The sequence below is a fragment of the Cupriavidus sp. 05T41 genome (assembly GCF_056396525.1).
This window is the reverse complement of record NZ_JBFTLQ010000075.1, coordinates 1-57671: the sequence shown is the minus strand read 5'-3', so window position 1 is coordinate 57671 and position 57671 is coordinate 1. Positions and strand designations below refer to the sequence as shown.

Here is a 57671-nt window from a genome sequence, read left to right as displayed (position 1 = left end):
CGACAGCGACGGTCCAGTGACCCTCGCTGCTCAGGATCACGTGAACATTGGAGTTAGCGGGCGTTGTCATGGCGGGCGATGGCCTGATGTCCGGCGCGGCGAGGACAGCGCGCACGGCKGGCGCGGACGGAGGTGGCGCAAGCGGGATGATTGGCKCAAGCGGCGCAAGTGCGCAAGTGGCGGATCCGGGGTTTCAATCGATTGTGCTCCATMAGGTACAGGAGCAGCCGCCGCCGTTCCCGTTGTGGAGTATAGATCGTGGAAGGCCCCCTCAGCTTCCCTTCAGCCCGCGGCTAACCGGGGCGGGGTCGCCGGCACGATCAGCCGGCCGGGGCTATCGAAACCCGTGGTGACTGTTCTATGATCCGGGCGAAACATGCGCAATGACAGACAAGGAGCCCATGCGTCAGGCACTACTGATCATCGATATCCAGCMGAGCTTCTCCCCGCCGCCCTGGCTGGTGGAACGGGTCGCCGCGCTGGTCGGCAGGCTGCCAACCGTTGCCACCGTCGAGCGCCACGATGAAGCCGTCACTCCGTTCCGGCGCCAGCTGGGATGGGCGCCGGMGCCGGCAGACGACAGCCTGGTCGCGGCCGACCAGGTGTTCGTGAAGCACGGCTACGCGCCTTCGCCCGACACCATCGCGCATCTGCAAGGCCTGAACCTCGACCGGGTGCTGGTCTGCGGCATCCAGACCGAAACCTGCGTGCTGGCGGCCGGCTTTGCCTTGTTCGATGCCGGGCTGCAACCCACTCTGCTCGAAGACCTCACGGTGGGGTCCTCGCTGGATGTGTCCGGCGGGCTTGGCATCAGGCTCTGGCGTCATCATTTCGGCCACGTCCTGCGGTCCGGCGATATCTGGTCGGAGAACGGGCCGGGCGCTGCCGCATAGCGCGCCCGCCGGCGAGGCTGCGGCTTACTGCTGTAGCCTCGCCGCCGCGTCCSGCAGCGCCGTGCGCAGCCCTTCTTCCACCACTGGGTGATAGAACGGCATGGCCAGCATCTGGTCGATGCTCAGTCCCTGCTGGCAGGACCAGGCCAGCAGGTGCGCGATATTCTCGGCGCGGGGGCCAATCCACTCCGCGCCTAGAAAGCGGCCGCTGGCCCGGTCCGCATAGACGTGCATCAGCCCGCGGTTCTTCAGCATGACGCGGCTGCGGCCCTGGTCCTCGAAGCTGACCTCGCCGCTGACAAAGGTGCCCGGCTCCAGGTCGGCGTAACGCTGTCCGACCATGGCGATCTGCGGATCGGAGAACACCACGGCGATCGGCGCGCGGCGCGGCACGGGCTTGATGGCGGGGTAGTTCGCCGCGTTCTCGCCGGCAGCCTTGCCTTCGTCGGCCGCTTCGTGGAGCAGGGGCAGGATATCGTTTGCATCGCCGGCGATAAAGACCGGGGCGTGGCCGCATTGCAGGGTTGCCGGGTCGAACCTCGGCACGCCGCCGGCGTCCAGTTCCAGCCCGGTATTCTCCAGGCCAAGGCCACGCACATTGGGGTGGCGTCCGGTTGCCGCCAGCACATACTCGAAGCGCTCCGTCACGCTCTGGCCCGCGTGGTCGATGAAGGTGATCACCGCTTCGTCGCCATCGCGGCGCATGCCGGTCACTTGCGCGGCCGGATCCAGCGCGAACTCGTCCTGGAAGGTCCKGGCCGCGTAGGCCTTGATGGCCGGATCCGACAATCCGCCCACGCCGCCCCGCGCGCCGAATACATGCACCCGCACGCCCAGCCGCGACAGTGCCTGGCCAAGCTCGAGCCCGATCACGCCAGGCCCGAATACCGCCACGCTGCGCGGCAGGTCGTCCCAGGCAAAGACGTCATCGTTGACCACCAGGCGCTCGCCGAACACATGCAGCGGCGCCGGCACCGCCGGGCTGGAGCCAGTGGCAATCACGACGCGGCTGGCCCGCACGGTGGTGTGCTCATMGACCTGCAGCACGGTGTTGTCGACGAACCTTGCGTATCCGCGGATGCGGTCTTCGGCCGGGATATTCTCCACGCCGCGCACGACAAAGGAGACAAAGCGGTCGCGCTCGCGCTTGACCCGATCCATCACCTCGCGCCCGTCGATGCGGATGCGCCMGTCGACATGCACGCCAAACGCCGCCGTGTGGCGCAGTTCGTGGGCCGCCTCGGCGGCGGCAATCAGTAACTTGGAGGGMATGCAGCCAACGCGCGCGCAGGTGGTGCCATACGGGCCACCCTCGATGATGACGGCGCGCTTGCCGGCGGCCCTGGCGGCCCTGGCGGCACGATAGGCGGCAAGGCCCGCGGTACCCGCGCCGATCACAGCGACATCGGTCTGAATCGTATTCATGTCTGTTCCCTTTGAATGGCCTGTGCCGGGGAGCCGCCCCGACCGCGCAAACCGCAAGACCATCCGGGGCCCGGTTGCGMGGGACCGGTGCGGGATCCCTGCGTTGATGGGCCCAATGTTAGGAGCGGGACATGGGCCTGGATATGGCGTGGCGTATCGATTTCATGACTATCCATCTCACCCGGCACCGGTTGCCGTAGCCACGCCCGGCCATKCCGGCGAAGCACAAGGCACCGCCGCCGCGGCAGTTCTAGCTATTGGTGTTGCCTATGGTTTGGATAATGAATCGGTCTTGGACCCTATCATCGACGGCGTACTGAAGTTCCAGCGCGACGCCTTCCCCCAGCGCTCGGACCTCTTCAAGCGCCTGGCCACCAGCCAGAGCCCCAGCACCCTGTTCATCGCCTGCTCGGATAGCCGGGTGGTGCCGGAGCTGCTCACGCAGCGCGAGCCCGGCGAGCTGTTCGTCATCCGCAACGCSGGCAATATCGTGCCCGCCTACGGCACGCAGGCCGGCGGGGTGTCGGCCAGTGTCGAGTACGCCGTGGCCGGGCTCAACGTCACCGACATCGTGGTCTGCGGCCACTCCGACTGCGGCGCCATGACCGCGGTGGCCACCTGCAAGTGCCTCSATCACATGCCCGCCGTGAAAGGCTGGCTGCATCACGCGGACGCCGCCAAGGCCGTCAACGAGGCCCGYGAGCACGCCTCGGAGCACGCCCGCGTGGACTCCATGGTGCGCGAGAACGTCATCGCCCAGCTSGCCAACATCAAGACSCACCCGTCCGTGGCGCTMGCGCTGGAGCAAGGCCGCCTGAACCTGCACGGCTGGGTCTACGACATCGAAACCGGCGCGATCGACACGCTGGACGGCAACACCAACCGCTTCGTTTCCCTCGCGGCGCGTCCCGGCGCATCCGCAACCCCTGCCAGGCGCGAACTGATCGCCGCCTGAACGCYGCCTGATCGCCGCCTGAWCGCTTCAYCCCCTGTTCYCAGTCTTTATCCATTCCAAGGAGTAATGCCATGACCCAATCCCAATACAGCCAAGCCCCCCGCCAGGCCCTGAGCGACCTCATCATCGACGCCAAGATCCGCAAGGGCCTGACGTTCGAGCAGATCAACGAAGGCACCGGCCTGAGCGTGGCCTTYGTCACCGCCGCGCTGCTGGGCCAGCACCCGCTGCCCGCGRAYGCCGCCAAGGTGGTGGCCGCCAAGCTGGACCTGGACGACGMCGCCGTGCGCCAGCTGCAGACCGTCCCCGTGCGCGGCAGCATCCCCGGCGGCGTGCCGACCGACCMGACCATCTACCGCTTCTACGAAATCGTGCAGATCTACGGCTCCACGCTCAAGGCGCTGGTGCACGAGCAGTTTGGCGACGGCATCATCAGCGCSATCAACTTCAAGCTCGACATCAAGAAAGTGGACGACCCCGAAGGCGGCCAGCGCGCGGTCATCACGCTCGAYGGCAAGTACCTGCCGACCAAGCCGTTCTGAACGGCACGCCGGTGGCGGGATGGCCGCGGCACAAGCGGCATCCGTCCACCGCCCCCGGCGGCGCCCAGCGTAGTCGCCGGCCGGCGCCGMGATGCCCGGCACGCGAAGCGGCTAGCCTGCCGCGACGCGGGGGTCGAAGTCGAACTCGATGCGGATGCCGCCAGGCTCGCAGAGCATGGTGTGCCGCTTTGGCCCGGCGCCCAGCTGCTCGGGCGAAAACTCCACGACCACACCCGGCCATTTCGAGACACGCTCGAATACCTCGTTGAATTTTTCTTCCGTGGCGACGCGCAGCGCAAGGTGGTGCAGGCCCACGTTAGTCTTGCGGTCGAAACCGGTGAAGCTCGCTACATCGGCGACCTGCCACAGCGTCACCAGGACCTTGCMGTCCGAGACAAACGCCGCAGGGTAGTCCGGTTTCTCGCCGACCTGTTTCCATCCCAGGCACTGGATGAAGAAGTCTCGGGTACGCGCCAGATCCGGCACGCTMAGCCCAATATGGTCGATGCCAACGGTCATGGATTCTTCGTTCATGGTTTCGCCTTTTCAGGATGGTCGGAATCCCCCGGGGGGGACCTCTACATCCTGTCGCGCTGACGGGGAGGCGTCAAGGTGCATCAATGGCATTTCCGGAACTGACGAAAGCCTCCCCGCAGGCAATGAAGCCGATACCGCGCACCTGCCGGCGCAGCGCGGCGACGCTCAGTCCAGCGTGATCTTCAGGTCGCGGATCAGCTTGTGCCAGCGCAAGGTCTCGCTGCGCAGCAGGTCGGCATATTGCGCGGGCGTGCTGCCGACCGGCTCCACGCCGAAGTCCACCAGCCGCTTGTTGACGGCCGGCTCCCTGATGGCCGCCACGACCTGCTTGTTCAGCGTGGCGATTACCTCGCCCGGCGTGGCGGCCGGCGCCACCATTCCCACCAGCGCGGCAGCCTCCACGTTCTTGTAGCCGGCTTCGGCAAAGGTCGGCACATCCGGCAACTGCGGCAGGCGGGTCGGGCTGGCCACCGCCAGGGGCTTGACCTTGCCGCCCTTGATGAAGCCGGCGCCCGAGGCCAGGTCGACCATCATGGCCGGCACCTGACCGCCTGCCACGTCGGCCAGTGCGGGCGCCGCGCCACGGTAGGGCGCGTGGACCATGTTCAGCCCGGCCTCCACCTTGAGCAACTCCATTGCCAGGTGGTGCGGGCTGCCGGCGCCGGCGGAGGCGTAGTCGATGCCGCCCGCGCCGGATTTTGCCTTGGCCCTGGCGATGAATTCCTGCACGTTGTTGACCGGCATGCCCGGGCCGACCACGAGGATCATCGGGAACTTGCCCAGCAGCGTGACCGGCGCCAGGTCCTTGACCGGGTTGTAGGAAAGCGTCTTGTACAGCGCCGGGTTGAAAACCAGCGTGCCGTTGTCCGCCGACAGCACCGTGTAGCCATCGGCCGGTGCGCGCGCGGTCTCTGCCGCGGCGATCGCGGTGTTGCCACCCGGCTTGTTGTCGACCAGCACCGGCTGGCCCAGCTTGGCGGACAGCGCCTGGCCGATCGAGCGCGCCAGGAAGTCCGAGCCGCCGCCGGCCGGGTAGGGCACGATCCAGCGCACCGGCTTGGCCGGGAAGGGGGATTCGGCCGCAAGCGCGAAGGACGCCCAGGGCAGGACTGCCAGGCCGAGTCCGACGGCCAGGAATTTGCGGGTGGTGTTCATGTCTGTCTCCGGTTTCTAGTCATTTTTGGTTTCCTGCATCGCGCGGTGCCACGCCTGCGGTCAGTGCCGGAGCGGCCCCGCGGCGGCGGGCGGGGGTGCGCCAGCGCCCCCCGCCCGCCGGCCTCATACGCTCACGTGCCGCAGGTCGAGCACGCGTTGCGCCTTGCCGGTGGCGGTCGTCTTGATCTCACCGGCATTGAGCACGCGCACCGTCGTGGACACGCCGACGATCGTCTTCACCCGCTGCTGCAATTCCCTCGCAAGCTGGGCACGCTCGCTCTCGGCGAGGGCGTCGCAGAGTTCCGCCCGCGCTTCCACCGACACGGAGAGCGCATCCAGGTGGCCGTCGCGCGTGACGCACAGCTGGTAGTTCCCGCTGAGCCGCGCGATGCCGAGGATCAGCTCCTCGATCTGGCTGGGGAAGACGTTGACGCCACGGATGATCAGCATGTCGTCCGAGCGTCCCGTGATCTTCGCCAGCCTGCGCATCGAACGCGAGGTGGGCGGTAGCAGCGAAGTGAGGTCGCGCGTGCGGTAGCGGATCATCGGCATGGCTTCCTTCGACAGCGACGTGAACACCAGTTCGCCGTGGCTGCCGTCGGGCAATACCTCGCCGGTGATGGGGTCGATGATCTCCGGGTAGAAGTGATCCTCCCAGATGACCGGGCCATCCTTGCTTTCGATGCATTCGCACGCTACGCCGGGGCCCATGATCTCCKACAGGCCATAGATATCGAGCGCCTGGATGCCCGCACGCGTCTCGATCTCGCTGCGCATGCCCTGTGACCACGGCTCGGCGCCGAAGATGCCGAGCTTGAGCGAAGACGTCGCCGGATCCATGCCCTGGCGCGTCATCTCGTCGATCAGGTTGAGCATGTAGGAGGGCGTGACGAGAATGATGGACGGCTCGAAGTCGCGGATCAGCTGGACCTGCTTTTCGGTCTGCCCGCCGGACATCGGCACCACCATGCAGCCGAGCCGCTCCGCTCCGTAGTGGATGCCGAGGCCGCCGGTGAAGAGGCCGTAGCCGAAGGCGTTGTGCAGCGTGTCGCCGCGGCGCCCGCCCGCGGCCCGGATCGACCGTGCCGTCACGTTGGCCCAGGTGTCGATGTCGTTCGCGGTATAGCCCACCACGGTCGGCTTGCCGGTGGTGCCGCTGGAGGCGTGCACGCGCACCACCTCGTCGCGCGGCACCGCAAACAGTCCGAAGGGATAGTTGTCGCGCAGGTCCTTCTTCGTCGTGGTCGGAAATTTCGCCAGGTCCGAGAGCTGGCGCAGGTCGTCAGGGTGGACGCCGGCCGCGTCGAAGGCGCGGCGGTAGTGCGCCACGTTGTCGTAGGCGTGGCGGAGCGACCATTTGAGCCGCTCCAGTTGCAGCGCCTGGATCTCGTCGCGGCTGGCTAGTTCGATGGGGTCGAGTTCGCTCGGATGGGGAATGGGCTGGACCACGGTTGTCTCCTGGATATGACGCTACTGAATAGGATCGGACGGTGGCGGAGATGKGGGCGCCACGCAGCGGCCTGCCTCCTGGYGATGCGAGGCGACGGTCTGTGCCGTCGTCCGTCGCCAGGCTGGCAAGCGTCCGGTAGTACTTGTATCGATGGTTGGCGGACCGAAGCCGCTCAGGCGCCCGTAGCGGGCGCGCTGGCGGGCACGCTATGCAGGCGAGCGCTGCGCAACATGGCGGCGGCTCTGCACGACGCGGAACCGGTTGGCGACGAACGCCGAGTCGGCGAGGCTGGCGTTGGCCGCGGGATTCGCCCCGGTGGCATGGAAGTCGGAAAACGCTGCCGACTGGTTCACGAACACGCCGCCCGCGAGGTTCACCGACAAGGCGACACCGCCCGTCACCGCAGCCTCTTCGGCCGCTTCGAGCACCTGCTCATCGGTGCTGTAGACGGATAGCGTCAGCGCGCCGCGCGTGCGGGCGATGCGTGCGGCGAGTGCCAGCGAATGCGCGGTGGAGTCGGTGGCGACCACGAACGCGATCGGGCCGAACCATTCCTGCGTGAACGCGGCTTCGTCGCCGCTGGCGTCGAGCTTGCGCAGCAGCGGTGTGCTGACACGGGCTTCCGGATAGGCCGGATGCGCCAGGCTGCGGCTGTCGAGCAGCGGCGTGCCAAGCCGGGCTGCCTGTCCGATGCGGTCGAGCACGCCCTGGTTCTGGATCGCGCCCGTCAGTTCGACGGCCTTGGCCGGATCGGCGGTCAGCTTCTGCACGGCGTCGGCGATGGAGCGGGCGACGTCGTCGAACGACACCGTGCCTTCGGCCGTGCGGATGCCGTCGCGCGGCACATAGATATTCTGGGGCGCGGTGCACATCTGGCCGGAGTACAGCGCGAGCGAGAATGCGATATTGCGCGACACGGCCTTCAGGTCTTCGGCCGAGTCGATCACGATCTGGTTGACACCCGCCTTCTCCGTGTAGACCTGCGCCTGGCGGGCATGCGCTTCCAGCCAGTCTCCGTTGGCGGTGCTGCCGGTGAAATCGATCACGCGGATCTCGTCGCGCGTGGCCAGCGATTGCACGAGGGGCCCGTCGTTGGGGGCGGTCGCCAGCAGGGTCACCACGTTGGGGTCGAAGCCGGCCTCCGCCAGCACCTGGCGCGCGATGCGCACGGTGATGGCGAGCGGCAGGATCGCGGCGGGATGGGGTTTGACGATGACGGCATTGCCGGTGGCGAGATCGGCGAACATGCCGGGATAGCTGTTCCAGGTCGGGAAGGTGCAGCAGCCGATCACCAGCCCGATGCCGCGCGGCACGATGGTGAAGCGCTTTTCCATGGCCAGCGGCGGGTTCTTGCCTTGCGGCTTTTCCCAGTAGGCCGACTCGGGGACAGCGCGCATTGCGTCCCAGGCGTAGGCGATCGCCTCGAGCGCGCGGTCTTGCGCATGCGGGCCGCCGGCCTGGAACGCCATCATGAAGGCCTGCCCCGTKGTGTGCATGACGCTGTGCGCGATCTCGAAGCTGGCGCGGTTCAGCCGCTCGAGGATTTCCAGGCTCACGCCGATCCAGGCCTTCGGGCCTGCCTTGCGGTACTGCGCCTGCGCCTGCTGCACCGCCGGGATCAGTGCATCCGGGTCGGCCTTGGGATAGCCGATGTCCAGTGCGAAGCCGAACGGCGAGTGTTCCTGGCCAACGGTGCCGCTGCCGCCATGGCTGCCGGCCTGGTCGAGCGCGAAGGGCTGCCCGAGTTGCGCCTTGAATGCCGCTTCGCCGTCAGCCGCGGCGGTCTCGCCGTAGGCGCGCGGGCTGGGCATCTCGTTGAAGGGACTCCAGTAGCCGCGCGTGCGGATGGCTTCCAGGGCGTGTTCGAGGGTCTTTTCGTGTTTGGTAAACAGGGAGTGGTTCATCGCTGGGGGCCGCTTTTTCTGGTAGGTTGCAGTGATCGGATTACCGTTCGTCGTAGCTCACGACAACCCGGTCCGACACCGGATGGCATTGGCAGGTGAGCACGAAGCCATCGTCGATTTCATGCTGTTCGAGCGTGTAGTTCTTTTCCATCTTCACTTCGCCTTCGAGGACCTTCGCCCGGCACGTGCAGCACACGCCGCCCTTGCAKGCATAGGGCAGGGCGAGGCCGGCCTTGAGGCCGACATCGAGCACGCTGATTCCCTGGTACGGCAGGCGCAGCTTGCGCTTCTTGCCGTCGATGATCAGTTCCAGGTCAGCGGCCGGCATGTCGTMGGTGATCTCGACCGGTGGCACGCCGGCCTGGGGCAGCGGCGTGCCGAAGCGCTCGACGTGCACCTTCTCCGGCKCCACGCCGGCAGCCTTCAGGGCCGCTTCGGCGGCGTCCATCATCGGTCCGGGACCGCAGATGAATGCCTCGTCGATCTCCGTGGCCGGCGTGAGCGTCTGCAGGAAAGCGCGGCACTTGTCCTGGTCCAGCACGCCGTTGAACAGTTCGACTTCCTGCAGGTCGTCGGACAGCACGTGATACAGCGAGAACCGGCTCATGAAGCGGTTCTTGAGGTCTTCGAGTTCCTCGGCGAACATGATCGCGTCGACGCTGCGGTTGCCATACACCAGCGTGAAGCGGCTGGTCGGCTCGGTCTCGAGGGTGGTCTTGATGATGGCAAGGACGGGCGTGATGCCGGAGCCGCCGGAGAAGGCGACGTACGACCTTGACAGGTCGGCGTTCAGGTGCGTGAAGAAGCGGCCGTCGGGGGTCATCACTTCGATCTCGTGCCCKGGGCGCAGCGTATCGAACGCAAAGTTCGAGAATCGCCCGCCGCGCACCCGCTTGATGCCGATGCGCAGTTCGCCGTCGCGGTCGTAATCGGTGACGCCGACACAGATCKAGTACGAGCGGCGCGTCTCCTCGCCGTCAAGGTGGGTCTTCAGCGTGACGAACTGCCCTTGCGTGAAGCGGTACGCGTCKCGCAGCTCGTCKGGCACTTCGAACGAGACCGTGACGGCATCGGCGGTTTCGGGCCGTACCTCGCGGATACGCAGCGGATGGAATTGCGGAGTCGCCATGATGTCGGTCCAGGTCAGTACGGTTTGAAATAGTCGAACGGCTCGCGGCAGTCGATGCAGCGGTATAGGGCCTTGCACGCCGTCGAGCCGAATTGCGCCAGGCGCTCGGTGTGGTGCGAGCCGCATTGCGGGCAGGCCGGCGTGGCGCTGGCGGCGCGCGCCACGAAGCGGATCGTCGTTTCCCGGGGCGCCTGGTGGCTGCCGCAGTTGCCCATCGGTGGCGCGATGCCGTAGCGGCGCAGCTTCTMGCGCGCATCGGCGGTGATCCAGTCGGTGGTCCATGCCGGCGCGAGCACGGTGGCAATCCGGTGCGGCACGATGCCGGCCGCGCTGAGCGCCTGGCCGATGTCCTCCGCGATCTGCGACATCGCCGGGCAGCCCGAGTAGGTCGGCGTGATCACAACCTCGACGGCGCCGTCCGCGCCGCGCCGCACGTCGCGCAGGATTCCCAGTTCGCGCAGCGACACCACTGGGATCTCCGGGTCCGGCACCGCTTCCAGCACGGCCCAGGCGTGTTCCAGCGTGGCGTCCGGCGTCATCATGGCGTTGGCGTTCATCATGTMCTACCAGGTTGCACCAGGATGCTGGCGTGCCAGCGACTGCATTTCGGCCAGCAGGTAGCCCATGTGCTCGGAATGCTCGCCGTGCTTGCCGGTGGTGATGTACTGCACCGCGGCGGGGGCACTGAGCGTTGCCTCGGCCAGCGTCGCGGCGACGTCAGCCTGCCATGCGGGCTCGAGGTCCGCCATCAGCGGGCCGATGCCGGCCGCCGCGATCGCGGTTTCCACGGCGTCGGTCGCGAAGAACTCCTGTGTGTACGGCATCAGGTAATCGAGTGCCGCCTGCGCCCGCCGGTGCGATTCGTCGGTGCCGTCGCCCAGGCGGACCAGCCAGTMGCTTGCGTGTTGCAGGTGATAGCGCGTCTCCTTCAGCGACTTGGCCGCGATCGCCGCCAGTTGCGTGTCGGCGGACGACTCCAGGGCGGCCCACAGGTGGATCATCAGCGCCGAATAGAGGAAGTTGCGCGCGATCGTCACGGCGTAGTCGCGATCGGTGCGCACCGTGCCGGCAAGCGGGCCGGCGTGCGGCAGCTCGGCGATGGTGTAGTTGGCGAACTCGCGCTCGGTGCGGAAGTACGCGTAGCTGTCTTCGGTCTTCGTTGCGCCGCCGGCGGCTTCGTCGAGGGCCGCGGCATGCGAGTACAGCAGGCGGGACTGGCCGATCAGGTCCAGGCTGATATTGGCCTGCGCGATGTCTTCCTCGAGTGCCGGGCCCTGGCCGCACCACTCGCTGTTGCGCTGGCCGAGGATCAGGGCATTGTCTGCCAGCCGGAGCACATAGGAGAGGTGGGCGGACGCATGGGGGGAAGTATGGGGTGACGTAGTCATGGTCATGTCCCGCCTCACATGTGGTCGACTTCGGCCGGCAGCACGAAGAAGGTCGGATGGCGGTAGATCTTGTCGCCGGCCGKCTCGAAGAATGCCTCCTTGTCCGCCGGGTCGGACGCCGTGATCGCGGCCGACGGCACCACCCAGATGCTGACGCCTTCCTGCCGGCGCGTGTAGACATCGCGCGCCATGCGCAGCGCGGTGCTTGCATCGGACGCATGCAGGCTGCCGCAATGCTTGTGGTCCAGGCCCTGCTTGCTGCGTACGAATACTTCCCAGATCGGCCATTCCTTGCTCATCTTCGTCTCCTGTTCAAGCGGCTTGTTTGTGTGCGCGCGCCGCCTGCTTGGCGGCATGGGCGAGGGCGGCTTCGCGTACCCAKGCGCCGTCGTCGTGTGCCTTCACGCGGGTGGCGAGGCGTTCCTTGTTGCACGGCCCGTCGCCGTTCACCACGCGCCAGAACTCTTCCCAGTCGATCGCGCCGTAGTCGTGCGCCTTGCGCTCCTCGTTCCACTTAAGGTCCGGATCGGGCAACGTCACGCMGAGGATCTTGGCTTGCTCGACAGTCGCATCGACGAATTTCTGCCGCAGGTCGTCGTTGGAGATACGCTTGATGCCCCACTGGAACGACTGCCCGCTGTGGATCGAATCCTTGTCGCTCGGGCCGAACATCATCAGCACCGGCCACCACCAGCGATTCACCGCCTGCTGCACCATGTCCTTCTGCGCCTGCGTGCCCTTCATCATCGAGAGCAGGGCGTCGAAGCCCTGGCGCTGGTGGAACGACTCCTCCTTGCAGATGCGGATCATTGCCCGTGCGTACGGGCCGTAGGTGCAGCGGCACAGCGGGATCTGATTCATGATCGCCGCGCCATCGACCAGCCAGCCGATCACGCCGACATCCGCCCAGGTGGGCGTGGGGTAATTGAAGATGCTCGAGTACTTGGCCTTGCCGGCATGCAGTGCATCGACCAGCTGGTCGCGCGAGACGCCCATCGTTTCGGCCGCGCTATACAGGTAGAGGCCGTGGCCGCCTTCGTCCTGCACCTTGGCCAGCAGGATCGCCTTGCGCTTGAGGCTTGGCGCGCGGCTGATCCAGTTGCCTTCGGGCTGCATGCCGATGATCTCGGAGTGCGCGTGCTGCGAAATCTGCCGGATCAGCGTCTTGCGATATGCGTCTGGCATCCAGTCCTGCGCCTCGACCTTGCCGTCGGCCCGCATCAGCGCGTCGAAGCGGGCTTGCTCGGGAGAGACGTCGGCGTTCGCCGTATCGATGGGCTGGAGGCCGCCTGGGATATCAAGTGACTGGGTGTACATGAGATTTTCCTGGGGGATCTGGAGACTGAGTATATTAATAAACCGACCGGCCGGTCGATGAATTATAAGAATCGATTCGAAGATTTCAATAGGATTAGATTTGCGGGTGATGCCGGCGATGTTCGCGAGATCGGCAAGCGGACGGAAGGCCGCCAAATGCAGGTCGCGCATGGGACGCCGCTGACGCTTCGCGATGCCCTTGGCGCACATGCCGATGCGCGCCCGCGCGTATCAGGCACCCGGCGCGGGCATCTGCATCCGCGATGGCGGGATCGCGATACGCCATTTTGCAAGGGACCGCGAGCCAGTCACCATGGGAAAAGAGGTCGCTGCCGCCGCGAAGCACGCTGCCGGCGACCCTTTCCACCAAAGGAGACAAGGACATGGCACCACGGAAACTCTTGCAGGCCTGCCTCGCGTTCAGCGTGGCGACAACGGCGTTCGCCCAGGATCCCTATCCGTACAAGCCGGTGGCCGTCGTGGTCCCGCAGACGCCAGGCGGCGCCAACGACGCCATTGCCCGCATCGTCACGCAGAAGCTGTCGGAGCAGTTCGGGCGGCAGTTCATCGTGGAGAACCGGCCCGGTGCCGGCGGCAACATCGGCACGGCCTACGTCGGCAAGGCCGCCGCCGATGGCTATACGCTCCTGTTTACCGTAAGCAGCGCGCACCTTATCAATCCGGCGCTGTACAAGCGCACGGGCTTCGATCCGGTCCGCGATTTCGTGCCGGTGGGCAGTGTCGCGACGGCAGGGTATGTGCTCGTTGCCAATCCCGCCTTCGGGCCGAACAACGTCAGAGAACTGGTCGAAGCGGCGCGCGCGAAGCCGGACACGATCATGTATGCGTCCGCCGGCAACGGCACCTTGAACCACCTGATCGGCGAAATGCTCCAGCACAGCGCCAACATCAAGCTTGTCCATGTTCCTTACAAGGGCGCTTCGGCTGCCGTGGCGGACGTGGTGGGCGGACAAGTGCCGCTATCGGTGCAGAGCCTGCCGTCGGCGCTGCCCTTTATCCGCGCGGGCAAGCTCAAGGTGCTCGGCGTCACCAATGAAAAGCGGTTGCCCTCCATGCCGCAGGTACCCACCGTGGGGGAGACGCTGCCGGGCTTCGGAGCCACCCCCTGGTACGGGCTTTTCGCCCCCGCGCATACGCCCGGCGCGGTGGTCGGCCGCCTTCAGGCGGCCCTGAACAAGGTMATCGACAGCCCCGACGTGCGCGACACCCTCGCCCGGCAGGGATGCCAGCCCTTCGTGTCGGGCACGCCGCAGTTCGAGGCGCTGATCCGCGACGAGTTGCCGCGCTGGGCCGCCATCGTCAAGGCAGCCGGCGCGACCGTCGACTAAGCCCGGCGCGGCTGGCCGCTTGCGCTATGCGCGCAAGGCGGCCAGCGCGCGGGCCGACGGGCACAGGTGGTCTACCAGCAGCCGCGCCGCCACCGGCAGGCTGTCGTAGGAGCGGATGCACAGATTGAGCTTGCGCCGCGCCCATGGCTCCTTCAGCCCGACCGGCCGGATCTTCAGCACCCTGGCGTATCGTTGCGCCAGGCTCTTGGGAAGAATGCCGATGCCCATCCTGGACTCGACCATCAGGCAGACCGCGTCGTAGCTGTTGACCTGCATGCGGAATCTCACCGGCACGCCGAGCTCGCCGGCAGCGCGCATGAGCTGCAGGTTGATGAAGCTGCCGGTCTGCAGACCGATCAGGTAGTGCTCCAGCAGTTCGGCGCTGGTCAGCCATTTGCGGCCGCCCAGGGGATGGCCGGCAGGGACCACMACGACCAGTTGATCCTCGCGGTAGGGMAGCGTGAGGACATTCTGCGGCTGGCTGCCCAGGTCTGCATAGAAGCCCACATCCGCTGMGTTCTCGGCCACCCCGTGCAGGATGGCGCTGCTGATGCGTTCCTCCAGCTGGAGCTGCACGTGCGGGTATTTCTCGACAAAACCCTGCAGGTCGGCCGGCAGGAACTGTGCGATCGAGGACACGTTGGCGAAGATGCGCACCAACCCGCGAGTGCCGCTCGAATAGTCATGCATCAACGTGAAGATATTGTCGAGGTCGTTGATGATGCCGCGCGACAGGTTTTGCAGGGCGACACCCGCCGGGGTGGGGGAGATGCCCTTGTTGCTGCGCTCCAGCAATTGCGTATTGAGGACGTCTTCGAGATCGCTGATCCGCTTGCTGACCGCGGAGGCGGCGATATGCTCGCGCTCCGCGGCAGCGGCGATGGTGCCAAGCTCGGCTACMGCGAGGAACAGCTTGAGCGAAACCGGGTMGATTTTCATGGGCGGGGAGGAGTCTCCGGAACGGGGCCAGCCGCGACCGCACGGACCGCGCGGCACACGCGCCGCGCCAGGATCGTGCCCCGGGGTAGCTGCGGGCTTTGTCCTGCCGCAGCCAACAGGCGGCAAGCCGGTGTGGCGAGCCCGCCATCGTGCGTGGCGATGGCTATATTACGCTCCTGGCCACGCCATGGCGCGATGCCCGGCGCGGCGCCAGAGACACGGGCATGCCCGTGGCGGCGGTCGCTTCAGGGCCGGGCTGGCCACACCGGCCGCCGTGGCGGCCGGCGCAATCAGGGCCGCCAGGCGAGCGACAGGATCGCGCGCAGATCCGCCGCGGTCCTGATCGGGCGGATGTTGTTGCGCGTCACCATCGGGTGGGCCAGCGCGGGCGCGATCATATCGTCGACCTGCTGTCGCGTGAGACCGAGGTCGTCGAGCGTCGTCGGCATGCCCAGTCGCTCGAGGAGATTGCCGAGAATCGCGTGGAAGGGCCGGTCCGGCTGCCCCAGCGCGGCGCGAATCCGGTCGTGCTGTGGCACCGCCCAGCCCTCGAGCCACCTGGCCTGGGCCAGCATCAGCACACAGGCCGCATCGCTGTGCGGAACCCCGCCGCGGGGCCCCACGATGTGAACCATCCAGTGGCTGAAGCCATGGGGCACCGACATTTGCCCCATCCCCGTGTACCACGTCGCCAGCTGGCACTGGGTGAAGGCATCGAGCACGCCCCGCGCGAGCAGAGGCAGGTTTTCCATGTAAAGCGTGATGGCTTTCTCGGCCAGCACGCTCGCAAACGGATGCGTCGATGACGAACACGCCGTGTTGATGGCGTGGTCGAGGCCGCGGATTCCCGTCGACATCAGCAAGCGCACGGGCGTCTGGAGAAGGAGCGCGGGGTCGTAGATGATTGCCTGCGGCGAGCCGTCGGGCACGACAAAGCGCGCCTTCAGCCGGGTCTCGTCGTCGATCGGCGTGCTCACCGGTGTCCACTCCGACGTGGCCAGCGTGGTGGGGATCGCGATCTGGCGGATCGCCGCCGGCGCTTGCGAGGTCGTCAGCATCTCGGTGCCGTCGTCCGACAGGACGAACTGCAGCTCGAGCAGCCGCGCCCTGTCATACACGTTCTCGGAGAGGCAAAGTTGCATCGCCTTGCACATATCCATGACCGAGCCGCCGCCGACCGAGACAATCACGTCCGCGCGCGCATCCCTTGCCTGCCTTGCCGCCCTGAGCACATTGGACAGCGGGGAGTGCTCGCCGACGTCGTCGGTCAGGCCGACCAGGCGCTCGCCAAGGCATGCCCTGATCTGCCCGATGAACTCTGTCTTCGTGTTGATCGACCGCGAGCAGACGACGAACACGCGTCGATACCCGAACAGCGACAAGACGTCCGGCAGCGCCTCGGCTGCCGACACGTTGTGGAATACGCGCTCGTGTCCCGTGAAGCGGTAGCGAAACGCCCTGTGTCCGATGCTTTCCATCCTGGTTTCCTTGTGATCCCGGCGCGCGACGGAGCGCGGCGCCTGCAGGTCACCKAATCATGGCGCCAGGGTGTCGGCCCGAAAACAAGTGGTTCGCGAGCCTGCCATCGTGAATGGAGATGGCGGCAGCCGGGGCGCATGCCGGGGCTGCCTTGGATGCCTTATGGCATGGACCGCAGGACGGATCGCTTCGGGCGCGAGGACAGCCGGTCCACGGCCCTTCGTACTTCAGGAACGGTGCGGAAATGTCCAGTCGCTTTCCGGAGAGGATTTGGCCAGAAATGAGAACGATGTGTTCTCATCMGGCATGTTTATTCCCTGCGCCCGATTCCCTAGACTCTTGTCATGTCCATTGAGTCGAGAATAAGGACTCAATAAATAGGCAAAAACCAAGGCATCTGGGATGTTCCGAGAATTAATTTCCATAGTGTTGGCCGGATCGATTGTTGGCCATTCTCTGCCGGCCGTGGCCGGACCCGACTTCTACGTCATCGAGAGGGCCAGGGCGGAAAAGCGAGCCCTGGCGAAAAAGAGGGCGGATACGACGAAGGCATCCAGCCCTGGAGCCGGTGTTTCCATGCTTACGCCGCGTGGCGTCGAATACAGACCGGAGAGCAAGATGTCCGGTGGATAGGCGACTAGCGGCAGGCGCGAACCGGCAGCTGCCAGGCGGGTGGCGGGCTACCCCCTCGGATGGGGAGGGCGGTTGAAAACCATGGGGAAAGGCGCAAGATGACCGGCGTGATTGGATTAATCAGTTTTTTCCTGCCGGAGATTTAATTATGAAGCGCACATCCCTGTTTGTCTTGTCTCTTTCCTTTGTCGCGGGTATTGCCGCAGCACAGGCACAGAGKACGCCAGACCCATACACAGACGGCGCGCGCACCGGAAGCCGGGACCCGTACACGGAGGGCGCGAATTCCGGCAAGTTCKATCCGTACACCAGCGGCGCGAGGCAGTCCACCGCCGAAAAACTGAATCCGTCGCAAGCTACGGGGCCGGACAAGCCGAGCCGCGATCCCTATGGCAGCGGGGCCAGGAACGGCGCACGCGACCCCTACACCGACGGCGCCAGGAACGGCCCGCGTGACCCCTACACCGATGGTGCGCGCTCGGGCAAGCCCGACCCCTTTACGGACGGCGCGAAGTCGAAATAGGCGCGCAGTCGTGCCGTCCGTGTGATCAGTATCCGCTGGGGCACCTGGCCATGCATGATGAATCTGCAGTCCCGGCGGGTACATTTCCGGCTGGCAAGGTATTCTGGATCGGCCTGATCCGACAACCTATACTTGCGGTGATAATCACCAGGCAGCGTGGGGCTTCGGAAAATTAGCGGTGTGACCACGCGCCGGCCCCGCGCCCGGCGGTGACTTGCCACGGCGACGATCATGAGTCCGACTGGTTCCCGAGGAGCAATACGAGCGAGATGACGCAAGCCCAGACGCTACCCGGCCCGGCCTCGGCCCGCGACGCGAAATGGAGGCCAGCGCTGATCCGCACCAAGCTGGTTCCGCCATACACGCGCCATCAGATTGCCCGTCACAATGCGCTCCAGCTCCTGTCACGMGGCACCGAATGCAAGCTCACAGCCCTGGTTGCCCCCGCAGGCTTCGGCAAGACCACGCTTCTTTGCGAGTGGCGCAATGCACTTCTCGAGCAAGCGTACGCGGTGGCATGGCTGAGCATCGATCGCGAGGATGACGACCTGGTCCAGTTTACGGCCTACCTGCTGGCCGCAGTCCAGCAGGCGAGCGCCGAGGTAGGCGACCGCATGCAGCAACTCCTGCGCAATGACTATCTCGCACCCGTGGAGGCGCTTCTCGCTGAGCTGCTCAACGAGGTGGCGGCATGGGAGGGGAAGCTCGTCCTCATTCTCGACGACTTCGATCGCCTTCGCTCCGGCGATATCCATGAAGCCGTGTTCCGGCTCCTGCGCTATGCACCGGAGAACCTCCATATCGCTATAGCGGGGCGAAGCGAGCCACCAATACCGCTGAGTTATTTTGYGTCCCGGGGCCAGCTGCTGCGCCTGGGGCCGGAAGACCTGCGTTTCGATCCCGCGGAAACGCAGGCCTTCTTCTCGAAGACGGCAGGGGTGACGCTGGACGGCGAACAGACCCGGAAGCTTCTGAGCGCCACCGAGGGTTGGGTCGCAGGGTTGCAACTCGCGTCGCTGGCGCTCAAGCAAGGCGGGGAGGGCGAGGATCTTGCGGCACAGTTGCCGCGCGCCCGGCGCGACATCGCTTCCTACCTGAGCGAGAACGTCATGGCGCACGTGCCTGGCGAGATGCTGGACTTCCTGCTGGACATATCGATCCTGGACCGGCTCTCGGCGGCCCTGTGCAACGCCGTGACCGGCAGGGACGATGCGCGCAAGAACCTCGAGTGGTTGCTGGCCGGCAATATGTTCCTGCGCCCGCTTGACGCGGAATGGGAGTGGTACCGGTTTCATGCGCTGTTCACGGATTACCTGCGCAAGCGCCTGCAGGAGGAACGGGCGGAGGATATCGCCGGCCTGCATCGCAGGGCCAGTGCATGGTATGCCGGCCAGTCCCTGTGGCCGGAGGCCGTCAAGCATGCGCTCGCCGCGGGCGATGTGGACCAGGCCGCGAGCTGGGTCGAGCGCTGCGCCATGACGCTGGTCGAAGCCAGCGATGTACGAACAGTACTGACCTGGCTGGCCAAGCTTCCGCACGAGGCAATACAAGGCCGGCTGCGCCTGCGCCTGGTTCATGCCTGGGCGCTCGCGCTTTCGCTGCAGACGGTGCTGGCGCAGCGGGAACTGCGCGCGGTCGAAGCCGACATCGCTCGCGACCGCTCCGTTGCCGACAGCATCGGCGTGGAACTGGCCGCCGTGAAAGCGTTGATTGCTGGCCTGTCCGATGCGAGCCGGGATTCTCTCGAGCTCGGACGGAGTGTGCTGGACATGCGGCCGGAACCGAACTCGTGGGAGGAGGGCATAGGGCTGACCACGCTCGTGTTCGGGTTGGCATATGCGTCCGAGTTCGACGAAGTGCAGCGCCTGCGCGACCGTGTCTCCCATGGTGCCGAGCGGGGTGCGCCCCTCTATGCCACCGTCTATCGGCAGAGCATGGTCGGCCTGAGCCTCTTTGTGGAGGGCAGACTGGAAGAGGCCGTGACCACCCTGGAGCACGCGCTTGGCCAAGCCAACGCAAGCGCCGGCAGCCAGTCCGCGGCCGCCGTACTGCCGGTTGGCTACCTTGCCGCGATCCGCTATGAGTGGAATCATCTCGAGCGGGTCGCCGAGATCCTGCGTGGGCGGCTCGATATCGCGCTCCAGGCCTGTTCCCTGGGTCCCCTGGCGGGCTTCTGCATCACGCTGGCGCGGCTGGCGTTCCTGAACGGCGACGTGGATGAAGCGAACGGGATCGTGGAACGCGCCGAAGCCGTCGCGAAGGAACGCGGCTGGCTCCGCCTGCAGGTGGCCTGCAAGGCCGAGGCCATCCGGCTGGCCATTCGCGCCGGCAATCTCGGGCGCGCCGCCAGCATGGGGCATGCGCTTGAGACGCTGCTGCCAGGCGAGAATCCACAGGCACTGTCAGGCAGCCAGCGCGAGACATGGCAGCGGCGCGAAGCCGCACTGTGCCGGTTGCTGATTGCGCGTGGGCGCGCCACGGAGGCGCTGCCACGTCTGCGCGCCATGCAAGCGGAGGCGCGCGTCGCGGGCATGCGCTATGTCCTGTCCCAGGTGACCGTGCTGCTGGCCGTGGCCACCCTGAGCGCGGGCCAGCCCGAGGACGCTGCCGCGGCGATCGGGGAAGCGGTGATCTATGGCCAGGACAACGGGCTGTGCACCCGAGYGAACGGCGGCCAGCAGGCTGAGCGCCCGCGAAGTCGAGATCCTCGACTACGTCGCCMGCGGCCTTTCGAACAAGGAAATCGCCCGGGCGCTCCGGGTAGCCCCCGAGACCATCAAATGGCATCTCAAGAACATCTATGAGAAGCTGAGCGTGACGTCCCGCATTCAGGCCATCCAGAGCGGACTGGGCATGGATCTGCCCCGCCACGACCGGCCGAAGGGGCATGCCTGACGCAGGCGTTCAAACGCCGCCTCTCCGGCGGCGCTTTATCTCGTCGGACACCGCGCCGGACACCTCGCTCGCGCCGGCCATGATACGCGCGCGGTGTTCAGCCGGAGCGGGCTCCGGCTGAACATGCATACCCGCGGATACGGGCAAGCTGCTAGGCAGATGGCGTCAGAACGATCTTCCCGATATGCGTACCGGAGTCCATCAGTTCATGCGCCTGCGCGGCGTTCTMGAGCGGGAAGGTCCTGTCGACGAGCGGCTTGATCGTGCCGCCTGCCATCAGGGGCCAGACATGTTCCTCCAGTTCGCGGATGATCTGCGACTTCTCGGCTGCGGTGCGGGAGCGCAGCGTCGAGCCGATATGGGTCAGGCGCTTGGTCAGCATCGGGAAGAAGTCCACGTTCTGCGCCGCCCCCTTGATGACACCGATCTGCAGGATGCGCCCGTTCAATGCGGCCGCGGCGTAGTTGCGCGCTACGTAGTCGCCCGCGATGATATCGACAATCACGTCCACGCCGTTGCCGTCGGTGTGGCGCATCACCGCCTCGACAAAATCCTCTTCGAGGTAGTTGACCGCGTGGTCGGCGCCGAGCCGTAGACTGGCGTCGCGTTGCGCMGCGGAACCGACCGTCGTGATGATCTTGCTTGCGCCGAAGGCTCTGCTCAGCATGGTGGCGGTGGTGCCGATGCCCGATGCGCCGCCGTGGATCAATACGGTATCGCCCTTTGCGAACTTGCCGCGCTGGAACAGGTTCAGCCACACCGTCATGAAGGTTTCCGGCATCGCCGCCGCCTCGATCAGCGTCAGGCCGGGCGGAATGCGCAAGGTGTTGCTCTCGTTGGCGACAGCAAACTCCGCGTAGCCGCCGCCGGGGATCAGGGCGCACACCAGATMGCCCGTCTTGAATTGCGTGACGCGGTCTCCCAGTGCGACGATTTCGCCTGCCACCTCGAGTCMGGGGATATCGGATGCACCCGGTGGCGGGTCATACAGCCCTTTGCGCTGGAAGACGTCCGGGCCGTTGACGCCGGCCGCAATGATGCGAATCAGCACTTCGTCGGGTTTCGGCCGGGGAACGGGACGCTGTGTCGGGACGAGAACCTCCGGACCGCCCGGACGGACGATTTCGACCGCGATCATGGAATCACGAAGGGTTGACGGATTGATGGACATGAAAAATCTAAAATAAACCTAAAGGATTGATGAATTTTCGTTTAATCATATTTCAATGAGAAATTGAAAAAACGATAAGAGAAAGTATAGGTTCTTCCGAATATTCCATGTGATGCGCTTGCTCAGTGCACGAATGCGAAAATGCATCAGTGGGAGGCGCAGTGGGACTTGCCGCGTGATGTCTTGTGCCGATACGCACTACGCGCCACGCGCGCGCGGGCACTTCTCTGCCCATAAGCCGCGCGCCGGAACGCATTGTGCGTGCGTTGTCACCTTCGAGTTGCGTTCATTCCCGATGCCCCCCGGATGGGGAGGCGGCTTGCATGGCCGTGGCAGATCCGGATGATGCTTGCTGTCGGTGGCAGGCTGGCCGCGCGTGAAGCGTGATGCCGACCGCAACTTCATGAATCGCGATAGCCGGCAGGCCCGTCGCCAGAGGTCGACCCACCTGACGTTGCGGCGGGGGCGCCGTTATCGGCGGCCGCCGCCGCGTTGTATCTCGTGTCCCCCGCGGCCGATGCGCGATCAGACGCACACGCTGGCGCGATGCCGGAGCGGGTTGTGCATGACTATCTGGCGTAAGGCGCGTGTGCGCGCCATACGTCGCTGAGAAAGGCGCCTCGCGGCCATGCACCGGCGGCGGGTGCGCACGTAGATGCCATGAAACTGATTGACTGGAAGGATTGGGAAGTGTTTTGCCGCGTGGTCGAGGGGGCTGGCTTTACCGCCGGCGCCACCTTGATGGGAATCCGCAAGTCCGCGGCGAGCGCCGCCGTTTCCCGGCTGGAGGCCGAACTCGGCGTGCGCCTGCTGGAGCGCACGACCCGCAGGGTCAGGGTGACGGATGCCGGCCGGCAATTCTATGACCGTATCGCCCCGCTTTTCGGGGAGCTGCGGGAGATTGGCTCCGACTTGTCGTTGGCCAACAGGGTGGTGCACGGCACGCTGAAGATCGCAACGCCCTACKAGGTGGGTGCGCAATACCTTTCTTCCAGCCTGGCGCGGTTGATGTCAATGCATCCCGGGCTCGAAGTGCAGGTCGATGTCACCTGGGACCAGCCGGATCTGGTGCGCGATGACTACGACGTGGCTTTCGTCATGACCAGTGATTCCCTTCCCGACAGCTCCCTKGCGGGAAAGCGCGTACTGCGCATGGAGCGAGGCTTCTATGCCGCGCCAGTCCTGGCCGACAGGCTGGGCCCGGCGCGCACGCCGGACGAGCTTGTGGCGTGGCCGGCCATCGGGGCTCCGGACGAGAAGAACTGGGAGTTCGTGGCGGCGGGCACGCTCGAGGACAGGCGCCTGGCCGTAGCGCCCCGCCTGCGCACGGATAACGCCGAGATCCGCAAGCGGGCCGCGCAGGACGGCCTTGGCGTGGCGCGCTTCACTTGTCCGTTCGTTCATGACGAAGTAAGGAACGGTACGCTGGTGCGGGTACTCCCCGACTATGCGTCCGCTCCCGTGAAGGTGTACGCCCTGATGTCGACGCGAAAACACCGGACCGCCAACGTGCATGCATTTCTCGGCCTCCTTGAAGCGGAACTTGGTGCGGCAGGCGCCGCGTTGCAGGGAAGCCCCGCGGCCGCGCATGCCCTCGCAGCCCGTCGGAAGGCCTAGCAGGCCAGGGGCGGGCATCGCGCATGGTGCGGTCCAGCCGCGGTTCCTTCCCGCCCGGAGCCGTCACCGGCGCGCCGGGCGTCGGCGCCCCGATCAGTGCCGGCTCGCTTCGGCCGCGCCGAAACCGGTCTGCGCGCGCACGAACTGAGCGTCGAAGGCCTGCCGTTCCGCCGTCGCGCGGGCACTGCCGTCCAGCCTGGAAGCCGCCCAGGTCACGAGKAACGCCAGTGGCATGGAGAACAGTGCAGGGTGGTCATAGGGGAAGATTGCCGCGGGATGGCCCAGTACGGATTTCCAGACCGCCGGGCCCAGCACCACCAGGCCGACGGACGATACCAGGCCGGTCAGCCCGCCCCACACAGCCCCGCGCGTGGTCAGCCCCCGCCAGTACATCGAGAGGAACAGCAGCGGGAAGTTGGCTGACGCAGCGATATTGAATGCCAGCGCCACCAGGAAAGCGAGGTTCTGGCCCTTGAACAGCATCCCCAGCGCAACGGCGATGGCACCGATCACGAGCGTTGCCCGCTTGGTGACCGATACCTCCTCGGCTTCGGTCGCGCGGCCGCGGCGTATCACGCTGGCGTAGAGATCGTGCGAGATGGCGCACGCGCCCGACAGGGCGAGACCAGACACCACCGCGAGAATCGTGGCGAAGGCTACCGCGGCAAGGAAGCCAAGGAACAGGCTGCCGCCGGTGGCGTTCGCCAGGTGCATGGCGACCATGTTGCCGCCGCCGAGGAGCTTTCCTCCCACCTTGCCCGCTTCGAAGAAGCGAGGATCGGTTCCCACGATGACCATGGCGGCCAGGCCGATCACGAACATCGCCACGAACATGTACCCGATGAAAGTGCTGGCAACCAGGACACTGCGGCGTGCCTGCCTTGYATCGGGCACCGTGAAGAACCGCATCAGGATGTGCGGCAGGCCGGAGAGGCCGAAGATGGTCGCCAGAGACAGCGACAACGCGGAAACGGGGTCCGCGAACAGGCTKGCCGGGGACAGCAGGGCGATGCCGCTCGGGTGGACGGAGACGGCCCTGGCAGCCAGGCTTTCGAAGCTGAAGCCGAAGCGCGCGAAGGCGAGCGCGGCAAGCAGTGTGCCGCCCAGCATCAGGAGCACGGCCTTGATGATCTGCACCCAGGTGGTGGCGATCATGCCGCCAAACGTGACGTAGACGATCATCAGGCAGCCGACGCCGATCACGGCGTAGTGGTAGTCGATCCCGAACAGCAGCTGGATCAGCTCCCCGGCCCCMACCATCTGGACGACCAGGTAGAAGAAGACAACGATCAGCGAGCTGATCGCCGCCACCCACCGCGTACTGACCGGATCGAGCCGGTGGGAGACGATATCCACGAACGTAAACTTGCCGAGATTGCGCAGGCGTTCGGCCATGAGGAAGAGCATGACGGGCCAGCCGATAAAGAACCCCACGATGTAGAGCAGGCCGTCGAAGCCGCGCGCGTAGACCAGGCTGACGACGCCCAGCAAGGTGGCCGCCGACATATAGTCCCCGGCCACTGCCAGTCCGTTCTGGAGGCCGGTGATGCCGCCGCCGGCCGTGAAGAAATCGCTGGCCGTCCTCGTGCGCTTCGCGGCCCAGTATGTGATGCACAGGGTGATKGCGACAAACACCAGGAACATCGCAATGGCGACCGGGTTGAGCGGCTGGCGGGCGGCGGGCTCGACAGCAGGACCGGCCCAGGCGGGTCCCGCTGTCGCGGCAAGCTTGGTGGCGAGGGCGGCAGCCAGCAGGCGCAGGCGAGCGTATCCGGTCACGAGAGCACCTCCTGCAGGATCTGGCTGGCAAGCCTGTCMAGGCCGCGATTGGCACGCGCCACGTAGATGCATGTCGCGGCCCAGCCGATMACGATCACGGCGATCGCCAGGACGATGCCGAGATTCGTCATCGCGCCCGCCGCGATGGGCCTGGCCAGCACGGCCGGCCGCATCGTCACCATCGCCATCAGCAGCAGGTAGGCGCAGAGGACAATGCATAGCAGCGTCCAGGATAGCCTGGCCCGGCGTGCCGCCAGTTCCCTGAAGCCCGGGTGTTCTTGTATGCGGCGTGTAGCCGACGCAGTGGTCATCGTTGTCTCCTCGTGGGTTGTCCGCCTGGGCGGACCTTGGTTTTGCCGTTCGTGCGGCGGCATTGGTGCATGGGCTTGCGGTGGGCTACTGGTACTTGTCGCGCAGCAGGCGCTTGTTGATCTTCCCGACGCTGGTCTTCTCGATGGCATCGACGAAGACGACCCGCTCCGGCACCGCGTACTTCGAGATCACGCCGCGGCGCGCGCAGTCCCCCAGGTGCTCCCGTATGGTTGCTTCGTCGGCGCTTTCACCCGGCTTGAGCACGACCAGGGGCAAGGGACGCTCGCCCCATTTGGGGTCCTTCACGCCAATGACCGCGACTTCGCGCACCGAGGCGTGGCGCGAGATCAGGTCCTCCAGTTCGAGCGACGAGACCCATTCGCCGCCCGTCTTGATCACGTCCTTGATGCGGTCGGTGACCTGGAGGTAGCCGTCGCTGTCAATCGTGCCGATGTCATTGGTATGCAGGTAACCGCGCGCCCACAGTGCCCGGGATGCCTCGGGGTCCTTGTCATATCCCTGCGTCAGCCACGGCGCGCGCACCACGATMTCCCCGCTTGCCTTGCCGTCGTGCGCGACATCGCGCATTTCCTCGTCGACGATGCGCAAGTCGACCAGGGGAATCGGCAGGCCGGTCTTGGTCCGTATGTCGAGCTCGCGCGACGCTTCGCCCGCCATCGACGTCTTGACCTGGGCGAGCGTGAGGATCGGGCAGGTCTCTGACATGCCGTAGCCGGTGAAGACATCGATGCCCCGGTCGATGGCCGCTTGCGCGAGGCCGCGCGGCAGCGCCGAGCCTCCGACGATGACCTTCCAGCCCGCCAGGTCCGCCGCTTGCGCGGCGGGACAGGAGAGCACCATCTGCAGGATGGTGGGCACGCCGTGCGAGAACGTGACCTTCTCCCGCCCGAGCAGCGCGAGGAGCGTTTCAGGCGCGTAGCGTCCGGGGTAGACCTGCTTCATCCCCATCGCCGTGGCGACGAACGGCATGCCCCACGCATGCACGTGGAACATCGGCGTCATCGGCATGTACACGTCGTMGCGGTGCACCCGTCCCTGCGCCGGCGCGCTTGCGAGAGCGRCCATCGTGGCCAGCGTATGCAACACGATCTGGCGATGGCTGAAGTACACCCCCTTTGGCTGCCCGGTGGTGCCGGTGGTGTAGAAGGTGGTCGCCCTGGTGTTCTCGTCGAAATCGGGAAACGGGTAGTCGGGCGAGGCCGAAGACAGCAACGACTCGTACTCGTCGGCGAATCCGTCGGGCGGGTCGGTGGCCTGCGGGCTACCCTGGGCGTCTTCGAGCAGGACGAAGGTGTCGACGGTGAGAAGGTGGGAGCGGATGAGCGCCAGCACCGGCAGGAAGTCGGCGTGGATCAGCAGGGTCTTGGCGCCGGAATGATTCAGGGTGTAGATGATCTGTTCCGGCGCAAGCCTGACGTTGACGGTGAGCAGCACCGCGCCCATCATCGGCACGCTGAAGTAGGTTTCCAGGTAGCGATGGCTGTCCCAGTCCATGACCGCCACCGTATCGCCGGGGACGACGCCGATGGAACCCAGGCCGCTTGCCAGCAGGCCGATCCGGTGGCGCATGGTCCAGTAGCTGTGCCGGGTCTGGTCGCGATAGACGATCTCTTGCTCGGGGTGCACGGCGAGCGGCGCGTGCAGCAGTTGCTTGATGAGGAGCGGGTAGGCGTAAGCAGACGACGTACGCTCGTTCGGGGAAGGCATGGGCACGGTTTTCCTTTGTTGTCCTGGCGGCAGAATCAATGCGAGTCTTGATGGAAGGCGAGGGTGCCGGCCGCGCCCGCCATGACGGTCTGGCCGAGCCCGGTGACCTGTGCCAGCAGGTGATCGGCATAGAAGCGGGCCGTGGCGCGCTTTGCCTGCAGGAACGCGGCATCGCCTTCGCCGCGCAGGAGCCGGCCCTGCGCGATGCGCAGCGCGCGGGCCATCTGCCAGCCGCCGCAGACGAGCCCTGCGAGCTTGAGGAAAGGAGTCGCGCCGGCGTACACGGCTTGCACGTCTACGCTGTGATTGCGCACCACCCATTCGACGCAAGCCTCCAGCACGCCGACGGCCGCGGTCACTTGCTCATGTACCACCCGCACATCGTCCTGACTGCCGAGTTCAGCAAGCAGTGCGAGATCGGAGCGCATCATCGCGACCACGGCGCGTGCCGTGCGCCCATTGTCCCTGGCGATCTTCCTGCCGACCAGATCGTTGGCCTGGATGCCCGTGGTTCCCTCGTAGATCGTGGTGATCCGGGCATCGCGCAGGTGTTGCGCGACGCCGGTCTCCTCTATGTATCCCATGCCACCGTGGACCTGAAGCGCGGTGTTGGTGACTTCGACAGTCATTTCGGTGGCCCAGCCCTTGTTGATCGGGGTGAGGAAATCCACGAGGGCCTGCTGGCGGGCACGCTCTTCAGGGTCGCTGGCGGCATGCAACATGTCGCCCGCGGCGGCCAGGACGTAGGCAACCGCCCGGGCCGCTTCGGTCAGGGCCCGCATGGTCATCAGCATGCGGCGGACGTCAGGGTGGCGGATGATGGCCGCGGCGCCGGTCTCGCGGTCGCCGACCGGCCTGCCCTGGGTGCGTTCACGCGCGTAGCGCACGGCTTGCTGGTAGGCGCGTGCGGCGATGCCGATGCCCTGCAACCCGACTGCGCCACGCGCTTCATTCATCATGACGAACATGGACTCGAGTCCGCGGTTTGCCTCGCCGACCAGGTATCCCACCGCGCCTTGCGCATCGCCATAGGCCATCACGGCAGTCGGGCTGGCGTGAATTCCGAGCTTGTGCTCGATGGACACGCACCTGACATCATTGCGTGCGCCTAGCGTGCCGTCAGGCATCACCAGKAACTTCGGGACCAGGAACAAGGAAATGCCCTTGACGCCAGGGGGCGCATCGGGCATCCGCGCCAGCACGAGATGCACGATGTTCTCGGACAGGTCATGTTCACCGTGGGTGATGAAGATCTTCTGCCCGTAGATGCGGAAGTGATCGCCTTCGGGGACGGCTCGGGTGCGCACCGCGGCGAGATCGGAACCGGCCTGCGGTTCGGTCAGGTTCATGGTGCCGGTCCAGCGTCCCTCGATCAGCGGTGGCAGGTAGCGCTGCTTCTGTGCATCGGAGCCACACAGCATCAGTGCCTCGATGGCGCCGCCGGTCAGCATCGGGCAAAGCGAAAAGCCCATGTTCGCCGCGGCGAGCATCTCGAAGACCGCAGCCGCGACCACCCTCGGCAGGCCTTGGCCGCCGTACTCCTGCGGAAAGCGCAGTCCATTCCATCCCGCGGCTACGAACTGGCGATACGCTTGCTTCACCCCGGGTGGTGTGGTGACCTTTCCGTCGGCGAGCGTACAGCCGACCACGTCACCCTCGCGGTTGATCGGCGCGAGCACTTCGCCGCTGAACTCCGCGGCGGCGTCGAGGATGGACGCGACCGTATCCGCCGTGGCGTCCCCGAAGCCGGGCAGGGCGGCGATATCAGCCAGCYCGGCCAGTTCGGTGAGGACAAAATTCATGTCGCGCAGTGGCGCGCTGTAGTGACTCATGGTGTCTGATGGTCTGGCAATGCCGCGAGGGACTGGTGGAGGGAATTGCGTCAAGCGTAGGCGTCCTTCCTTGCGCTTTCAGCCCCTCCGCCGGGGAGCCCGGCGCAGGCGCCACGCCTCCCCATCCGAGGGGCTGGCACGTGCGGGGAACGCCCTTAGTCTTCTGCAGGCTGATGCACGGGCGCTGGCGCCCAGCAGCGTTCGTGCGCAATAGGAGCGCCGGCCCGGCTAGACCCCTGAGGAGACATATTCATGGCAGTCACGCATTCCATCCCGCAACCGTTTTCCGACCTGGAGGGGAAAGTCGCACTGGTGACCGGGGCTTTCAGCGGCCTGGGACGTCATTTCGCACTCACGCTCGCCCGTGCCGGCTGTCGCGTCGCGCTGGCCGGGCGGCGGCTGGCAGCGGGCGAGTTGCTGCTGTCGGAGATCCGGGAGGGCGGTGGCGAAGGCTGTGTCGTACCACTCGACGTGTGCGAATGGAGGTCGGTATTCGCGGCGTTCGATATCGCCAGCCAGGCGCTGGGCCCGATAGATATCGTGGTGAACAATGCCGGCATTGCGACGACAGGGCCGGCCATGGAGACCACGGAGGACGAGTGGCAACAGGTCATTGAAACCAACCTGAACGGCGCCTGGCGGGTCGCCCTGAGCGCGGCGCGCCATATGCGCGATGCGGGTAGCGGAGGAAGCATTGTGAATATCGCATCCATCCTCGGCATGCGCGTTGCACAACAGGTGCCGGCCTATTCCGCCGCCAAGGCGGGCCTGATCCACCTGACCCGCTCGCTGGCGCTCGAGTGGGCGCGCTACGGCGTGCGCGTCAACGCCCTGGCTCCAGGCTACTTCGAAACGGATATCAATCGCGAGTTCTTCGAGACGCAAAGCGGCTCGGCGCTGATCCGGCGCATCCCCCAGCGCCGCCTCGGCCAGGCTGGCCAGCTTGACGGGGCGCTGCTGCTGCTGGCTTCCGATGCCTCGGACTACATCACCGGAACGATCCTCCCGGTGGACGGCGKACACATGGTCAGCTCGCTCTGAACGGGCGTGGCCCGGCGAGATGACCCMGATGGGCGGTTCCCCAAGGAATCAGGAGCATTTCAAGCAATGAACACAACAAATCCGGACCTGGATATCCACGTCCTGGCCGAACTGCTGCATGGCGTCGGCCTGACAKACTACCGGTGCCTGAAGGCGCACCGCCTGACCGGCGGCCAGTCCAACCCGACCTACCGCATATCGTGCGGCCCTCGCCAGTATGTCCTGCGCACAAAGCCGCCCGGGCAATTGCTGGCCTCGGCGCATGCGATCGACCGCGAGTACCGCGTGCTGCAAGCCTTGCAGAACAGCGAGGTGCCGGTTCCACGTGTCCACTTCTACAGCGACGATACCTCGGTCGCGGGAAGCCCGTTCTACATCATGGATTACCTCGATGGCCGGGTCATGGTCGATCAGTCGCTGCCGGGCCTGGCTGCTACGKAACGCAGTGCCATCTACGCGGAGATGAATCGCATCATTTCCACGCTGCACATGGTCGACTATGCCAGCCTGGGGCTGGGCGACTTCGGCAAGACCGGAGACTACCTGGCGCGCCAGATTGCCCGCTGGACCCGCCAGTACCGGCAGTCGGAGCAAAGCATCCGGGCGATGGACGCGCTGGCCGACTGGTTGCCGGGCCATGTTCCGCCGGAACATCTCGCTTGCCTGGTGCATGGGGACTTCCGGCTCGACAACCTGGTCTTCCACCCCACGCAGCCGCGCGTGATCGGCGTGCTGGACTGGGAACTGTCGACGCTGGGCAATCCCCTGGCGGACTTCGCATATCACTGCATGAGCTGGCATATCCCGCCGCAGCTCTGGCGCGGCATCGCGGGTCTCGACCTGGCAGCGCTCGGCATTCCCGATGAGCTGTCCTACGCCAGGTCGTACTTCGGCGCCACGGGGAACGACGCAACGGAGCACTGGACCTTCTATCTCGCGTACAACTTCTTTCGCCTCGGCGCAATCATGAGCGGCATCGCACAGCGCGCGCAAGCTGGCAATGCCGCCTCGGCAGACGCGGTGGAGACCGGCCGCAAGGCCGGGCCGATCGCCGAGATCGGCTGGGCATACGCACAGCGCAATCACTTGCCAGGGCGGTAGCGCCGAGGCTCCCATCGAGTGCCTGCGGGCACTCGCCTGCGTTGCGMGGGCAGATCACGCGCAGCTTGCGGGGGGATCACGTGTGGACCGCGCGCCTTGATTGCCTGCAGGACCGGTGGTGAGCAGAAATGACGCGCGCCGCGGGCCAGATCCTGGGCCGCKGCGCGTCCGGCCGCATGGCTCGCGCCATGCCGCGGGTTTATCCGTTGAGAGTCACATCGTTGCCAGAGTCGGTGCGCGCCCCATCCGTGAAGGGATCGCGCTTGCCGAGGCCGGCGACGACAGACGTGCCGGACAGGCTATTGATTTCGGCGCCATGCGCTCCATCCGTGAAGGGGTCGCGCTTGCCGAGGCCGGCGACGACAGACGTGCCGGACGGGTTATTGATTTCGGCGCCATGCGCACCGTCCGTGAAGGGGTCACGCTTGCCGAGGCCGGCGACGATGACGATCGCAGGGAGTCGCCCGTGAGCGGAGCCCAACAGTCGTGCGGCAGCGGGGGCGCGCTGGCTGGTCTTGGCCGCATGGGCTGACTGGAACGGCAGCCGCGTCGTGGCGGGCCCGGCATTGCCCGCGAACACGGGGGAGGCAGCGAACGTGGCGGTCAGGGCCATCGCCACGCCGGCGATGGTGGAACGAGTAACGGTCTTCATGTTGGTACGTCCTTTGAACAATCAGAACACGGGGGTATCCGCCGCACCTCGCGAAACGGATAGCGTGTTCGGTGATCTGATGTTAGTAGTCACCCTGTACGGGATAAATACCTACATGAGGAACAGATTGTTCTCTGATACGTGCCAATCGGTCGGGGCTCGGTATCCGCGGGCTTCAGCCCGGTGCCGGTCGAGCCCGTCCTGGCCTCAATGGCGCGGCTCGCCCTTTGGCACGCCCAGCCACATCGCCGCKCCGCTGGCCAGCAGCAATGCCGCGAGCAGATAGAGCGCATTGTCCATGCTGCCGGTGTGCGTCTTGATCTGGCCGATGACCCAGGGGCTGACAATGCCGCTGGTGATGCCGATGCTGCTGATGAAGGCAATGCCGGCCGCGGCCGTATGCGCCGGCAGATGGCTCGGCGGCAAGGACCAGAAGATGGGCAGCGCGGCGAAGATCAATACCGTTGCGGCGGACAGCAGCGCGAGCATCGCCGGAAAGCTCGGCAGGTGCAGGGTCAGCAGCGCCAGTGCCAGCGCCCCGCCGGCCGTGCAGGCAATGAAATGGCGGTGCCGCTCGCCGCGCCGGTCCGAGTTGCGGGCGATCAGGATCAGGCCCACCGCACCGATGGCGTTGGGGATGACCGAATACAGGCTGATCGACATCACGTCGGTGATGCCGAAGTCCCGGATCATCAGCGGCATCCAGAAGCTCAGCGTCAACGAGCCGCAGGTCAGCGCGAAGTAGATAAAGGCGAACAGATAGATGCGGGGATTGCGCAGGGCCTGCATCAGCGCGGCGAAGGAGTGCGCATGGGTGCCCCGTTCGCTCTCGCCGTTGTGCGCGGCCAGGTAGGTTTTCTCCTGGTCGGTGAGCCAGCTGGCCTGTTGCGGCTTGTCGACCAGGAATGCTGCGGCCACCAGTCCCAGGACGACCGCGGGCGCGCCTTCGATGGCGAACATCCACTTCCAGCCCTGCAGGCCGAGCACGCCGGCCATGTCCCGCATGATCCAGCCCGATACCAGTCCGCCCAGCACGCCGGCCACGGCCACCCCCGCAAAGAAGATGGCCATGACCGCCGCGCGCCGGCGCGCCGGAAACCAGTAGGTCAGGTACAGCACGATGCCCGGGAAKAATCCGGCCTCGAATACGCCCAGCAGGAAACGCAGCGTATAGAAATGGGCGGGGGTCGACACCATCATCATGCCGACCGAGGCCAGTCCCCACAGCACCATGATGCGGGTAAAGGTGCGGCGCGCGCCAAAGCGGGCCAGCAGCATGTTGCTGGGCACTTCGCACAGCACGTAGCCGACATAGAACACCGCGGCGCCCAGACCGTACATCGCATCGCTGAAGCCGAGATCCTGCTTCATCTGCAACTGGGCGAAGCCGATATTGATGCGGTCCAGGAAGGAAATGACGTAGCAGACAAAGAGGAAGGGAATGATGCGCAGCCATATCTTCCGGTAGAGTGCGTCTTCTTCGCGCGCAGCGGTACCTTGGGGCGCAATGGCCCCCGCATAGGATTGGGTCATGGAATGTCTCCGGKAACGCGGGCCTGGCGGGCCCTGGATGCCGACGTCTTTTGGGTCTTGCGTATGTGAGCGTCTTKGCAAAGAGTGGATGCGCGAGCGGGCCGGGCCCGCTGCGCTCAGGGTTGCGCGACGCGGCCTGGTGCCGTGCCGTCGCGCGCCATCTCCATGGCCGCGAGCAGCGTGCCATGGTCGCCGATATGGTTGGCGAGCAACAGGATCAGTTGCGCGTTGACGGCCTGACTCTGGCTGTCGTCCAGATCGCGGTGCATCTCGATCAGGGCTTCGTAGAAGTCGTCGGGGCGTGCCAGGTTAGGCTGGGTATTGAGGGTCATCGCTCTGCCTCCTTTTATCGGGATGTCGCCTTGAGATTCATGCCGGCACCAGGCCAGCGGGAGCCGGATCCGAAACCACCGCGGCTGGCCGCTGCGCGCCGGGCGCGTTGCCGGTCGCGCGCGCCATGGCCGCCGCGACGCCGGCGGCATCGATTCCCCGCCAGCGCGCGCAGACATGCTGGTCCGGGCGGATCAGGTACAGCGTGCCGGGTTGCGCGTCATAGCGCCGCGTGGCCAGCCCCTCGGTGTCTTGCAGTACCGTCACGCCGGCCGGCTGGCCGGCCTGGTCCGTGAGGCCCGTATCGAGCAGGACCACCCTGAGCGGCAAGCTGCCTTGCTGCAGGCGGAGCAGCGCCTGCAAGGCCTTGCCATCGGGCGCGCCGAACACCAGTGCGGTGAACTGCCCGCCCAGGTGCGGCAGCAGCCAGCCGGGGCCTTGCTCGCCGATGACCGGGGCGTCCACGCAGGCAGCGCCCGGCAGCATGTCGCCGGCAAAGTCGCCTGCATCGGCAGTGTTCAACGGCGAATCGCGCAGTACCGAGGGCACGGAAAGCCGCCCGCTGTTGACCAGCCGGCGCGCGAACGCATGCTGCTTCGACAGGTTGAGCACGGCGTCGCGGAACACCTTGCTGACGGCGCTCTTCGGCGTGATGAAATCGGTGGAGCGCGTCGAGTTGCGGATGTTCTCGTCGGCGGCGTACTCGCGTTCGCTCGCATAGGTATCGAGCAGGCTGTCCGGCGCATGGCCGCCGATCACGTAGGCCAGTTTCCAGGCAAGGTTCTCCGCATCCTGCACGCCGCTGTTGGCGCCGCGCGCCCCGAACGGCGACACGCCATGGGCCGAATCGCCGGCGAACAACACGTTGCCGTGGCGGAAGCTGTCCATGCGCAGGCAGGAGAAGGTATAGACGCTGACCCATTCCAGCTCGAACTTCACGTCCGCSCCGAGCAGCGCCYGCACGCGCGGGATGACGCGCTCGGGYGYTYTCTCCAGCACGGGRTCGGCGTCCCAGCCGAGCTGGAAGTCGATGCGCCAGACATTGTCSGGCTGSCGRTGCAGCAGCACGGACTGGTTCGGGTGGAAGGGCGGATCGAACCAGAACCAGCGCTCGGTCGGAAACTCCGCCTCCATCTTCACGTCGGCAATCAGGAAGCGATCCTTGAAGGTGCGGCCCTTGCTGTCGAGGCCGAGCAGGTTGCGCAGCGGGCTGCGCGAGCCGTCGGCGGCCACCACGTAGCGCCCGGCAAGGGCATAGGGGCCGTCGGGCGTGTCGATGGTCAGCACGACAGACGCATCGGCTGCGCCGGCATGGCGCTGCTCGATGCCGGTGACCTTGTGCTTCCAGCGGATGTCCAGGTTCGGCAACTGGCGTGCGCGGTCGAGCAGGAAACCCTCGACGTAGTACTGCTGCAGGTTGATGAAGGCGGGGCGCTGGTGGCCCGCCTCCGGCAGCAGGTCGAAGGCGTAGACCTGTTCGTCGCGCACGAATACCTTGCCGACGTTCCAGCACACGCCCTTGTCCACCATGCGCCCGCCGCACCCCAGGCGGTCGAAGATGTCCAGGGTGCGCTTGGCGAAGCAGATCGCGCGCGACCCGCTCGACAGCGTGCAGTCGTCGTCCACCAGCACGACCGGCACGCMATGCTGGGCCAGGTCGATCGCGGTGGCCAGGCCGACAGGGCCGGCGCCGACGACGATGACCGGGTGAGGGTTGCCGGCGTGCCCCTGTCGCTGCTCGGGACAGGGCTGATACTCAAATGACAGGTTCTGGTAGTCGTTGTTCATGCGTGTGTCTCCATCCACTCTTCCCGGCTGTTCCCGCTCGCTACGGTTCGCGCTTATTCCTGCAGCGCGGCCCACATTTCCTTGTCGCGCTGGGCGGTCCAGATGCGCGGATGGGCGATGCCACTGGCTTCGTCGAAAGCGCGCGACACGTCGAACGGCAGGCAGTGTTCGTAGATGAAGACATGGCCGAACTTCGGGTCCATCGACTCGCGCGTATGGGCCATGGCGCGCTTCAGGTCCAGGCGATCGGCCACGGCCTCCTTGCCGGCCTGGAACAGCGTGCTGACGAAGTCCTTCGTATAGGCGATGCCTTGCCTGACCTCTTCCGGGTTGGTAAGGGCGGGGCCGCGGCCCGGCACCAGCTTTTCGGCGCCCAGCGCCTGCAGGGCGTCGAGCGTGGCCGGCCATTGCGCGAGCTGCGCGTCGCCGCAGTAGCAGGCCGCGTCGTATTCGACCAGGTCGCCGGAGAACAGCACCTTCTGCGACGGCAGCCAGACCACCGTATCACCCTTGGTGTGCCCGGAACCCAGGTGCGCKATGCGGACTTCCAGCTTGCCCAKGTACAGCGTGATCTCCTTCTCGAACACCAGCGTCGGCCAGGTCAGGCCGGGCACGGTCTCGACGCCGGCGAACAGGCGCGGGAAGCGCTCGATCTCGGACTTCATGTCGGCCTCACCGCGCTCCACGATCATCTCGTAGGTGCCGCGGCTGGCGATGACCTGCTCTGCGCCCTCGGCAAAGTACGCCGAGGCACCCAGCACGCGCACCGCGTGGTAGTGCGAAAGCACGACGTACTTGATCGGCTTGTCGGTGACCGAGCGGATCCTGGCGATCAGATCCTGGGCCATGGCAGGGGTGGCCGTGGTATCGACGATCAGCACGCCGTCGTCGCCGATGATCACACCCGAGTTGGGGTCGCCCTCGGCGGTGTACGCGTAGGCGTTCTCGGAGAGCTGGGTAAAGGTGACTTTCTTGGCTTCCAGGTCGGCCTGGGATGCGAATGCCTTGCTCATGCTTGCCTCTTTGCTTGTCTGTCGTTTTGTGGGGGGACGAGACGGCGCAAGCCATGGCGATCGGCTGCAATGGTGGAGGCTGTCTCGCCMCGTCTTGACTCTGTGCTCTGTGGTTGCACCGGTTGCGGGGTAAGGCCATCTTAGGAATGCCGGTTAAATTAGTCAAGAGCAAAACATATTGCCATTGACTAATCTTGAGGCGAGCAATGAATGGGGCACCGAATCTAGGGGAAAACCCGATATCTTCTAGGGCGCATGAGGCCCGTCCATTACCATCTGGTCTTTCAAAGGAAAACGAATGGCACGATCAGCGGACGCCACGCCGGATGAAGGCGCGGCGGAGAAKGCGCAGCGCGGTATCCAGAGTGTCGAGGTCGGCGGGCGCTTCCTGCGGGCGCTGGCCGATGTGCGCGCGCCGATGACGCTGGTCGACCTCGCCGCCAGCGTGCAGATCGCGCCCGCGCAGGCTCACACTTACCTGGTCAGTCTGGTGCGGCTCGGGCTGATCAAGCGGGACCACCTGTCGGGCCGCTACGAGCCGGGCCCGCTGGCGCTGCAGCTCGGCATGCTGTACCTCGACCACGACGCCGCCTACCGGGCTGCCGTGCCGCGCGTGGCCGGGCTTGCCGCGTCCTGCGGGTTCAGCGTGGCGATCTGTGCCGCGGGTCCGCAGGGGCCCACCATCGTGCGCTATGCGCATGCCGGCTCGCCGCTGCACGTGAACTTGCATGTCGGCACGGTGATGTCGCTGTCGGCAACCGCAACCGGCCGCGTGTTCTGTGCTTTCCTGCCGCCCGGGCAATGGCAGGCGATCTGGCAGCGGCAGCAGGCGGCGGATACCGCCGCGGCCGGCGCCACGGCGCAGGCCGGCGCCTTCGCCGCCACGCTCGCCGCCATCCGCGAGCGCGGCATCGAGCGCAGCATCGATGCGCCGAGCCCCGCCGTCAGCAGCCTGAGCGTGCCGGTGCTCGACGAAGCCGGGCAGCTGCGCCTGGTCCTGACCGTGGTCGGGGCGACCGGCGTCATCGACGTGGACTGGGGCGGCCCCGTGGCCAGCGCGCTGCTGGCCACCGCCGCCGCCATCCGCGAGGCCGTTGCCGGCACCACCGAATGACCGAATGACAGGCCCATCCTTGCCAATCGACGACAACCAGGGCGACGCCGCCAAGCCCCAGCGCGGCATCCAGTCGCTCGACAACACCGGCCAGCTGCTCGCGGCGCTGGTGGCCGCGGGCCGGCCCTTGCCTTTGCGCGACCTGGCTCGCGCGGCCGGCATGGCGCCCGCCAAGGCGTTTCCGCATCTGGTCAGCCTGCAGAAGATCGGCTTGCTGGCGCGGGATGCGGCGGGCAATTTCCGCGCGGGCCCGCTGGGGCTGGAACTCGGGCTGATTGCCCTGCAACGGCTTTCGCCCACGCGCGAGGCCGAGCCGGAAGTCATCGAGCTGGCCGGCACGACCAGCCTGAGCGTGGCCATGGCCGTGCTCGGCCCGCTGGGGCCGACGGTGGTGCGGCTGGAAGAGGCGGCGCGCCCGCAGCACGTCAGCCTGCGCGTCGGCACGGTGCTGTCGCTGGTCAATACGGCGATCGGCCGGCTGTTCGCCGCGCATCTGCCGKAACACGTGCTGCTGGGTTTGCTGGAGCAKGATGCGCTTCGGCTGGCCGGCGTGCCGAAGGCGGAAGTCGTCGAAGCCGGGGGCGGGAAGGGCGAAACGCTTGCCCCGGCCTATGCGGCGCGGCTGGCGCAGATCCGCACCGCGCGCATCGACAATGCACTGGGCAGGCCCGTGCCCGGCATCGACACGCTGGCCGCGGCCGTGTTCGACCATACCGGCAGCATCGCGCTGGTCGTCGCCCTGATCGGCACCTCGGGCAGCTTCGACAGCCACACCGATGGCGAGACGGCCCGGGTGCTGCTGCAAGCGGCGCGGCGATTGTCGTGGCGGTTTGGCGCGATGGAGCCGGCAGCGGCGAACGGCTAGCCGCGCGGGCTTCGCGCCTTACTCTTCTTTCGCCGCGCGCCGGGATCGCTTGACCGGCGCCGGCGATGCCGGCTCGCCTGCTTCCACCTGCACTTGCGGATAATGCTCGAAGGTGCGCTTCATCAGCTCCCGCAGCCAGATGATMGCCGGGTMATGGTGGAAGCGAGGGTGCCAGTGCTGCCTGATGGCGAATTCCGGCAGCGCCACCGGCGGCTGCATGACACGCACCGTGCCGTACCTGGCGAACACATTGGCCAGCTCCAGCGGCACCGTCGCAATCAGCTCCGGCTGCTGTTCCATCAACAGCGGCACGACCAGGAAGTGCGGCGTCGACAGGTAGATATTGCGCTTGATGCCGTGATCGTCGAACGCGCTGTCGTAGGCTGCGCTGGCGCGCCCCGAGAGCGTGACGACGATCTGCGGCATGCGCTGGAACTGCTCGAGCGTCAGCGCTTCGCCCACTTCGTGGTTGCGCGCGCTGACGATGGTCACGAACGAATGCATGAACAGGCGCTGCTGGAACAGGCCCTCCGGCGCAGCGCGGATGGAGCCAAGCGCCAGGTCGGCCTMGCCGGAGCCGAGCATGCCCTMGATCTGCTGGAGCGGGACCTGCAAGGTGCGCAGCGTGCAAAGCGGTGCCTCGCGGCGCAGCCGGCTGATGAGCKGCGGCAGGAACACCAGCTCGCCCATGTCGGTCATGCAGAGATTGAATGTGCGCCGCGCTGTGAGCGGATCGAACCGCGCCTGCGACAGGACCTGCTGCCTGACCGTGGCCATCACGCCCACGATGGCTTCGGTGAGTTCGGCCGCCTTGTGCGTGGGCATCATGCCCTCCGGCGCCTTGACGAAGAGCTGGTCGTCGAAGAAGGCGCGCAGCCGGTTCAGGGCGTGGCTCATCGCGCTCTGGGTCAGGCCAAGTTCCTGCGCGGCCTTGGTGACGCTGCGTTCGCGCAGCATCGCATCGAACACCGCCAGGAGATTCAGGTCCAGGTCCGTCGCATGCATGGCGTACATTCTCGCTATTAGGTGGATGACGTTGACGCATGTTTCCCCGAAACCTATTCTGCAGTCAAGGGCCCCGCAGACGGGCCCTGGCAACGGAGACAAGGCATGACCCCCGACCTGCAACCGCATTTCCATGTGCACTTCTTCGTGCGCATCCTCGTGCGCATCCTTGTGCATATCCACGCCCACCGGCACACGCCTGCGCACGGCGCATGGCTTTCATCCTGATGCTTTCCCCGCTGCCGGGCGCAGCACACTAGCCAGCCGATCCGCCTCGCGCGTCCCGCACATGCTTCGCTGCCCAGCGATGCGTGCGTGGCAAGCCGCGCCCGGGATTCCCGCGGCGCACGCGCAACAGCCCTTCAGAAGGAATACGAGCATGTTTATCAAGAACACCTGGTATGTCKCCGCCTGGGACAAGGAAATMCCTCGCGAAGGCATGTTCTCCCGCACCATCATCGGCATGCCGGTGGTGATGTATCGCAAGGAAGACGGCAGCATCGTCGCCCTGGAAGACCGCTGCTGCCATCGCGGCGCGCCGCTGTCGGTCGGGCGCAGGGAAGGGGACTGCATCCGTTGCATGTACCACGGCCTGAAGTTCGACAGCGCCGGTAAGTGCGTCGGGGCGCCGGCGCAGGAGCGCATTCCGCCGCAGGCAAAGGTGCGCAAGTTCCCCATCGTCGAGCAGCACCGCTGGGTGTGGATCTGGATGGGCGATCCGGAGAAAGCCGATCCGTCTCTCGTGCCGGACACACAGTGGCTGGACCACCCGGACTGGCGCAGCCTGGATGGTTATATCCACTACGACGTGAATTACCTGCTGATCTGCGACAACCTGCTCGACTTCTCGCACMTTCCCTTCGTCCATCCGACCACCCTGGGCGGCGGCGAGGACTATGCAGCCGTGCAGCCGAAGGTGGAGCGTATCGATGGCGGTGTCAAGATCACGCGCTGGGCGCTTAACACCGACGCGCCCGCATTCGCCAAGGCGGTCAAGGCGTGGCCCGGGAAGGTCGACCGCTGGAATATCTACAACTTCACGCTTCCGGCCATCCTGCTGATGGACTCGGGAATGGCGCCCACCGGCACCGGAGCGCCGGAGGGCACGCGCATCGATGCCGCCGAGTTCCGTGGCTGCCAGGCGATCACGCCGGAGACGGAGAATTCCACGCATTACTTCTTCGCGCATCCGCACAACTTCGCCATCGACAAGCCGGAAGTCACCGCCTCGATCCACCAGAGCGTGGTCACCGCATTCGACGAGGACCGCGACATCATCTCGGCCCAGCAGCGCAGTCTCGCGCTCGCTCCGGACTTCAAGATGATGCCGTTCTCGATCGATGCCGCGCTGTCGCAGTTCCGCTGGGCGGTCGCCCGCAGGCTCGAAGAGGAGTCGGCCCAGGCTGCCGCGCCTGCCGAAGCCAGAACGATTGCCTTGCAGAGGTAGTGCAGATGCTCGAACTCATCGTATCCAGGCTGACCGCGGAGGCCGAAGGCGTACGCGGCGTCGAGCTGCGCCGCCCGTGCGGCGGCGCCTTGCCGGCGTTCAGCGCGGGCGCGCACATCGACGTCCAGCTGCCCGGCAACATCGTCAGGCAGTACTCGCTGTGCAACGACGCCGCCGAAACCGACCGCTATTGCCTTGGCGTCGGCCTTGCGCAGGCATCGCGCGGCGGCTCGCGCTTCGTTCACGAAGGACTCAGGGAGGGCGACTCGCTTGCTGTCAGCGCGCCGCGCTCGCTGTTCGGCATCGAAGCGGCTGCCAGCACCCATGTCTTCATCGCCGGCGGCATCGGCATCACGCCGGTTCTCAGCATGATCCGCTGGTGCGAAGCCAACCACAGGCCATGGAAGCTGTTGTATTGCGTGCGCTCGCGCCAGCGCGCGGCGTATCTGGCGGCGTTGTCGCGCTTTGGCMAACGGGTGCAGGTTCACGCCGACGACGAACGCGGCGGGGATCTGGCMGATATCTCGTCCTTTCTCGGCGGACTGGCCGAAGGCAGCCATGTGTACTGCTGTGGTCCTGCACCGCTGATGGACGCGGTGGCCGCGACGGCGGCAGCAGCAGGCGTGCCCGGCGCGGCGACCCACTTCGAGCGCTTCAATGCCGGCCCGCAACGGACCGGCGCGGATGCGGAGCAGGGATTCACCGTGGTCCTGCGCCGCCATGGCGGCCGCTTCGCGGTCCCCGGTGGCGTCTCCATCCTCGAAACCCTGGAGCGCAACGGCGTCCCCCTGCCTTTTTCCTGCCGGGAGGGACTGTGCCGCAGTTGCGAAGTGCCCGTGCTGGCCGGCGTGGCGGACCACCGCGACTATGTGCTGGGCGACGATGAGCGGCAGGCCAACACGAGCATCATGATCTGCGTCTCCAGGGCGCTGACGCCCGAGCTTGAACTCGATATCTAGCCACTTGTCACCGCGCGGGCCCGCCTTCGCGCACCGGCTTGTCGTCCAGCAGCCGGGCGGGGATGGCAAGCAGCAGGGTGAGCGCCCCGCCAACCAGCAGCACCGCAAGCATGTCGAAGGCGAAATAGAGATCGCCGGTGCGGGTCTTCAGCGCGCCCACGACGATGGGGCTGAGCAATGCCGCGAGGCCGCCCAGGCTGCTGATGAAGGCGATGCCCGCGGGGGCCTGGCCGCGAGGCAGGTAAGCCGGCGGGATGGTCCAGAACACGGGTAGCGCGGCCAGGCACGCCGCGGCGCCGGCAGTCATGCAGATCACCGACGGCAGCAGCGCGCCGCGCACAAGGCCCAGCAGCAGGAAGCTGGCGGCGCCGACCAACATGGTGCCGGCGACGTGCCAGCGCCGCTCGAGGCGTCGGTCCGAACTGCGCGCCAGCAGGAACATGGCAGCCAGGGCGAGCAGGTAGGGCAGGCTKGAGATCCAGCCGATGCGGGCGACCTGGTCCACACCGAAGTCACGGATCAGTGTCGGCATCCAGTAGGCAATGGTGTTGGTGGCCGCGTAGATGGAAAGGAAGGCCAGCCCGATCGCATAGATGCGCGCATCCCCGAGCAAGCTCCGCAGGCCGCCGTGCCCCTGCGGGCGGCTTTCGGTGGCGAGCTGGCGCCGCAGCATGGCCTTCTCGGATACGCTCAGCCACGGCGCGGAGTCCGGGCCGTCATCGAGCCATCGGTAGGCCAGCAGGCCCAGCAACACGGCGGGAATGCCTTCCACCACGAACAGCACCTGCCAGTCCCGCAGCCCCAGCCAGCCATCGAGATGCGACATGATGGCCGCCGCCAGCGGGCCGCTGATCATGCCGGCGACCGTTCCCGACATCAGGAACAGCGAGGTGATCCGGCCCCGGCGTGCGGCGGGGAACCAGTATGTCAGGTAGAGAATGACGCCGGGAAAGAACCCCGCTTCGGCGACGCCCAGCAGGAAGCGGGCGGCGTAGAGCGCCGCGGGCGAATTGACCTGGCTGGTGGCGATGGTCGCGACGCCCCACAGCAGCAGGATGCGGGTGATGGTCAGGCGCGCGCCGATCTTCTGCATGTACAGGTTGCTCGGCACTTCGAACAGGATGTAGCCGGCAAAGAACGCCGCCGCCCCGATGCCATAGGCCGCATCCGACAAGCCCAGGTCGTGCGCCATGCGCAGCTTGGCGAAGGAGATGTTGATGCGGTCGATGGTGTTCAGCACATAGGCCAGGAACAGGAACGGCAGCAAGCGCCACATGATCTTCCGATAAAGGGCGGCAAGCGTGCCCGCGTCTTCGCTCAGCGTTGCGGCGGGGGGGAGTTGGGCCAGTGATTGCACTGTGGCCTCCTGTACGTTCCTGGGGATGGGGGACGGCGGGCACTGCCATGCGGCGCCCGCTGGCGCTAGGCTTCGATGGCCCGGCAAGCCTGGTCGAGCAGCGGCACCGCCAGTTCGCAGGCCTCGATCCCCTGCAGGCTGACGATCTTGAGCACGGCCAGGATCTGCTCGCGCGTCGCGCCGAGCTTGAGTGCCGCCTCGATATGCCGTTGCGTGCCATGGCCGTACATATGGGTGATGGCGGCATCGCCGGCGATGCAGAGAAACTCGATCCAGAGCGGCGGCAGGATGTTGTCGCGCCACAGGCCGAAGCCCATCGCCAGGAATTTCTCCAGGTACAGCGGATCCCAGCGGTACAGCGTTTCCCACAGCGGGTTGAACATCCCGTTGGCGCGCACGGCGTCGCATACCGGCGTGGCGCCGGCCGCCACCGGCTCGTCGGGCAGGCCCGCGCGGGCCAGTTCCTCGGCGAGCGCCGGCACGCCGACCGCGCAGGCGTGGATGCCAACCACGCTGGCCAACTTGAAGACTTCGAGGATTTCGGCACGGCTCGCGCCGAGCTGGAGCGCCTCGCGGACGTGGCGCGACACGCCGGGCTTGTAGAGATGGGTCGCCGTCACGTCGATATTCAGGCGGATCAGCGCGACGAGCTTGGGGTCGAGCACGCCCTCGGCCTGTGCGTCGCGGGCCAGCGCGACCCAGGAAGCGATCCACTTGGGATCCCATTGCGTGAGCGGGTCGAGCTCGCTGCCGAGCACGCCGTTGTCCCGCAGCGCCTTGTAGTGGGGGAAGAGATTCATTTGCATATCTGTCGAAGCTGTTGCGGTGATCAGATCACCGAGCCCCCGTTGGGGCTGATCACCTGGCCGACCAGGTAGTGCTCGTCGCTCGCAAGGTGCAGCACCGTCGCGGCATACTCTTCGACCGTGCCGAAGCGCCCCGAGGGGCAGCCCTGCCAGAGCCGGTTGCGGCCGGCATCGCCGATCTGCTCCAGGTATTGGTTGAAGGCGGGCGTCGCGACGCCGCCCGGCGCCATCGCGTTGACGAAGATGTTGGCGCCGGCCACTTCCATGGCCACCGACCGGGTKAACGCGATCACCGCGCCCTTGGTGGCGCTGTAGTGCGGGCTGTGCGCGCTCTTCGACGAGATGCCGGCGATMGACGCGACGTTGACGATGCGCCCGAAGCGCTGCGGCTGCATCAGCTTCAGCGCTTCGCGCGTGCAATAGAAGACACCGTGCACATTGACGCCCCAGTAGCGCAGCCATTCGTCGTCGCTGATTTCACTGGTGAACCCCAGCGAGTCGCGCGCCACCGGCGTTTGCATGTACTCGTAGAGCTGGTTGCGGCGCCCGGTGTCGATTGGCCTGTTGGGCGTCAGCGCGGCGTTGTTGACGAGCGCGTGCACCGTGCCGAAGCGCGCCACGGCGGCCGCGAACATGGCGCTGACCTCGGCGCTGGACGAGACATCGCAGTGCAGTGCCAGGCAGGCGCCGCCCGCGGCTTCCACCGCTTCGCGGGCCTCGTGCAGCGATGTCTGGTTCACGTCGCAGATCACGACGTCTGCGCCTTCGCGCGCCAACGTGACGGCGATCGCCTTGCCCAGGCCCGGCCCGACGCCGGTCACGAGCGCAACTTTGTCTTTCATTCGCATGGCAGTACCACTGTTGCTGAGGTGAGGCCGGCCCTCGTGCGCGTGGCTGGCGAGGGCCGGTGGGTGATGCGGCAAGCGCGGGATCAGGCCGCTTGCGGCACGGGGAAGCCGCGCTGGCCCGGCTTGCGGTTGGGCACCATGCCGAGGTTGCGGATGGTCTCGTCGGCGCTGTCGTACCACTCGTCGATCTTGTAGATGCGGCGCGCATCCTTGCCATCGGCCACATCGCGGCCCAGTTCGCGCGCCAGGCGCACGGTCTGCTCGATCTGCTGCACCGAAGTCATGCGTTCGCCCTTGCGGCCCCACAGGTTGTCCTCGATGCCCACGCGCACGTGCAGGCCGAGCGCGATCGCCATGGCGTTCATGGGCAGCACGGCGCGCATGGCGCTCTCGATCGTCAGCACGGCACCGTCGGGCGTGCKGCGCACGAACTCGATCATGTCGGCCGGGTRCAGGCCGGCCGCGCCGCCGCCGATGGCGACATAGTTCAGGATCAGCGGACCACGGTACAGGCCCTTGCGGATCAGGCGCTCGACGGTTTMGAGCTGCGCCACGTGGCCGAGCATGAAATGGGGCTGGATGCCCGCCTTCGTCAGCCGCTCCAGGTGCTCGAGGAAGAACGAGGGCTTCGAGTCGACCACCATTTCACTGTACGCCTTGACGTACTCGGGCTTCTCCAGGATGGTGCCCTTGACGTCGTCCTCGGTCAGCATCTCGCAGATGTTCATCTGGCTGGTGTTGATGGCGATGGTCACCTGGTCCGGCTTCGGGTTCAGATCGGCCAGCATGTGGCGGGTGTCATAGTCCAGCCATTCGGCTGCCTTGCCTTCGCCCTCCGGCGCGAAGGAGATCGAGCCCCCGACCTGCAGCACCATGTCGGGCACGGCTTCGCGCAGGCGGGCCAGCATCTCGTTGAACATCGAAAGGCGCTTCGAGCCCTTGCCGTCGGATTCACGCACATGCACGTGCAGCACGGTGGCGCCCGCGTTGTAGCAATCCACGGCCTTCTGGACCTGKGCATCCATGCTGACCGGGATGTCGTCGGAATCGGTGGGCAGCCATTGCGGGCCGTAGGGCGCCACCTGGATCACCAGTTTTTCCTGGTTTTCGGGAAGCAGGCTGTCGTCGAGAAAATGCATGGGTCGTCTCCTGGTTGGTCGGGAATATCAGCGCGGGGCGCATGGCGATATTCTGGACGGCATCGAGACCTTTTGTTTATCCTTGCGTCACTCCTTAATATACTGGTGTCACACTTGGTGGAAACCCTGAATTTATGAAGCCGGTCAACCGTTCCGTACCCATGGGCACCCTGGCGCGCGTGATCGAAGTCCTGCGGGAACTTGGCGTGGATCCCTGGCCGGTCCTGGGCCGCCATGGCGTAACCGCGGCGGCGCTGGAGGAGCCCATGGCACCGCTGGCGCTGGCGGTGTGCGCGCGTATCCTCGCGGACGCCAGCGATTCGGCTGCCTGCCCGCACCTCGGCGTGCTGGTGGGTGCCCGGGCGAACATGGAGAATGCCGGCCCCCTGCGGCTGCTGCTGCTGTCCTCGAAGACGGCGCGCGATGCCGTGGAGGGCATCCTGCGCTACGGCCGCATCTGGTACCGGGGCATCGATACGGCGCTCACCGTGCGTGAGGGTTACGCGGCATTCTCGGTCGAGATCGACGGCACCTTCGCTGGCCGCGAGGAATTGCTGACGGCCTACCTGGCGGCCAACCTCCAGTTGTTCCGCCTGCTGCTCGGCAAGATGTGGACGCCCGCGGCGGTTCACCTGTCCCGGCCGCTCCCTGCCGGGCTGGGGCCGTACGCCTCGCACTTCGGTCCCCATGTCCTGTTTGGCCAGCCGCGCGACGAATTCACCTTCGCCTCGGCCACCCTCGACCAGCGCTGCGGCGTGGCCGACGAGGCGCTCGAATCGTCGGTGGTCCGCTACCTCAGCGAGCTGGAATCCCATGTCATGCCTGATTTTCTCGGCCAGGTCCGCCATGCGCTGCGCGACCTGATGCTGCTGGGAGAGTGCACCGCGACCCGGCTGGCTTCGCTGTTTGCCGTGCACCGCTTTACCCTGCATCGTCACTTGCAGGATCACGGCACGTCTTTCGCCGTGTTGCTCGACGAAGAACGCCGCGCGCTTGCGCGGCGCTTGCTGGCCAATACGGATCTGCCCGCGGGCGATATCGCCCAGGCCCTGGGTTTCAAGACGCAGGCGGGATTCAACAAGGCCTTCCAGCGTTGGGAAGGCGTGCCTCCCGGGGCGCTGCGCACCGAGCGCCGCCGGCGGCCCCGCCTCACCGTCCACCGCGCATAGCGCCGGGGCGCGCCGCTCCCATCTTGCGACATTACCGATTGCTCATGTATCTGAGGTATTAATTCATTAGTGTTCCGGGCCTGAGCGTGGGCAGAATTCACCGGCACACACGCCTCCGATAGCCAGACACTCATAGAAACGGCGTGTGCTTCCCAGGAGACAACATGAAGCAGAAATGGGCAGGCCGCGCCGGCCTTGCATTGAGCATCACGGCACTGACGGCTGCAGCACTGGTTGCGGGTTCCGCCCTGGCCCAGGACAAATGGCCGTCGCGGCCGATCCGCCTGGTCGTTCCCAGCCCTGGCGGCAGCGGGCCGGACGTGCTGGCCCGCGTTTTCGCCGAGCAGATTTCGCAAGCGCTGAAGCAGCCCGTGGTGGTGGACAACAAGCCMGGCGCCAACGGACAACTTTCGGTGGATACCGTGGTCCGCGCGCAGCCCGACGGCTATACCGTCCTGTTCGCCAGCGCGTCCGCCACGGTGATGAACCAGGCCATCCAGCCGAAGCTGCCCTACGACATCGTGAAAGACCTGGTTCCCGTTGCGCAGATTGGCGCGGGCGGGGTATTGCTGGTCGTCACGCCCGATTTTCCGGCGAAGAACGTCAAGGAGTTCGTCGCCACCGTCAAGGCCAGTCCGGGCAAGTATGACTACGGCAGCTGGGGCGTCGGCTCGGGCGGCCACCTCGCCATGGCGCAACTCCGCACGCTGGCGGGGCTGGAGCTGACCCACGTGCCGTACAAAGGCGTGCCGCCGATCATGACGGACCTGCAGGGCGGGGTGCTGAAGGTCGCCTTCGTCGACATCACCACCTCGGTACCCCTGGTCAAGAGCGGCAAGATCCGCGCGCTGGGCATCACCGGAAAGCACCGCGCGCCGGCCTACCCCGATGTGCCCACGATGGCCGAGCAGGGCTTTCCGATGCGCAACGAAGGCTGGTATGGTGTGTTCGTCCCCAAAGGCACGCCGCGCGATATCGTCGCCGCGCTGAATACGGAGATCAACAAGGCCTTGCGCTCGCCGACGCTGGCCGCGCGCTTCCAGCAGCTCAACATGATGGCGGATCCGCCGCTGACCAGCCCCGACGAGTTTGCGCGCACGGTCAGGAATGACTACGCCACCTGGGCGGACGTCGTGAAGGCCAACGGCATCAAGCCGGAGTAGCCGCGCCGCTCAGCCCGCCACGGCAAGCTCCGCGCAATGCTGGAAGGCCTCGATGKCGGGCGAGGGCGCCTGCCCTAGCAGGGTGAAGGTCGAGATCKACAGCAGCACGCCTGGAATCTCGAGCGGCAGGATGCGGGCAAGCCCGCGCTCTTCATAGGTTCGCGCCAGGCGTCCCGTCACTACCGCCACCGCCTGTATTTCTTCGAGCAGCCCCAGCACCAGCCCGGCCGATACGGATTCGACATGGTGCGGCGGGCTCTCGACCTTCATGCGCCTGAGYGCGGCGTCCAGGCTCTGCCGCAGCCTTGCGGTGCGCGGCGGCAGCACCCACGGGAAATCGGCCAGGTCGCGCCAGCCCACGTCCGCACGCGTGGCGAGCGGATGGCCGGGGCCCACCACGACGCGCATGACCTCTTMGTAGAGATGGTGCTGGCCGACGTCCTGCGGCGTGGCCCTTTCCGACAGCGCGCCGAGCACCACGTCGAGCCGGCCGGTGCGCAACTGCCCCATCAGGATATCCATCGGCGCCTCGTACACCGCGATGTTCAAGGTCGGCATGCGCGCCTTGGCCAGCGCCACGATGCGCGGCGCGAGCGACAGCGTGGTGCCCGGCATCGTACCCACGGCGATCGTGGCGGAAGCCCCCTGGCCCAGCGCCAGGAGTTCATCGCCGGCCCGGTCCAGTTCGTCGAGGATCGACTGCGCGTAGCGGACAAAGCACAGGCCATGCGGCGTGGGCTCGATGCCGCGCGGCCGGCGCACGAACAAGGCATAGCCGAGGCCGTCCTCGATTTCCGCCAGCGCCTTCGAGACGGCCGGCTGCGTGATGTTCATCGCATGCGCCACCCGCCCGACCTGCCGGTATTCCTCCAGCGCTATTACCAGACGGAGATGGCGCAACTTCAACCCAGTGCGTAAGAAACTAATGGCATCCATCGGTGCAGACCCTTAAAACTCTGGTGAGTATTTGAATTTTCGCCGCATGAGAGGACGGTTCACATATCGGATATTACCTTTTGGTTTTGTCGTGAGCATCATTTTTCATTAGCCATCCGGTGCGTCTCTTCGCACAATGTATTCAACGGCCGGCGCCTGGCAACGGCCACTAAAACAAGGAGACGAAGATGCAAGCTGTGCATGAGATTGCTACGCCGAAGCCCGTCGAGACGCCGGCCAGCTGGACGGCGGCGGAGATGGCTTCGAGAGAGTCCGAATGGGTGATGTGGCTGAGCCAGGACGATGTCGCGCAGCTGGATGCCGCACTGGGCCATGCCAAGGGGCTGGGGCTGGCAGTGCCCGCCATCACCAGGGAAACCTTTCCGCTCGGCAGCCTCGCCACGAAGCTCGCCGACCTGCGCCAGCGCCTGGAGCGTGGCATGGGCGTCGTGCTGCTGCGCGGCCTGCCGATGGAGCGCTACTCGAAGATGGATGCCGGCGCGATCTATTGGGGCATCGGCATGCACATGGGGCGCGCCGTGGCGCAAAACGCCTTCGGCGACGTGCTTGGGCATGTCTGGGATCTTGGCAAGAACCCCAAGGACGACATGACCGCGCGCGGCTACCAGTCACGGCATCGACTGCCGTTCCACACCGATGGCGCGGATGTCGTCGGCCTGCTTTGCTTGCGCACGGCGAAAGAGGGCGGGGTCAGCAGCATCGCCAGCTCCATGGCCATTCACAATGCMATGCTGCAAGAACATCCGGACCTGCTGGCGCGCCTGTACCAGCCTTTCGCCTTCGATCGCCGGCATGAGGAAGCGCCCGGCCAGGCGCCGTTCACCATGACGCACGTGTTCACGTGGCATGGCGGCCGGCTGTTCAACCGGTATATCCGCAGTTTCATCAACACGGCCCAGCGCTTTCCCGAGGCGCCGCGCCTGGCGCCGGAAGACATCGCCGCGCTGGACCGCTTCGACGCCTACACGCAGGATCCGCGCTTTCGCATCGATATGGAACTCGCGCCGGGCGACATGCAGTTCCTGAACAACTACGTAATCCTGCATTCGCGCACCAGCTACGAKGATCATCCCGATCTGGACCGCAAGCGCCACCTGCTGCGCCTGTGGCTGTTCACGCCGGGTTTGGCCGACGTGCCCGAGAGCTTCAGGCTGCGGTACCTGCTCACGGATGCCTGGGCGAAGAATCCCCGGCCGCCGATCTATGACGTGAACCAGATCATGGGCGTGACCACGCACTGAATCGCGCCGCATGCGGCGGGTGACACCGTGCATCGCCATGCGGGCGGATGAATCCATCAAGACATCAAAGCATCGAAGCATCGAAGCATCGAAGCATCAAGGCGAAGGAGTACAACCATGAAGTCTCTGCACGGAAAAACGGCCTGGATCACGGGCGGCTCCAGCGGCATCGGGCGGGCCTGCGCGCTCTCGCTCTGGCAGGCCGGCGCGACCGTGGTCATCTCCGCGCGCAGCCAGGAGGCGATCGACGCCCTCGTGGCCGAGTGCGGGAACGAGCGGATCATCGCGCTGCCTCTCGACGTGGCGGACCGCGCAGCGGTGGAAGCGGCCGGCCGGCAGTTGCAGGAGCGCATCGGCGCGGTGGACATCCTGGTCAACGCGGCKGGCATCAACGTGGCCAACCGCAAGCTGTCGAAGCTCACGCCGGCGGACTGGGACCAGGTGATCGACATCAATCTCAACGGCGCGTTCTACTGCATGCACGCCGTGCTGCCCGGCATGCGGGAGCAGGGCGGGGGCACCATCGTCAATATTTCGTCCTGGGCCGGCCGCTTCGCCTCCGCGCTGACCGGCGCCGCCTACGGTGCAAGCAAGCATGCGATGGCCGCCATGACCCTGTCCGTGGCGATGGAGGAATGCGCCAACGGCATCCGCGCCTGCGCGATCTATCCGGGCGAGACGGCCACGCCGATCCTGCTCAACCGTCCCACGCCGCCCTCKGAGGAAGACCTTGCGCGCATGCTGCAGGCGGAAGACGTGGCKGCAGCGGTCKATTTCGTGATCTCGATGCCGGCGCGCGCCACCATCAATGAACTGGTCATCAGCCCGACCTGGAATCGTGCCTTCCTCGGGTTCCAGCCGCCCCCGAAGCAAGGCTAGTACAGCGGCGGTTCCGGGGCGCGCGCCGCCGCGAACCGCTGCCTTTGCGCATGACCGGTGCTTACCCGGCACGGATTCCAGGAGACAACGATGAACCGACGCATTTGGATGGAAGGCCTGCTGTCCACCGCCATGGCAGCGCTGATTGCCGGCCCGCTCCAAGCCCGGGCCCAGCCGGCGCCGCCGTGGCCGTCCCAGCCCGTGCGCATGATCGTGCCGGGCGGGGCCGGCTCGGGCACCGACCTGATGGCGCGGCTGTTTGCCGAGCCCCTGTCGAAGGCCCTCAGGCAGCCCGTCATCGTCGAGAACCGGCCCGGAGCCAACGGCCTGATCGGCAACGACATGGCCGCMAAGGCGGCGCCTGACGGCAACACCATCCTCTTCAGCAATGCCTCGGCGGTGTCGGTCAACGCCGCGCTTCGCGCTACGCTGCCCTACGATACGCTCAGGGACCTGGCGCCGGTCATCCAGGTCAGCGCCGGCGGCGTGCTGCTGGTGGCAGCCGCGGGCGTGCCGGTACGTGACTTCAGCGAATTCCTCGAATACGTGCGCGCGAATCCCGAGATCGCCTACGGCACGTGGGGAGTCGGCTCGACCGGGCACCTCGCAATGGAAGCCATTGCGCACGACAGGCAGCTCCGGATGCGGCATATCCCCTACAAGACCATGGGGCAACTGCTCACGGACCTGCAKGGCGGCGTGGTCAAACTTGCATTCGTCGATGCGCGCTCGCCCGTCGCCCTGGTCCAGGCCGGCAAGCTGCGGCCGATCGCCATGACCGGCACGCGCCGCGCGCCCATGCTGCCAAATGTGAAGACGCTCAAGGAGCAAGGATTCAGCTTCGACCTCGATGGCTGGTATGGCTTTTTCGTGCCGGCACGCACACCGGCCGGTATCGTCAGCCGGCTCAATGGCGAGATCACGCGGGTCATGCTCGACCCCGGGCTGCAGCCCGCGTTTGCGCAGCAAGGCCTGGCATGGGTGGGGCGGAACTCGCCCGAACAGTTCATGCAGGTGATCCGCAACGACATCCGTGCATGGAAGGACGTCGTCGTGGCGGCCCAGGTCAAGGCGGATTGAGCGGGGCATGGCCCGCCCCGCACGGCGCATCCGTCGCCGGCGGGCACCGTGGTGCCGGCTGCTGGCTCAGGTGGCGCAGGCGACCCTTGCCTGGCATCGGGTGTCGCGGCACTCACTTTGACGCTCAGCGGCCTTCAACGTAGAGAAAKAACTCAACCCGCTCGCCCGCGGACTCCATCGACTGGCCAAACGTGATCCAGCCATGTCCCCTGAGCGCGACTTCGTCGCGGCGCAGGACGAATTCATCTTCGCCATCGATGGTGACATGCGTGCCGTTCGAACTTCGATCGGTCAGCACATACCTGCCCGCGCGCGACTCGACCGTCGCCTGGAATCTCGACGCCTGCCGGTCCGCCACGACAATATTCATGGCGCTGTCGCGGCCAATGCTGACCGGCGTGGAGGTGGCGTTCATTTCGAGCAGCGTTTCCCGGTACCTCAGCGTGAGCAGCGCGCTGCGCAAGGCGCGCGGACTCGCCACGGCCATGACGGTCATGTCGGCGTTCTGCTGCCATATCGCTTCGAACAGATCGACGGGCGGTTCCTTGCCGCGCACCTGTATCGGGTACAGGTAGCGGGTCATCTGGCGCAACCTCTCCGGCAGGCGCTCCACGGAGGTCCTGCTGGTGATGATCTGTCCACGCGAGGCGAGCTTGGAGAGGCGGGCGGCGAGATTCACGGTGTCGCCGAACACGTCGCCCGATTCATCGGACAACACCTGGCCATGATGAAAGCCGATATGGACCGACATGGGCACGCCGGCAATGGGCGGAAGTTCAGAAACCGCCACCTGCATGTCGAGTGCTGCCTGCATCGCCTGTTCGGCCGATGCAAACACCACCATGATCTCGTCGCCGATGGTCTTGACGACGCGGCCCTGGACGGCCCCGGAGCAGGATTTCATGACGGCGATGCAGCGGGTGATGGCACCGAAGGCGACCGTATCGCCGGCCGTTTCATATAGCCTTGTACTGCCGCTGACATCCGCGAACAATACCGAGCCGTCGGACGCCTGAGGTACTGGTTCTCGGTCCATATGCATCAATCCGTCCGGTCGATCGGCTGGCCGTCAAAACGTCGTCGGCAAACTGCGCTTGCACTTTGGGCATTCTGGCACCGTCGCCGGGGTTGCTCAACTTGAATTCGCGCGCCGGCTGCGCCGCGATAGTGCGGCAGAGTACTTTGGAGGCGATCCTTTACCGCCTCACCGGCGCGGCCGTGGCGCATACTCATGCTGATCCGGGGGACGYGCGTGACGCGAATGAGACCCGCCCCGGGGCTCCGTGGCGGGGGAGGCCAGATGAACCAGACGCAAGCGCGCTTCCTGGCGTTGTGGTCGCGCTGTGGCGGCATCCACKGCGAGGCCACCTATGCGGACCTGGCACGCCACTACGCCGAGCCGGCGCGTCACTATCACACCCTGCACCATGTGCGCCGCTGCATGCGCGACCTCGACCGGGTGCGCGACGCGGTCCCCGACCCCGATGCCGTGGAATTGGCGCTCTGGTGCCACGACGTGATCTTCATTCCCGGAGCCAGGGACAACGAGCAACGCAGCGCCGAGTGGTTCGTGCAGCGGGCCGGGGGGCGCATCGCGGCGGCGGGGCGCATCGCCGACATGATCCTGGCGACCCGGCATGCCGTTGCGCCGCCCGATCCGGACGCCGCCTTCACCGTTGACATCGACCTGGCGGTTCTCGGTGGCGGACGTACGCATTTCCGCCAGGACGGGGCGCGCCTGCGGGCCGAGCGCCCCGATCTCGACGAACGGACCTACGATGCGCGCGAGCGTACCCTGCTGGGTGCGCTGCTGGCGCGTCCACGCATCTACTACACGGACATATTCCACGCCCGCTGCGAAGCCAGCGCCCGTCGCAACCTGACGTGGCGGCTCAGCCTCCCGGCGCCGCATTGAGCCCCGGCAGCCATCGATCGAGGAGACGCCAATGTCCCAACCAGCGCGAGCCGCAGCAAGCGGCCCCCGGCGCAACGCCAGGCGGGCAGCGCCAGCGACGCCGGCAACCGAGGAGGGCGCCGTGCACGGGACGTCATCCTCCCCGGTCCGCCGCATCAATATCGCGCTGCAGGGAGGCGGCAGCCACGGGGCGTTCAGCTGGGGCGTGCTCGATCGCCTGCTCGAGGATGACCGCATCGAGATCGACGGCATCAGCGGCACCAGCGCCGGAGCGGTCAACGCTACCGTGCTCGCCTACGGCCTCGTCAGCGGTGGACGGGAGGGGGCGCGYCGGATGCTTGAGGCATTGTGGMGCGGCGTCGCCGACTGCGCCCGAATGAGCCCGCTACAGCCCTCTTGGCTCGACCGGATGATGGGCTTCGACCAGTTGAACCTTTCGCCGGGGTGGCTGATGTTCGACTATGTCACCCGCTTCTTTTCGCCCTACCAGCTCAACCCGTCCAACCTGAACCCGCTGCGCGACATGCTGGCCCGGATGATCGATTTCGAGATACTGCGCAATTGCCGTAGCCCCAGGCTCTTCCTGTGCGCCACCAATGTGCTGAGCGGCCGCATACGGGTGTTCGGCAATCACGAAATCAGCATCCAGACCGTGCTGGCCTCGGGCTGCCTGCCCAGCCTGTTCCAGGCCGTGGAGATCGAGGGGGAGTACTACTGGGACGGCGGCTACATGGGCAATCCGCCCATCTACCCCTTGATCTACGAGACCGACGCCCGCGATGTGSTGATCATCCGCATCAATCCGATCCGCATTCCAAATGTACCGACTACGGCACGGGAAATCCTCGACCGGGTCAACACCTTGAGCTTCAACTCGTCGCTGATGCGGGAGATGCGCGCGATCGAGTTCGTCTCCAGCCTGATCGACGAAGGCGCGCTGGATCCCGCGCGCTACCGGCGCATGTTCATCCACAGCATCGATGCCGAGACCGAGATGGCCAGGCTCGGCGTATCGAGCAAGTTCAACGCGGACTGGCACTTCCTGAGTGAGCTCTGCGCGCTGGGACGCGAGCGCGCCGATGGCTGGCTGAAGGCAAACTTCAGCGCGCTGGGACAACGCTCCTCGACGGACATCGTCAAGACCTTCCTGTGAGTGCAACCATGACAGCAACCGTGGCGTGGCAATCAAGGTAGCAGCGGAGTCACGAGCCTGCCGCAGACGCCGCCACCTTGTGTCCGGCCATATGATGCAGATACGCCAGCAAGTCCTTCAGGTCGGCGTCAGACAGCGTTTTCCTGTCGATCGCTGACATGCGCGCGTTGGGCCACCAGCGCAGCGCCTGCGGGTCACGGATCAGTTTGGTCAGCTTGTCGTCGCCCAGGTACTCGACCGGGCTGTATGGCACGTTCAGATCGGGGCCAAGCTGTGCATCGCCGACCCGGTTGAGGGAGTGGCACGAGAAGCAAACGCGCTGGAACGTCGCAAAGCCGCGCATGACAGGGCCGTCGGCAGGCAGGCCGGCGGCGGGCCGGATGGCCGCGAAGCGCTCGGCAGGCGAAGCCGTGATGTCGATGCGCACGATGTTGTATGTCCAGAGACTCTCGTTGACCACGGAAGCGGCGTGGCCCGACGGAACTGTCCAGATCAGGCGAAAGGGCCCGATGTCCTGGCCCTTGAGCGTTGGCCACGGCGCGGCCGGGTTCTCCACCGCCAGCCAGGCGCGCGGCTCGTCGGCGCTGTCAGCCAGCAGCAGGCGCATCGGCAGGTGCGAAATATAGCCATCGCCGGCTGCAGTCGTCGCACTCGCGTCGGGCGTCACCGGCATGCCGCGCAGCAGGACCGCCAGGGGAATGGCCTTGAACGTCAGGCGGCGTTTCAGATTGTCGTCGTCCACCGTCACATCGGTCAGGCGACGGTCATTCAGCAACCCGTCGCGCGTCCAGTTGCGCTGTTGCGTGCCAGCGGAAATGGTCAGCGTCGCCGTGTCCGCGGCGCACGCCTGTCCTGCCAGGAACGCTATTGCACAAGCAAGCGCGCCGGCGGCCTTTGCGATCCAGCTTTTCATGCGTCTTTCTCCAAAGCGCAGGAGATAGGTACGGCACGGCTGCCATCAACACGCGTCCCGCGCGATCGGGCTCCCGCAAAACACCGCGCAAGCCGGGAGCGCCTAGGCAAGATGAGCGACAGACGAATGTGCCCGTTTTTGTCCGAGCGCACAGTGTATTCGAAAGCGTGGAGGCGGAGTAGGCGATCCGCGCCTGCGTCGCCGCGGCGGAACGCGGCGGGCAGGTCGAAGCCGCAGGGAATGCCTATTCGGACCACGCCAGGGTCGGGCCGAAGTCGGCATGGGTGTCGCGGAAGACGAATCGACGGCGAGCCTACGCCGGCACTGGCGCCATGTCCCTAGGGATAGCACCGAGGACATGGAGATCGGTTCCTTCTTGACMATGCGGATATGCCTGACTACCATGTAGACGCTGGTTACATTGATGCTTGCGACAGCCGGGAGTGAAGGGCGGAAAAGCCCACCGCTGCCGTTGATCGTTCGCCTCATGATATGACGAACATCATTTCATTGGCATGAGCTCGCAAAGACGCGAAGCGCAAGGGACGACACACGACAGAAAAGCTCGGACAACGAGTTGAAGGCAGTCGCATGAATCCACAGCAAGGAGGGGAGAAAACCGCCAGCTTCCCTTGCGGCAGGCTGTACCTGCATCCCGCAACACGGCTTGCATCAAACCAACAACAACGAAGGAGATCCCGCATGGCTGTCCGTCATAACGCATCCCGTTCCACCACCCGCATTGCCCTCGCCAGCGTCGCACTCGCCGCCGGCCTGCTCTGCAACGCCGCGCTGGCGCAGACCGCGCCGGCCCCCGCCAGTGCCGACACCCTGCACGCACAGATCGAGGCGCGCGCCAAGGCCGTCGAAGCCCAGCTCATCGCCTGGCGCCGCGACATCCACCAGCATCCGGAACTCGGCAACTACGAGACCCGCACCGCGGAGCTTGTCGCCGACCACCTGCGCAAGCTGGGCATGGAAGTGGAGACGGGCGTGGCCAGGACCGGCGTGGTTGGCGTGCTCAAGGGCGGCAAGCCTGGTCCGGTGGTGGCGCTGCGCGCCGACATGGATGCGCTGCCGGTGAAGGAACGCGTCGACSTGCCCTTCGCTTCCAAGGCAAAGGGCCGGTACCTCGGCAAGGAAGTGGACGTCATGCACGCATGCGGGMATGACACCCACGTGGCGATACTGATGGCGACGGCCGAGGTGCTGGCCGGCATGAAGGACCAGTTGCCGGGCACGGTCAAGTTC

The 57671-nt window shown here is 66.2% G+C and carries 53 protein-coding genes and 1 pseudogene (1 of these 54 running past the window's edge); 23 read left to right on the top strand and 31 right to left on the bottom strand.

The features are described 5' to 3' along the window. Window positions 1–70: the 5' end (the start) of a DUF2188 domain-containing protein gene (locus AC1DKV_RS31680; RefSeq protein ID WP_441612745.1), read on the bottom strand. 167 nt of this gene lie to the left of the window's left edge; 70 of the gene's 237 nt are visible here — the first part of the coding sequence; the start codon lies at window positions 68–70; its stop codon lies off the left edge, out of view. Window positions 71–401: 331 nt separating this feature from the next. Here AC1DKV_RS31680 and AC1DKV_RS31675 point away from each other — a divergent pair, with 331 nt between their 5' ends. Next, entirely contained in the window at window positions 402–893 is a 492-nt protein-coding gene (locus AC1DKV_RS31675) for a cysteine hydrolase family protein (RefSeq protein WP_477138864.1), read from the top strand. Between the two features lie 24 nt (window positions 894–917). Here the strand turns inward: AC1DKV_RS31675 and AC1DKV_RS31670 are convergent, their stop codons facing one another. Continuing rightward, on the bottom strand, window positions 918–2318 hold the full coding sequence (locus tag AC1DKV_RS31670; RefSeq protein WP_477138863.1) for a dihydrolipoyl dehydrogenase: 1401 nt from the start codon (window positions 2316–2318) through the stop codon (window positions 918–920). A gap of 292 nt (window positions 2319–2610) precedes the next feature. Between AC1DKV_RS31670 and AC1DKV_RS31665 the strand changes: the two genes are divergently transcribed. Both AC1DKV_RS31665 and cynS read left to right on the top strand, forming a co-directional pair. After that, window positions 2611–3273: a carbonic anhydrase gene (locus AC1DKV_RS31665; protein WP_477138862.1), complete on the top strand. Its 663-nt coding sequence runs from the start codon at window positions 2611–2613 to the stop codon at window positions 3271–3273. Between the two features lie 71 nt (window positions 3274–3344). Next, on the top strand, window positions 3345–3815 hold the full coding sequence (gene cynS, locus AC1DKV_RS31660; protein ID WP_477138861.1) for a cyanase: 471 nt from the start codon (window positions 3345–3347) through the stop codon (window positions 3813–3815). A 111-nt stretch (window positions 3816–3926) separates the two neighbouring features. On the opposite strand, the gene AC1DKV_RS31655 is transcribed toward cynS, so the two are convergent. The 9 genes from AC1DKV_RS31655 to paaA form a co-directional block, all read right to left on the bottom strand. Next, on the bottom strand, window positions 3927–4349 hold the full coding sequence (locus AC1DKV_RS31655) for a VOC family protein (protein WP_477138860.1): 423 nt from the start codon (window positions 4347–4349) through the stop codon (window positions 3927–3929). Window positions 4350–4517: 168 nt separating this feature from the next. Continuing rightward, window positions 4518–5507: a Bug family tripartite tricarboxylate transporter substrate binding protein gene (locus tag AC1DKV_RS31650; protein WP_441619651.1), complete on the bottom strand. Its 990-nt coding sequence runs from the start codon at window positions 5505–5507 to the stop codon at window positions 4518–4520. A 123-nt stretch (window positions 5508–5630) separates the two neighbouring features. Next, a complete protein-coding gene (gene paaK, locus AC1DKV_RS31645; RefSeq protein ID WP_477138859.1) occupies window positions 5631–6956 on the bottom strand; it encodes a phenylacetate--CoA ligase PaaK in 1326 nt (441 codons plus the stop codon). Window positions 6957–7163: 207 nt separating this feature from the next. Continuing rightward, entirely contained in the window at window positions 7164–8861 is a 1698-nt protein-coding gene (gene paaN, locus AC1DKV_RS31640) for a phenylacetic acid degradation protein PaaN (protein ID WP_441619647.1), read from the bottom strand. A gap of 40 nt (window positions 8862–8901) precedes the next feature. Next, window positions 8902–9990, bottom strand: coding sequence for a 1,2-phenylacetyl-CoA epoxidase subunit PaaE (gene paaE, locus AC1DKV_RS31635; RefSeq protein ID WP_477138858.1), 1089 nt, complete (start codon window positions 9988–9990; stop codon window positions 8902–8904). A 14-nt stretch (window positions 9991–10004) separates the two neighbouring features. Further along, window positions 10005–10550 (bottom strand): 1,2-phenylacetyl-CoA epoxidase subunit PaaD, encoded by a 546-nt coding sequence (gene paaD / locus AC1DKV_RS31630; RefSeq protein WP_477138857.1) that lies wholly within the window; start codon window positions 10548–10550, stop codon window positions 10005–10007. 3 nt (window positions 10551–10553) lie between these two features. Continuing rightward, window positions 10554–11378: a 1,2-phenylacetyl-CoA epoxidase subunit PaaC gene (gene paaC, locus AC1DKV_RS31625; protein WP_477138856.1), complete on the bottom strand. Its 825-nt coding sequence runs from the start codon at window positions 11376–11378 to the stop codon at window positions 10554–10556. 14 nt (window positions 11379–11392) lie between these two features. Next, window positions 11393–11677 (bottom strand): 1,2-phenylacetyl-CoA epoxidase subunit PaaB, encoded by a 285-nt coding sequence (paaB, locus tag AC1DKV_RS31620; protein WP_477138855.1) that lies wholly within the window; start codon window positions 11675–11677, stop codon window positions 11393–11395. A gap of 13 nt (window positions 11678–11690) precedes the next feature. Continuing rightward, window positions 11691–12695: a 1,2-phenylacetyl-CoA epoxidase subunit PaaA gene (gene paaA, locus AC1DKV_RS31615; RefSeq protein WP_477138872.1), complete on the bottom strand. Its 1005-nt coding sequence runs from the start codon at window positions 12693–12695 to the stop codon at window positions 11691–11693. A 383-nt stretch (window positions 12696–13078) separates the two neighbouring features. Here paaA and AC1DKV_RS31610 point away from each other — a divergent pair, with 383 nt between their 5' ends. Beyond that, the gene (locus AC1DKV_RS31610) at window positions 13079–14044 is read left to right on the top strand and encodes a Bug family tripartite tricarboxylate transporter substrate binding protein (RefSeq protein WP_441619637.1); all 966 of its coding nucleotides are present in this window, start codon (window positions 13079–13081) and stop codon (window positions 14042–14044) included. Between the two features lie 24 nt (window positions 14045–14068). Here the strand turns inward: AC1DKV_RS31610 and AC1DKV_RS31605 are convergent, their stop codons facing one another. Further along, window positions 14069–14983, bottom strand: a complete 915-nt coding sequence (locus AC1DKV_RS31605) for a LysR family transcriptional regulator (protein ID WP_477138854.1) — start codon at window positions 14981–14983, stop codon at window positions 14069–14071. A 290-nt stretch (window positions 14984–15273) separates the two neighbouring features. Beyond that, complete coding sequence (locus AC1DKV_RS31600) at window positions 15274–16461, bottom strand: iron-containing alcohol dehydrogenase (RefSeq protein ID WP_441619634.1); 1188 nt, start codon at window positions 16459–16461, stop codon at window positions 15274–15276. A gap of 782 nt (window positions 16462–17243) precedes the next feature. On the opposite strand from AC1DKV_RS31600, the gene AC1DKV_RS31595 reads away from it, so the two are divergent. The 3 genes and pseudogenes from AC1DKV_RS31595 to AC1DKV_RS31585 all read left to right on the top strand — a co-directional run bounded on the left by AC1DKV_RS31595 (window position 17244) and on the right by AC1DKV_RS31585 (window position 20513). Then, window positions 17244–17618: a hypothetical protein gene (locus AC1DKV_RS31595; RefSeq protein ID WP_477138853.1), complete on the top strand. Its 375-nt coding sequence runs from the start codon at window positions 17244–17246 to the stop codon at window positions 17616–17618. A 269-nt stretch (window positions 17619–17887) separates the two neighbouring features. Next, window positions 17888–20209: pseudogene (locus AC1DKV_RS31590) on the top strand (winged helix-turn-helix domain-containing protein); the annotation flags it as partial. A gap of 43 nt (window positions 20210–20252) precedes the next feature. After that, window positions 20253–20513, top strand: coding sequence for a helix-turn-helix domain-containing protein (locus AC1DKV_RS31585; protein WP_477138852.1), 261 nt, complete (start codon window positions 20253–20255; stop codon window positions 20511–20513). 151 nt (window positions 20514–20664) lie between these two features. Here AC1DKV_RS31585 and AC1DKV_RS31580 read toward each other — a convergent pair whose 3' ends face one another. Next, the gene (locus AC1DKV_RS31580) at window positions 20665–21684 is read right to left on the bottom strand and encodes an NAD(P)H-quinone oxidoreductase (protein ID WP_477138851.1); all 1020 of its coding nucleotides are present in this window, start codon (window positions 21682–21684) and stop codon (window positions 20665–20667) included. A 660-nt stretch (window positions 21685–22344) separates the two neighbouring features. On the opposite strand from AC1DKV_RS31580, the gene AC1DKV_RS31575 reads away from it, so the two are divergent. Beyond that, on the top strand, window positions 22345–23301 hold the full coding sequence (locus AC1DKV_RS31575) for a LysR family transcriptional regulator (protein ID WP_477138850.1): 957 nt from the start codon (window positions 22345–22347) through the stop codon (window positions 23299–23301). Between the two features lie 93 nt (window positions 23302–23394). On the opposite strand, the gene actP is transcribed toward AC1DKV_RS31575, so the two are convergent. The 4 genes from actP to AC1DKV_RS31555 all read right to left on the bottom strand — a co-directional run bounded on the left by actP (window position 23395) and on the right by AC1DKV_RS31555 (window position 28952). Next, window positions 23395–25080: a cation/acetate symporter ActP gene (actP, locus tag AC1DKV_RS31570; protein WP_477138849.1), complete on the bottom strand. Its 1686-nt coding sequence runs from the start codon at window positions 25078–25080 to the stop codon at window positions 23395–23397. Then, on the bottom strand, window positions 25077–25391 hold the full coding sequence (locus tag AC1DKV_RS31565) for a DUF485 domain-containing protein (RefSeq protein ID WP_441619623.1): 315 nt from the start codon (window positions 25389–25391) through the stop codon (window positions 25077–25079). The genes actP and AC1DKV_RS31565 overlap by 4 nt, the downstream gene beginning before the upstream one ends. 85 nt (window positions 25392–25476) lie before the next feature. Beyond that, window positions 25477–27120: a fatty acid--CoA ligase gene (locus AC1DKV_RS31560; protein WP_477138848.1), complete on the bottom strand. Its 1644-nt coding sequence runs from the start codon at window positions 27118–27120 to the stop codon at window positions 25477–25479. 35 nt (window positions 27121–27155) lie between these two features. Next, window positions 27156–28952 carry an acyl-CoA dehydrogenase gene (locus tag AC1DKV_RS31555; protein ID WP_477138847.1) on the bottom strand — a complete coding sequence of 599 codons (1797 nt, stop codon included), beginning with the start codon at window positions 28950–28952 and terminating at the stop codon, window positions 27156–27158. Between the two features lie 252 nt (window positions 28953–29204). Between AC1DKV_RS31555 and AC1DKV_RS31550 the strand changes: the two genes are divergently transcribed. Further along, window positions 29205–29993, top strand: coding sequence for an SDR family NAD(P)-dependent oxidoreductase (locus AC1DKV_RS31550; RefSeq protein ID WP_477138846.1), 789 nt, complete (start codon window positions 29205–29207; stop codon window positions 29991–29993). A gap of 66 nt (window positions 29994–30059) precedes the next feature. Beyond that, window positions 30060–31094 (top strand): phosphotransferase, encoded by a 1035-nt coding sequence (locus AC1DKV_RS31545; RefSeq protein ID WP_477138845.1) that lies wholly within the window; start codon window positions 30060–30062, stop codon window positions 31092–31094. Between the two features lie 199 nt (window positions 31095–31293). Here the strand turns inward: AC1DKV_RS31545 and AC1DKV_RS31540 are convergent, their stop codons facing one another. From AC1DKV_RS31540 to AC1DKV_RS31520, 5 genes are all read right to left on the bottom strand, one after another. Further along, entirely contained in the window at window positions 31294–31746 is a 453-nt protein-coding gene (locus AC1DKV_RS31540) for a hypothetical protein (protein WP_477138844.1), read from the bottom strand. Window positions 31747–31953: 207 nt separating this feature from the next. Further along, window positions 31954–33279 (bottom strand): MFS transporter, encoded by a 1326-nt coding sequence (locus AC1DKV_RS31535; protein WP_477138843.1) that lies wholly within the window; start codon window positions 33277–33279, stop codon window positions 31954–31956. 116 nt (window positions 33280–33395) lie between these two features. Next, window positions 33396–33611 carry a DUF2783 domain-containing protein gene (locus tag AC1DKV_RS31530; RefSeq protein ID WP_441619610.1) on the bottom strand — a complete coding sequence of 72 codons (216 nt, stop codon included), beginning with the start codon at window positions 33609–33611 and terminating at the stop codon, window positions 33396–33398. A 37-nt stretch (window positions 33612–33648) separates the two neighbouring features. After that, window positions 33649–35397 carry an FAD-dependent oxidoreductase gene (locus AC1DKV_RS31525; protein ID WP_477138842.1) on the bottom strand — a complete coding sequence of 583 codons (1749 nt, stop codon included), beginning with the start codon at window positions 35395–35397 and terminating at the stop codon, window positions 33649–33651. 53 nt (window positions 35398–35450) lie between these two features. Further along, window positions 35451–36410 (bottom strand): MBL fold metallo-hydrolase, encoded by a 960-nt coding sequence (locus AC1DKV_RS31520; RefSeq protein WP_477138841.1) that lies wholly within the window; start codon window positions 36408–36410, stop codon window positions 35451–35453. A 298-nt stretch (window positions 36411–36708) separates the two neighbouring features. Here AC1DKV_RS31520 and AC1DKV_RS31515 point away from each other — a divergent pair, with 298 nt between their 5' ends. Together AC1DKV_RS31515 and AC1DKV_RS31510 are read left to right on the top strand one after the other, a co-directional pair. Beyond that, entirely contained in the window at window positions 36709–37524 is an 816-nt protein-coding gene (locus tag AC1DKV_RS31515) for an IclR family transcriptional regulator (protein WP_477138840.1), read from the top strand. Window positions 37525–37528: 4 nt separating this feature from the next. Beyond that, window positions 37529–38389 carry an IclR family transcriptional regulator gene (locus AC1DKV_RS31510; RefSeq protein ID WP_477138839.1) on the top strand — a complete coding sequence of 287 codons (861 nt, stop codon included), beginning with the start codon at window positions 37529–37531 and terminating at the stop codon, window positions 38387–38389. A gap of 18 nt (window positions 38390–38407) precedes the next feature. Here the strand turns inward: AC1DKV_RS31510 and AC1DKV_RS31505 are convergent, their stop codons facing one another. Next, window positions 38408–39394 (bottom strand): LysR family transcriptional regulator, encoded by a 987-nt coding sequence (locus AC1DKV_RS31505; protein ID WP_477138838.1) that lies wholly within the window; start codon window positions 39392–39394, stop codon window positions 38408–38410. A 105-nt stretch (window positions 39395–39499) separates the two neighbouring features. Between AC1DKV_RS31505 and AC1DKV_RS31500 the strand changes: the two genes are divergently transcribed. The 3 genes from AC1DKV_RS31500 to AC1DKV_RS31490 all read left to right on the top strand — a co-directional run bounded on the left by AC1DKV_RS31500 (window position 39500) and on the right by AC1DKV_RS31490 (window position 41800). Continuing rightward, window positions 39500–39622, top strand: coding sequence for a hypothetical protein (locus AC1DKV_RS31500; protein WP_441619598.1), 123 nt, complete (start codon window positions 39500–39502; stop codon window positions 39620–39622). A gap of 151 nt (window positions 39623–39773) precedes the next feature. Then, the gene (locus AC1DKV_RS31495) at window positions 39774–40841 is read left to right on the top strand and encodes an aromatic ring-hydroxylating dioxygenase subunit alpha (RefSeq protein ID WP_477138837.1); all 1068 of its coding nucleotides are present in this window, start codon (window positions 39774–39776) and stop codon (window positions 40839–40841) included. Window positions 40842–40846: 5 nt separating this feature from the next. After that, a complete protein-coding gene (locus tag AC1DKV_RS31490; RefSeq protein ID WP_477138836.1) occupies window positions 40847–41800 on the top strand; it encodes a PDR/VanB family oxidoreductase in 954 nt (317 codons plus the stop codon). Between the two features lie 7 nt (window positions 41801–41807). On the opposite strand, the gene AC1DKV_RS31485 is transcribed toward AC1DKV_RS31490, so the two are convergent. From AC1DKV_RS31485 to AC1DKV_RS31470, 4 genes are all read right to left on the bottom strand, one after another. Beyond that, the gene (locus AC1DKV_RS31485; RefSeq protein WP_441619592.1) at window positions 41808–43157 is read right to left on the bottom strand and encodes an MFS transporter; all 1350 of its coding nucleotides are present in this window, start codon (window positions 43155–43157) and stop codon (window positions 41808–41810) included. Window positions 43158–43222: 65 nt separating this feature from the next. Continuing rightward, complete coding sequence (locus AC1DKV_RS31480) at window positions 43223–43957, bottom strand: carboxymuconolactone decarboxylase family protein (protein WP_441619590.1); 735 nt, start codon at window positions 43955–43957, stop codon at window positions 43223–43225. 29 nt (window positions 43958–43986) lie between these two features. Beyond that, entirely contained in the window at window positions 43987–44805 is an 819-nt protein-coding gene (locus AC1DKV_RS31475) for an SDR family NAD(P)-dependent oxidoreductase (protein ID WP_477138835.1), read from the bottom strand. Window positions 44806–44894: 89 nt separating this feature from the next. Next, window positions 44895–45950, bottom strand: coding sequence for a beta-keto acid cleavage family enzyme (locus AC1DKV_RS31470; RefSeq protein WP_477138834.1), 1056 nt, complete (start codon window positions 45948–45950; stop codon window positions 44895–44897). 134 nt (window positions 45951–46084) lie between these two features. On the opposite strand from AC1DKV_RS31470, the gene AC1DKV_RS31465 reads away from it, so the two are divergent. Both AC1DKV_RS31465 and AC1DKV_RS31460 read left to right on the top strand, forming a co-directional pair. Beyond that, complete coding sequence (locus tag AC1DKV_RS31465) at window positions 46085–47119, top strand: AraC family transcriptional regulator ligand-binding domain-containing protein (protein ID WP_441619585.1); 1035 nt, start codon at window positions 46085–46087, stop codon at window positions 47117–47119. A 164-nt stretch (window positions 47120–47283) separates the two neighbouring features. Next, window positions 47284–48282, top strand: a complete 999-nt coding sequence (locus AC1DKV_RS31460) for a Bug family tripartite tricarboxylate transporter substrate binding protein (protein ID WP_441619583.1) — start codon at window positions 47284–47286, stop codon at window positions 48280–48282. Window positions 48283–48291: 9 nt separating this feature from the next. On the opposite strand, the gene AC1DKV_RS31455 is transcribed toward AC1DKV_RS31460, so the two are convergent. Next, window positions 48292–49182, bottom strand: a complete 891-nt coding sequence (locus AC1DKV_RS31455) for a LysR substrate-binding domain-containing protein (protein ID WP_477138833.1) — start codon at window positions 49180–49182, stop codon at window positions 48292–48294. 224 nt (window positions 49183–49406) lie between these two features. Between AC1DKV_RS31455 and AC1DKV_RS31450 the strand changes: the two genes are divergently transcribed. From AC1DKV_RS31450 to AC1DKV_RS31440, 3 genes are all read left to right on the top strand, one after another. Beyond that, window positions 49407–50480, top strand: coding sequence for a TauD/TfdA family dioxygenase (locus AC1DKV_RS31450; RefSeq protein ID WP_477138832.1), 1074 nt, complete (start codon window positions 49407–49409; stop codon window positions 50478–50480). Window positions 50481–50597: 117 nt separating this feature from the next. Beyond that, a complete protein-coding gene (locus AC1DKV_RS31445) occupies window positions 50598–51359 on the top strand; it encodes an SDR family oxidoreductase (RefSeq protein WP_477138831.1) in 762 nt (253 codons plus the stop codon). A gap of 90 nt (window positions 51360–51449) precedes the next feature. Next, the gene (locus tag AC1DKV_RS31440) at window positions 51450–52439 is read left to right on the top strand and encodes a Bug family tripartite tricarboxylate transporter substrate binding protein (RefSeq protein ID WP_477138830.1); all 990 of its coding nucleotides are present in this window, start codon (window positions 51450–51452) and stop codon (window positions 52437–52439) included. Between the two features lie 124 nt (window positions 52440–52563). On the opposite strand, the gene AC1DKV_RS31435 is transcribed toward AC1DKV_RS31440, so the two are convergent. Further along, the gene (locus AC1DKV_RS31435; RefSeq protein ID WP_477138829.1) at window positions 52564–53475 is read right to left on the bottom strand and encodes an adenylate/guanylate cyclase domain-containing protein; all 912 of its coding nucleotides are present in this window, start codon (window positions 53473–53475) and stop codon (window positions 52564–52566) included. A 264-nt stretch (window positions 53476–53739) separates the two neighbouring features. Here AC1DKV_RS31435 and AC1DKV_RS31430 point away from each other — a divergent pair, with 264 nt between their 5' ends. Continuing rightward, window positions 53740–54354 (top strand): HD domain-containing protein, encoded by a 615-nt coding sequence (locus tag AC1DKV_RS31430; RefSeq protein WP_477138828.1) that lies wholly within the window; start codon window positions 53740–53742, stop codon window positions 54352–54354. A gap of 121 nt (window positions 54355–54475) precedes the next feature. Continuing rightward, window positions 54476–55507, top strand: coding sequence for a patatin-like phospholipase family protein (locus tag AC1DKV_RS31425; protein ID WP_477138827.1), 1032 nt, complete (start codon window positions 54476–54478; stop codon window positions 55505–55507). A 49-nt stretch (window positions 55508–55556) separates the two neighbouring features. Here AC1DKV_RS31425 and AC1DKV_RS31420 read toward each other — a convergent pair whose 3' ends face one another. Then, complete coding sequence (locus tag AC1DKV_RS31420) at window positions 55557–56420, bottom strand: cytochrome c (protein ID WP_441643428.1); 864 nt, start codon at window positions 56418–56420, stop codon at window positions 55557–55559. Between the two features lie 702 nt (window positions 56421–57122). Between AC1DKV_RS31420 and AC1DKV_RS31415 the strand changes: the two genes are divergently transcribed. Beyond that, window positions 57123–57671 (top strand): M20/M25/M40 family metallo-hydrolase (locus tag AC1DKV_RS31415; protein WP_477138826.1); only part of this gene is annotated, 549 nt, incomplete at its 3' end.

Coding starts and splice junctions, on each gene's coding strand:
- AC1DKV_RS31650 (WP_441619651.1), bottom strand. CDS start 5,507: ATGAACACCACCCGCAAATTCCTGGCCGTCGGACTCGGCCTGGCAGTC.
- AC1DKV_RS31600 (WP_441619634.1), bottom strand. CDS start 16,461: ATGGAAAGCATCGGACACAGGGCGTTTCGCTACCGCTTCACGGGACAC.
- AC1DKV_RS31540 (WP_477138844.1), bottom strand. CDS start 31,746: ATGAAGACCGTTACTCGTTCCACCATCGCCGGCGTGGCGATGGCCCTG.
- AC1DKV_RS31530 (WP_441619610.1), bottom strand. CDS start 33,611: ATGACCCTCAATACCCAGCCTAACCTGGCACGCCCCGACGACTTCTAC.
- AC1DKV_RS31500 (WP_441619598.1), top strand. CDS start 39,500: ATGACCCCCGACCTGCAACCGCATTTCCATGTGCACTTCTTCGTGCGC.
- AC1DKV_RS31480 (WP_441619590.1), bottom strand. CDS start 43,957: ATGAATCTCTTCCCCCACTACAAGGCGCTGCGGGACAACGGCGTGCTC.
- AC1DKV_RS31465 (WP_441619585.1), top strand. CDS start 46,085: ATGAAGCCGGTCAACCGTTCCGTACCCATGGGCACCCTGGCGCGCGTG.
- AC1DKV_RS31420 (WP_441643428.1), bottom strand. CDS start 56,420: ATGAAAAGCTGGATCGCAAAGGCCGCCGGCGCGCTTGCTTGTGCAATA.